The organism is Variovorax boronicumulans (genome assembly GCF_040544675.1).
GTDB classification, from domain to species: Bacteria; Pseudomonadota; Gammaproteobacteria; order Burkholderiales; family Burkholderiaceae_C; genus Variovorax; species Variovorax boronicumulans_D.
This window is the reverse complement of sequence record NZ_JBEPKK010000020.1, coordinates 1-56,775: the sequence shown is the minus strand read 5'-3', so window position 1 is coordinate 56,775 and position 56,775 is coordinate 1. Positions and strand designations below refer to the sequence as shown.

At 67.7% G+C, this 56,775-nt stretch carries 48 protein-coding genes (1 of these 48 only partly in view); 16 read left to right on the top strand and 32 right to left on the bottom strand.

The genetic code is table 11. The annotated features are described in order from the left end of the window. Nucleotides 1–202, bottom strand: partial view of a helix-turn-helix domain-containing protein gene (locus ABIC90_RS25265; protein WP_354359110.1) — the start only. It extends 767 nt beyond the left edge of the window; the window shows 202 of its 969 coding nt (coding positions 1–202); its start codon is at nt 200–202; its stop codon lies beyond the left edge, outside the window. 165 nt (nt 203–367) lie between these two features. Next, nucleotides 368–1,807: an aldehyde dehydrogenase family protein gene (locus tag ABIC90_RS25260; protein WP_354359108.1), complete on the bottom strand. Its 1,440-nt coding sequence runs from the start codon at nt 1,805–1,807 to the stop codon at nt 368–370. Nucleotides 1,808–1,904: 97 nt separating this feature from the next. Here ABIC90_RS25260 and ABIC90_RS25255 point away from each other — a divergent pair, with 97 nt between their 5' ends. Continuing rightward, a complete protein-coding gene (locus ABIC90_RS25255; protein ID WP_354359106.1) occupies nt 1,905–2,762 on the top strand; it encodes a LuxR C-terminal-related transcriptional regulator in 858 nt (285 codons plus the stop codon). A gap of 143 nt (nt 2,763–2,905) precedes the next feature. Then, on the top strand, nt 2,906–4,174 hold the full coding sequence (locus ABIC90_RS25250; protein WP_354359104.1) for an NUDIX domain-containing protein: 1,269 nt from the start codon (nt 2,906–2,908) through the stop codon (nt 4,172–4,174). Here ABIC90_RS25250 and ABIC90_RS25245 read toward each other — a convergent pair. Next, complete coding sequence (locus tag ABIC90_RS25245; protein WP_354359102.1) at nt 4,149–5,552, bottom strand: PLP-dependent aminotransferase family protein; 1,404 nt, start codon at nt 5,550–5,552, stop codon at nt 4,149–4,151. The genes ABIC90_RS25250 and ABIC90_RS25245 overlap by 26 nt on opposite strands. A 345-nt stretch (nt 5,553–5,897) precedes the next feature. On the opposite strand from ABIC90_RS25245, the gene ABIC90_RS25240 reads away from it, so the two are divergent. The 7 genes from ABIC90_RS25240 to ABIC90_RS25210 are packed head-to-tail and all read left to right on the top strand — an operon-like array spanning nt 5,898 to nt 11,687. Continuing rightward, a complete protein-coding gene (locus ABIC90_RS25240; protein ID WP_354359100.1) occupies nt 5,898–6,380 on the top strand; it encodes an MSMEG_0572/Sll0783 family nitrogen starvation response protein in 483 nt (160 codons plus the stop codon). A gap of 15 nt (nt 6,381–6,395) precedes the next feature. Next, complete coding sequence (locus tag ABIC90_RS25235; protein ID WP_354359098.1) at nt 6,396–7,454, top strand: Nit6803 family nitrilase; 1,059 nt, start codon at nt 6,396–6,398, stop codon at nt 7,452–7,454. Next, nucleotides 7,417–8,499 carry an MSMEG_0568 family radical SAM protein gene (locus ABIC90_RS25230; RefSeq protein ID WP_354359148.1) on the top strand — a complete coding sequence of 361 codons (1,083 nt, stop codon included), beginning with the start codon at nt 7,417–7,419 and terminating at the stop codon, nt 8,497–8,499. Before ABIC90_RS25235 ends, ABIC90_RS25230 begins: the two co-directional genes overlap by 38 nt. Before the next feature lie 2 nt (nt 8,500–8,501). Next, nucleotides 8,502–9,059 carry an MSMEG_0567/Sll0786 family nitrogen starvation N-acetyltransferase gene (locus ABIC90_RS25225; RefSeq protein WP_354359096.1) on the top strand — a complete coding sequence of 186 codons (558 nt, stop codon included), beginning with the start codon at nt 8,502–8,504 and terminating at the stop codon, nt 9,057–9,059. Continuing rightward, a complete protein-coding gene (locus tag ABIC90_RS25220; protein WP_354359094.1) occupies nt 9,059–10,060 on the top strand; it encodes a sll0787 family AIR synthase-like protein in 1,002 nt (333 codons plus the stop codon). Before ABIC90_RS25225 ends, ABIC90_RS25220 begins: the two co-directional genes overlap by 1 nt. Next, complete coding sequence (locus ABIC90_RS25215) at nt 10,051–10,335, top strand: MSMEG_0570 family nitrogen starvation response protein (RefSeq protein WP_354359092.1); 285 nt, start codon at nt 10,051–10,053, stop codon at nt 10,333–10,335. The genes ABIC90_RS25220 and ABIC90_RS25215 overlap by 10 nt, the downstream gene beginning before the upstream one ends. A gap of 38 nt (nt 10,336–10,373) precedes the next feature. Then, complete coding sequence (locus tag ABIC90_RS25210; protein ID WP_354359090.1) at nt 10,374–11,687, top strand: MSMEG_0569 family flavin-dependent oxidoreductase; 1,314 nt, start codon at nt 10,374–10,376, stop codon at nt 11,685–11,687. A 319-nt stretch (nt 11,688–12,006) separates the two neighbouring features. Here the strand turns inward: ABIC90_RS25210 and ABIC90_RS25205 are convergent, their stop codons facing one another. Then, nucleotides 12,007–12,699, bottom strand: coding sequence for a response regulator transcription factor (locus ABIC90_RS25205; RefSeq protein ID WP_354359088.1), 693 nt, complete (start codon nt 12,697–12,699; stop codon nt 12,007–12,009). 246 nt (nt 12,700–12,945) lie between these two features. On the opposite strand from ABIC90_RS25205, the gene ABIC90_RS25200 reads away from it, so the two are divergent. Beyond that, complete coding sequence (locus ABIC90_RS25200; protein WP_354359087.1) at nt 12,946–14,271, top strand: DotU family type IV/VI secretion system protein; 1,326 nt, start codon at nt 12,946–12,948, stop codon at nt 14,269–14,271. 31 nt (nt 14,272–14,302) lie between these two features. Then, the gene (locus ABIC90_RS25195; RefSeq protein ID WP_354359086.1) at nt 14,303–15,481 is read left to right on the top strand and encodes a type VI secretion system protein; all 1,179 of its coding nucleotides are present in this window, start codon (nt 14,303–14,305) and stop codon (nt 15,479–15,481) included. Between the two features lie 17 nt (nt 15,482–15,498). Here ABIC90_RS25195 and tssJ read toward each other — a convergent pair whose 3' ends face one another. Next, on the bottom strand, nt 15,499–16,020 hold the full coding sequence (gene tssJ, locus ABIC90_RS25190) for a type VI secretion system lipoprotein TssJ (protein WP_354359084.1): 522 nt from the start codon (nt 16,018–16,020) through the stop codon (nt 15,499–15,501). A gap of 71 nt (nt 16,021–16,091) precedes the next feature. On the opposite strand from tssJ, the gene tssA reads away from it, so the two are divergent. The 5 genes from tssA to ABIC90_RS25165 all read left to right on the top strand — a co-directional run bounded on the left by tssA (nt 16,092) and on the right by ABIC90_RS25165 (nt 20,551). Then, nucleotides 16,092–17,135: a type VI secretion system protein TssA gene (gene tssA / locus ABIC90_RS25185; protein ID WP_354359082.1), complete on the top strand. Its 1,044-nt coding sequence runs from the start codon at nt 16,092–16,094 to the stop codon at nt 17,133–17,135. A gap of 88 nt (nt 17,136–17,223) precedes the next feature. Further along, complete coding sequence (tssB, locus tag ABIC90_RS25180) at nt 17,224–17,739, top strand: type VI secretion system contractile sheath small subunit (protein ID WP_354359080.1); 516 nt, start codon at nt 17,224–17,226, stop codon at nt 17,737–17,739. A 41-nt stretch (nt 17,740–17,780) separates the two neighbouring features. Then, entirely contained in the window at nt 17,781–19,274 is a 1,494-nt protein-coding gene (gene tssC, locus ABIC90_RS25175) for a type VI secretion system contractile sheath large subunit (RefSeq protein ID WP_354359078.1), read from the top strand. Between the two features lie 141 nt (nt 19,275–19,415). Further along, nucleotides 19,416–19,898: an Hcp family type VI secretion system effector gene (locus tag ABIC90_RS25170; RefSeq protein ID WP_354359076.1), complete on the top strand. Its 483-nt coding sequence runs from the start codon at nt 19,416–19,418 to the stop codon at nt 19,896–19,898. A gap of 80 nt (nt 19,899–19,978) precedes the next feature. Further along, nucleotides 19,979–20,551, top strand: a complete 573-nt coding sequence (locus ABIC90_RS25165; RefSeq protein ID WP_354359074.1) for a hypothetical protein — start codon at nt 19,979–19,981, stop codon at nt 20,549–20,551. A gap of 49 nt (nt 20,552–20,600) precedes the next feature. On the opposite strand, the gene ABIC90_RS25160 is transcribed toward ABIC90_RS25165, so the two are convergent. The 27 genes from ABIC90_RS25160 to ABIC90_RS25030 all read right to left on the bottom strand — a co-directional run bounded on the left by ABIC90_RS25160 (nt 20,601) and on the right by ABIC90_RS25030 (nt 56,638). Next, on the bottom strand, nt 20,601–21,461 hold the full coding sequence (locus ABIC90_RS25160) for a PP2C family protein-serine/threonine phosphatase (protein ID WP_354359072.1): 861 nt from the start codon (nt 21,459–21,461) through the stop codon (nt 20,601–20,603). A 52-nt stretch (nt 21,462–21,513) separates the two neighbouring features. Beyond that, nucleotides 21,514–23,250 carry a type VI secretion system-associated FHA domain protein TagH gene (gene tagH / locus ABIC90_RS25155; protein WP_354359070.1) on the bottom strand — a complete coding sequence of 579 codons (1,737 nt, stop codon included), beginning with the start codon at nt 23,248–23,250 and terminating at the stop codon, nt 21,514–21,516. A 122-nt stretch (nt 23,251–23,372) separates the two neighbouring features. Then, entirely contained in the window at nt 23,373–23,540 is a 168-nt protein-coding gene (locus tag ABIC90_RS25150) for a hypothetical protein (RefSeq protein WP_354359068.1), read from the bottom strand. A gap of 14 nt (nt 23,541–23,554) precedes the next feature. Further along, complete coding sequence (locus tag ABIC90_RS25145; RefSeq protein WP_354359066.1) at nt 23,555–24,838, bottom strand: TIGR02270 family protein; 1,284 nt, start codon at nt 24,836–24,838, stop codon at nt 23,555–23,557. A 16-nt stretch (nt 24,839–24,854) separates the two neighbouring features. Continuing rightward, nucleotides 24,855–25,739, bottom strand: a complete 885-nt coding sequence (locus ABIC90_RS25140) for a hypothetical protein (protein WP_354359064.1) — start codon at nt 25,737–25,739, stop codon at nt 24,855–24,857. A 17-nt stretch (nt 25,740–25,756) separates the two neighbouring features. Then, the gene (locus ABIC90_RS25135) at nt 25,757–26,893 is read right to left on the bottom strand and encodes a PAAR-like domain-containing protein (RefSeq protein WP_354359062.1); all 1,137 of its coding nucleotides are present in this window, start codon (nt 26,891–26,893) and stop codon (nt 25,757–25,759) included. A 2-nt stretch (nt 26,894–26,895) separates the two neighbouring features. After that, the gene (locus ABIC90_RS25130) at nt 26,896–27,933 is read right to left on the bottom strand and encodes a hypothetical protein (protein WP_354359060.1); all 1,038 of its coding nucleotides are present in this window, start codon (nt 27,931–27,933) and stop codon (nt 26,896–26,898) included. Beyond that, nucleotides 27,930–29,042, bottom strand: coding sequence for a DUF2169 family type VI secretion system accessory protein (locus tag ABIC90_RS25125; protein WP_354359058.1), 1,113 nt, complete (start codon nt 29,040–29,042; stop codon nt 27,930–27,932). The genes ABIC90_RS25130 and ABIC90_RS25125 overlap by 4 nt, the downstream gene beginning before the upstream one ends. A gap of 16 nt (nt 29,043–29,058) precedes the next feature. Beyond that, nucleotides 29,059–29,541 (bottom strand): DUF6484 domain-containing protein, encoded by a 483-nt coding sequence (locus tag ABIC90_RS25120; RefSeq protein ID WP_354359056.1) that lies wholly within the window; start codon nt 29,539–29,541, stop codon nt 29,059–29,061. 23 nt (nt 29,542–29,564) lie between these two features. Continuing rightward, nucleotides 29,565–31,943 carry a type VI secretion system Vgr family protein gene (locus ABIC90_RS25115; RefSeq protein WP_354359054.1) on the bottom strand — a complete coding sequence of 793 codons (2,379 nt, stop codon included), beginning with the start codon at nt 31,941–31,943 and terminating at the stop codon, nt 29,565–29,567. Nucleotides 31,944–32,025: 82 nt separating this feature from the next. Then, on the bottom strand, nt 32,026–32,421 hold the full coding sequence (locus tag ABIC90_RS25110) for a DUF4150 domain-containing protein (RefSeq protein WP_354359052.1): 396 nt from the start codon (nt 32,419–32,421) through the stop codon (nt 32,026–32,028). Nucleotides 32,422–32,437: 16 nt separating this feature from the next. After that, a complete protein-coding gene (locus ABIC90_RS25105; protein ID WP_354359050.1) occupies nt 32,438–33,112 on the bottom strand; it encodes a DUF3540 domain-containing protein in 675 nt (224 codons plus the stop codon). 32 nt (nt 33,113–33,144) lie between these two features. Further along, complete coding sequence (locus tag ABIC90_RS25100; protein WP_354359048.1) at nt 33,145–34,197, bottom strand: pentapeptide repeat-containing protein; 1,053 nt, start codon at nt 34,195–34,197, stop codon at nt 33,145–33,147. Then, complete coding sequence (locus ABIC90_RS25095) at nt 34,194–36,788, bottom strand: DUF2169 domain-containing protein (RefSeq protein ID WP_354359046.1); 2,595 nt, start codon at nt 36,786–36,788, stop codon at nt 34,194–34,196. Before ABIC90_RS25095 ends, ABIC90_RS25100 begins: the two co-directional genes overlap by 4 nt. Before the next feature lie 9 nt (nt 36,789–36,797). After that, entirely contained in the window at nt 36,798–39,584 is a 2,787-nt protein-coding gene (locus tag ABIC90_RS25090; RefSeq protein WP_354359044.1) for a type VI secretion system Vgr family protein, read from the bottom strand. A gap of 24 nt (nt 39,585–39,608) precedes the next feature. Beyond that, entirely contained in the window at nt 39,609–42,389 is a 2,781-nt protein-coding gene (gene tssH, locus ABIC90_RS25085) for a type VI secretion system ATPase TssH (protein WP_354359042.1), read from the bottom strand. A gap of 69 nt (nt 42,390–42,458) precedes the next feature. After that, nucleotides 42,459–43,793, bottom strand: coding sequence for a methyltransferase domain-containing protein (locus tag ABIC90_RS25080; protein WP_354359040.1), 1,335 nt, complete (start codon nt 43,791–43,793; stop codon nt 42,459–42,461). Continuing rightward, nucleotides 43,790–44,839, bottom strand: coding sequence for a type VI secretion system baseplate subunit TssG (gene tssG / locus ABIC90_RS25075; RefSeq protein ID WP_354359038.1), 1,050 nt, complete (start codon nt 44,837–44,839; stop codon nt 43,790–43,792). The genes ABIC90_RS25080 and tssG overlap by 4 nt, the downstream gene beginning before the upstream one ends. 53 nt (nt 44,840–44,892) lie before the next feature. Continuing rightward, nucleotides 44,893–46,785 carry a type VI secretion system baseplate subunit TssF gene (gene tssF, locus ABIC90_RS25070; protein ID WP_354359036.1) on the bottom strand — a complete coding sequence of 631 codons (1,893 nt, stop codon included), beginning with the start codon at nt 46,783–46,785 and terminating at the stop codon, nt 44,893–44,895. Between the two features lie 7 nt (nt 46,786–46,792). Further along, complete coding sequence (gene tssE / locus ABIC90_RS25065) at nt 46,793–47,308, bottom strand: type VI secretion system baseplate subunit TssE (protein WP_354359034.1); 516 nt, start codon at nt 47,306–47,308, stop codon at nt 46,793–46,795. Next, nucleotides 47,301–48,149, bottom strand: coding sequence for a type VI secretion system accessory protein TagJ (locus tag ABIC90_RS25060; protein WP_354359032.1), 849 nt, complete (start codon nt 48,147–48,149; stop codon nt 47,301–47,303). The genes tssE and ABIC90_RS25060 overlap by 8 nt, the downstream gene beginning before the upstream one ends. Nucleotide 48,150: 1 nt before the next feature. Next, nucleotides 48,151–48,708 carry a hypothetical protein gene (locus tag ABIC90_RS25055; RefSeq protein ID WP_354359030.1) on the bottom strand — a complete coding sequence of 186 codons (558 nt, stop codon included), beginning with the start codon at nt 48,706–48,708 and terminating at the stop codon, nt 48,151–48,153. 69 nt (nt 48,709–48,777) lie between these two features. Beyond that, nucleotides 48,778–50,754 carry a caspase family protein gene (locus ABIC90_RS25050; protein WP_354359028.1) on the bottom strand — a complete coding sequence of 659 codons (1,977 nt, stop codon included), beginning with the start codon at nt 50,752–50,754 and terminating at the stop codon, nt 48,778–48,780. A gap of 170 nt (nt 50,755–50,924) precedes the next feature. After that, nucleotides 50,925–52,106, bottom strand: a complete 1,182-nt coding sequence (locus ABIC90_RS25045; protein WP_354359026.1) for a hypothetical protein — start codon at nt 52,104–52,106, stop codon at nt 50,925–50,927. Nucleotides 52,107–52,134: 28 nt separating this feature from the next. Next, nucleotides 52,135–52,884 carry a hypothetical protein gene (locus tag ABIC90_RS25040; RefSeq protein ID WP_354359024.1) on the bottom strand — a complete coding sequence of 250 codons (750 nt, stop codon included), beginning with the start codon at nt 52,882–52,884 and terminating at the stop codon, nt 52,135–52,137. 145 nt (nt 52,885–53,029) lie between these two features. Then, complete coding sequence (gene mltA, locus ABIC90_RS25035) at nt 53,030–54,619, bottom strand: murein transglycosylase A (RefSeq protein ID WP_354359022.1); 1,590 nt, start codon at nt 54,617–54,619, stop codon at nt 53,030–53,032. Nucleotides 54,620–54,682: 63 nt separating this feature from the next. Next, on the bottom strand, nt 54,683–56,638 hold the full coding sequence (locus ABIC90_RS25030; protein ID WP_354359020.1) for a serine/threonine-protein kinase: 1,956 nt from the start codon (nt 56,636–56,638) through the stop codon (nt 54,683–54,685). Nucleotides 56,639–56,775 lie beyond the last annotated feature (137 nt).

Below are 56,775 nucleotides of genomic sequence, written 5' to 3'. Positions count from 1 at the left end.
GGGCCAGCGTCTCCTGGTAGAGGTGGACGCCGTCGATCCACGCTTCGTTGAGACTGCCGTGGAAGCGCCCGCGCGAGAGCTGCTCGTAGGTCAGCCCCCAGCCGTCGAGCAGCCTCGTGTGGTCGGACGCCTCCTGGATGCCGGACGACTGCCGGATGCTGTACCGGGCCTCGGCGATGGCGCAGGGTGGAGCGGGGGTCATCGGGTGGTCGTCCAGGGAGTGGTCAGCGGCGGCGGCGAGGTGCTGCCTGGGCGCAGGTTTAGCAATGGGCGTGCCAGAAAGCCATCCGTGAAAGCACGGAGGATGGCTGCTCGAGGCGTGACCCGGTCGCTGAAATGCGAAGGCCGGGGCTCACCCTGGACACCTTCACTTCCTGATGCTGATCACCCGCTGGGTCGAGACCGACTTGAGGCCATCCACGCCGAACTCCACGCCCCAGCCGGAACGCTTGGTGCCACCAAAGGGCACCATGGGGTGAACTGCACCGTGCTGGTTCACCCAGACGGTGCCAGCTTGAAGCTGGCTGGCGACCTGCCGGGTCTGGACCGGGTCCTGTCCCCAGACGGAGGCTCCCAGTCCCAGATCGAGACGGTTCGCACTGGCGATTGCCTCTTCCACCTTGTCGTAGCGGATGATGGGCAGCACGGGCCCGAACTGTTCCTCGTCCACGATGGCATCGCCGTCGCGCACACCTGTGATGAGGGTAAGGGGAAAAAAGTAGCCCGGACCTGGGAGCGGCTCGCCACCGCAGACGACGCGGCCACGGCCTTGCTGGACGGTGTCGCGCACCAGCCGCGTGACCTTGTCGAACTGCATGCGGTTCTGGATCGGTCCCATGACCGTACCTTCGGCCAGCGGGTCGCCAACCGGCATGGCTCGCACCAGGTCGCTCAACTCGGAGACCACTGCATCGTGGATGCTGTCATGCACATACAGGCGTTTGATGCAGGCGCAGGTCTGCCCCATGTTGATGAAGGCGCCCCAGAAGAGCCCCATGGCGATGGCCTGAGGGTCGGCGTCCGGCAGCACTACCGCAGCGTCGTTGCCACCGAGTTCCAGCGTCGTGGGCACAATCCGCTGCGCTGCGATGGCGGCGATACGGGACCCCGTGGCCGTGGATCCGGTGAACAGGATCTTGCCGATGCGCGGATCCTGAACCAGCGCGGCCCCCACGTCGCCGGCACCGGTGACCACATTCAGCACGCCCGGGGGCAGGACCTGCGCCAGGATGCGAACCATTTCCAGCGTGGCGATGGAGGTGTACTCCGACGGCTTGAGCACCACGGCATTGCCCATGCGCAGCGCGGGAACGATCTGCCAGATGGCGATCATCAAGGGCCAGTTCCACGGGGCGATGGCCGCGATCACGCCGTAAGGCTCGCGCATCACTTCGTCGCGGCGCGTCTGATCCTCGAATACCACCTCGTGTGGCACGGACAGCGAGGCGTTGACTTCGCACCAGGCCTGGCAGGCCGAAAGCTCGAAGCGAGCGCCGGGCACGGTCTCTGGGCCGAGTCCGCCCAGAGGCTTGCCTTGCTCACGCGCGACCCAAGCGGCCAGTTGCTCGGCGTTGTCGCGCAATGTGGCCGCGAGCAGGCGGATGGTCTCAGCGCGCTCCTGGTCGCTCCGAGCGGCCCAGCCGGGTTGGGCTTGCTGCGCCACGCGCACGGCCTCTGCCACGTCGGCCGGGCTCGCCTTGGCCACCTCGCCCAGGAGCTCTCCGGTGGAAGGGTTGATGACGGCAAAGCATTCGCGGGCATCACCGACGGCACGCCCGCCGATCAGAAAATTGAATTGCGGGGTCATGTGGATTTCCTAGCATGCATGGGTTCAATGCTAGGCAGATGCCTCGCGCCGCGAATCGCGAAACCTCGCGAAAGGGAAAACCCTGTGCAGATGAACCATGACCGATAGCAGCACATCGATTCTGGATGCCCAACGCCAATTGCGCCGGCGCTTGCTCGATCGCCCGCCGGCTTTGCACGCAAACGTCGATGAGCGAGACCTCGCCGCACACTTGCTGCTGTATCTGGACGACCGCCAAGCATGCTGGCATATCGCATTGGAATGGCTGCGCCGGAAGATGGGCGCGGACCGTGTGGACGGCGGGGAGTGCCAGCCTTCGGCGCTGCTGTACCAAGCCAGTGCGGAATCACTGCGCCAGGATCGGGATGTGCCGTCGATGCTGGGCACGCCGCTTGCGGTCGCGTGGCCCGGTATCCGGACAGCGCTGTCCAGCAAAGGACCCGTGTGGATCCCATCGGTGGAGCAGTCGGTCGCGCTGGGCGAGCGACTGCGCAGCATCGTTCGCAGCAAGGGAACGTGCAGCAAGCTCGCCATGCCCCTGGTGAGTGAGCGCGGCACTTTCGGGCTGGTATGCGCGGATTGGCTGGGCTTGCCGCACGCCATCGGCAGCGAGCACATTGCGTTGTTCCAGGCGACGGTGGAGCGGGTCATCGTCCCGGTGCTGTCGGCTGCCTTGGACCTGCAGGAGCATCGCGAGCTGCAGATATCGCAGACGCAACTGCAGCCTGCCGGCGAAGTGCTGACCCCGGCCGAGTGGCGCGTGGCCCAGCTGGTGACCTTGGGACTGAGCTACAAGGAGATGGCGCGTCGGCTGGGGCGATCCCAGTCCACTGTCGACCACCAATTGCGCAGTATCCGTGCGAAGCTGAACGTGTCTTCGACCGCGAAGCTGGCAAGCATGCTGGCCGTGCCGGGAGGAAGATCAACACTGCGAGGCCTTGAGGAAAGCAACTGAATTCTTGTTGCAAACCCTATCGGTTCTTCTCAGGGAGTGGTCTGTGCGAAGGGCGTTCAAGGCAGGGGGCCTGGGTTGAGGTAGAGCGGGATCGATACCGCAGGCCGCGCATCCCGCCTCGCGCGCAAGGACAATAGCGCCGCATGAACGCCACGACGCCCGCCCCTGCCCCCAGGCCCCGCCCCGTCCGCACCGCCGCCACGCTGGTCGTGCTGCGCGACGGCAGCGAGGGCCTTGAAGCGCTGATGCTGCGCCGCGCCGAGAAAGCCGACGACCAGAACAGCGGTGCCAGCGTCTTCCCTGGCGGCGTGGTGGATGCGCACGACCGTCGCCTGCATGCGCTGTGCGTGGGCCTGGACGATGCCGCGGCGAGCGCGCGCATCGCGGTGTCCGAAGGCGGCCTGGACTTCTACGCGGCCGCCATCCGCGAGTGCTTCGAGGAGGCGGGCCTGCTCTTTGCGAACGACGCCCAGGACCACCCCGTGCGGCTCGTCGATCTTCCCCCCGCCGACCTCGCCGCCATGCGCGATGCCGCCGAACAGGGCACCGACGCGCTGCTCACCCTGTGCGAGGCGCGCGGCTGGCGCCTGGCCGGCGACCGCGTCGTCTACTTCGGCCACTGGCTCACCCCGCCGGGCATGCCGCGCCGCTTCGACACGCGCTTCTTCGTCGCGCTGATGCCAGCGGGACAAGAGGTGCACCCCGACGGGCGCGAGACCGTCGCGCACATGTGGCTCCGGCCGGCGGATGCGCTGGACCCGGCCCGCGGCCTCAAGCTGATGAACGTCACGCGGCGCGTGCTGCAGCAGTTGGACGTGTTCGCGCGTGCCGACGAATTCATGGCGCATGCGCGGCAGCTGCGCGAGATTCCGCTGAACATGCCCCGACTGGCCGACGGCCCCGACGGCCGCCGCGCGGTGAACATCGAAGAGCCGGCGTACGACGAGATCGGCCACCTGGACCCCGAAGGTCGAGGCGATGCCCGCTACGCGCTCGAAGCGGGCGGGGTCACGCGGCTGTCCGGCAGGGTGCTGCGCCTGGTGAGCGCGGCCCCGGAAGAAGCGGGCTCGAACAGCTACCTTGTCGGCGGCACCGAAGGCTGGGTGTTGATCGGCCCCCGGCCGCTGGACGACGCCCTTCGCGCCGCCGCGCCAGGCCCGGTGCGCTGGACCGTCTCCACGCAACCGGGCACGCAACCAACCATGCCTCCGGAATGGCCCGCCGGTACGCTGGACCTCGGCGGCGCCACCCTCAAGGCAGTGACCGGCGACGACGGCACGCCGTGCTTCCTGCTGGTCGAAGAGCGCATGCTCTTCACGGAAAGCGGCACAGCAACGATCGCCGGCGCCGATCACCCCATCGAATGGATCGCTCCGTCACAAGGCTTCATCCAGCGCCCGCCCGCAAGGTAGCGTGCGGATGCAGCGGATGCGCCAGCGTATCGGCGATGAGCCGCAGCGCCTGATCGCACTGCTCCCGCGACATCGGCCCGCCCAGGCAGATGCGCACCGCATCGGGCGGATCGCCATCGGTCGAAAACGCAGCGCTCGCCACCACGCCCACGTTCTGCGTGCGCAGGTACGACGCAAACTCGACCGGGCTCCATCCCGGCGGCAGCGGCAGCCAGGCGTGAAAGCCCTCGGGATGCGCCTGCAGCCCGCTGTCACCGAGGTAGCGCGTGGCCAGCAGTTGCCGCGCCGCCGACTCCGCGCGCACCGCCTGCAGCATCGCCTCGGTGGTTCCGTCTTCCACCCACAGCGTCGTGAGCGCATTGGTGATCGGCGAGGCCATCACGGTGGTGGCGCGCATCGCGCCGGCCAGGCGCTGCGACTGCACCACTGTCGGTGAGCACACATACGCGCTGCGCAGCCCCGCGCCGAAGCATTTGGAGAACCCGCTCACGTAGTAGGTCAGCGCGGGCGCGAGCGTCGCGATGGTGGCCGGCGTCTGGCGCGGCAGCATGCCGTAGGCGTCGTCCTCGATGATCGGAATGGCATAGCGCAGCGCCACGTCGGCGAGCGCCTCGCGCCGTGCGCGCGACACGGTGCCGGCGGTCGGGTTCAGCAGCGTGGGGTTGCAGTACAGCGCCTTGGGCTTGAGCGTCTTGCAGGCGTGCTCGAAGGCATCGGCGATGGGGCCGTCGTCGTCCAGCTGCAGCGCATGCAGCTGCACCCCCAGCTGCGCCGCGATGGCCTTCACACCCGGGTAGGTGAGCGACTCCACGCAGATCAGCTCGCCCGGCCGCGCGAGCTGCGAGAACAGCGCCGTGAGCACGCCGTGGATGCCGGGGCACACCAGGATGCGGTCCACGCTGGCGTGCAGCACGAAGGGGCGCAGCCACTGCATCGCCACCTCGCGGTCGTGCGCGGTGCCGCCGAAATCCTGATAGCGCAGCAGGTCGTGAAAGTCGATCTCGGCAAAGGCCCGGCTCGCGCTCTCGTGCAGCCGCGCCATCAGGTGTTCGTCGTCGGGTTCGGGCGGCATGTTCATGGTCATCTCGGCGCCGCTGCCGCCGCGCAGGCGAAGACTGGGGCTGCCCGAGCGGATGAAGGTGCCGGTGCCCGCGCGCGAGTCGATCAGCCCGCGTTTGCGCGCCTCGGCATAGCCGCGCGCCACCGTCGTGTAGTTGAGCTCCAGGTCGGCCGCGAGCTCGCGCAGCGTGGGCAGCCGGTCGCGCACGCCCAGGCGGCCGGTCTTGATGTCGTCGGCGATCAGTTCGGCCAGCAGCAGGTAGGCGGGCCGGTCGCTGTTTCGAAGTTGCCTGCGCCAGTGGGCGGTGATGGTGGTCATCGTGTGGAGTTGATTGCATCCATTGATTGCATCGGGCCACCGATCAACATGCATGAATCACGCCCGCTCCAGAGGGGCCTGGTGCTTCGATCAGGTGCGATCAACCCCATTGATCGGGTGCATTGATCGCATGGCGCGTGCGTCGTCGCGGTGCAAAAACCATTCGCCGGACCACCCGTGCGCCCGCCTTTTCGGCCATCCGAAAAATTTTTATCCGCACGCGGCCCGCGCTGCTGCGCATTGATCGCGCGTTGATCGCACGCACCCGGCCGAACGCTGGCACATCGCCTGCGAAGGAGAAGGCACGCAAGACCTGCGTGTCCAACCACCCAACCGGAACCCCCCATGCCCAAAGTCACCCGCCCCCGCAACGAGAAAGGCGAGTTCCTCGTCGACTACGAAGAGAAGGTGTTCGAAGACGTCAAGGCCGATCCCGGCGAGAAGGCGCTCGTCACCTTCCACACCGTGGCCTTCGAAGGCTCCATCGGCTTCGTGAACCTGCTGCAGGCCACTCGCCTGCGCCGCAAAGGCTACGAAACCTCGGTGCTGCTCTACGGCCCCGGCGTGACGCTGGGCGTGCAGCGGGGCTTTCCCACGCTGGGCGACGAGGCCTTTCCGGGCCACCAGAACTTCAACAAGCAGATCACCAAGTTCATGGAAGAAGGCGGCAAGGTCTACGCCTGCCGCTTCGCCTTGCAGGCGCTGTACGGCCACGGCGAAGGCGCGCTGATCGAAGGCATCACGCCGATCAACCCGCTGGACGTGCTGGACCTGGTGCTGCTGCACAAGAAGGCAGGCGCAGTGATCCTGGACACCTGGACCCTGTAAGGCAGGACCCGAGCGATGGCTTCCACACCCCGCATCGTGCGTGCCGCGGCGATCCAGATCGCGCCCGACTTCGAGCGCCCCGACGGCACGCTCGACCGGGTGTGCAGCGCCATCGACGAGGCCGCTTCCAAGGGCGCGCAGATCGCGGTATTCCCCGAGACCTTCGTGCCCTACTACCCCTACTTCAGCTTCGTGCTGCCGCCGGTGCTGCAGGGCGCGCCGCACCTGCAGCTGGTGGAGCGCGCAGTCGTCGTGCCCGGCCCCGTCACGCAGGCGGTGGCCGAGCGGGCCCGCGCGCGCGGCATGGTGGTGGTGCTCGGCGTGAACGAGCGCGACCACGGCAGCCTCTACAACACGCAGCTGGTGTTCGATGCCGACGGCACGCTCGCGCTCAAGCGCCGCAAGATCACGCCCACTTATCACGAGCGCATGGTCTGGGGCATGGGCGACGGCGCGGGCCTGAAGGTGGTGGACACCGCCGTCGGCCGCGTCGGCGCCCTCGCCTGCTGGGAGCACTACAACCCGCTCGCGCGCTATGCACTGATGGCGCAGCACGAAGAGATCCACTGCGCGCAGTTCCCCGGCTCGCTGGTCGGGCCGATCTTCGCGGAGCAGATGGAAGTGACCATCCGCCACCACGCGCTCGAATCGGGCTGCTTCGTGGTCAACGCCACGGGCTGGCTCACCGACGAGCAGATCCGCTCGGTCACGCCCGACGCGCAACTGCAGAAGGCGCTGCGCGGCGGCTGCCACACCGCCATCGTCTCACCCGAAGGCAAGCACCTCGCGCCGCCGCTCACCGAGGGCGAAGGCATGGTGATTGCCGACCTGGACATGGCGCTGATCGCCAAGCGCAAGCGAATGATGGATTCGGTCGGCCACTACGCGCGGCCCGAGCTGCTGTCGCTCGCCATCAACGACCGGCCGGCGCAGACGACCGTGCCGATGCACCTCACGCAACCCCAATCCCTTGCCCCACGGAGCCCCGACCATGACCACCACGACGACGCAGCAGCAGCAAGACAGCCGGCAGCTGATGACCGAGCTCCAGTCCTTCGGGTTGCGGCTGGTTGATCCTTCGGCGGGCGTCGCCAGCCGCCGCGGCGGCGCGGGGCCGTCGGACCACAAGGCGGTGACGGTGGACGGCCACACGATCATGGTGCCGGTCCACACCTCCACCGCCTGGCATTCGCCCTTCACCGCCGAGGCGCCCGATGCGCATGGCATGAGCCGCGTGATGCGCGGCAGCATCCCCATCGCGCGCATCAGCTTTCCGAAGCAGCCGCGCTTCTACGCGATGCAGACCTTCGACGGCGTGCCCTACTCGCACATTGCCACGCTGCACGGCAGCGACGTGCTCGCCACCACAGTGCTGCAGACCTGCATCCGCTACGAGAGCCGCAGGAAGAGCTGCAAGTTCTGCGCGATCGGCCAGTCGCTCGCGGCCGGCCGCACCATCGCGCGCAAGACGCCCGAGCAACTCGCCGAAGTGGCGCGCGCCGCTGTGCTGCTCGATGGCGTGAAGCACATGGTCATGACCACCGGTACGCCCAATGCCACCGACCGCGGCGCTGCCGTCCTCTGCGAGAGCGCGTTCGCGATCAAGGCGGCGGTCGACATCCCGATCCAGGGCCAGTGCGAGCCGCCCGACGACGACCAATGGTTCCACCGCATGAAGGCCGCGGGCATCGACACGCTGGGCATGCACCTCGAAGTGGTTACGCCCGAGGTGCGCGAACGCATCATGCCGGGCAAGGCGAGCGTGCCGGTCTCGCGCTACATGAGCGCCTTCGAAGCCGCGGTGGGCGTGTTCGGGCGCGGACAGGTCAGCACCTACATCCTGGCCGGCCTCGGCGACACGCGCGAGGCGATTCTCGACATCTGCGACCAGTTGCTCGCGCGCGGCGTGTACCCCTTCGTCGTGCCCTTCGTGCCGATCAGCGGCACGCCGCTCGAAGACCATCCCGCGCCCTCGCCCGAGTTCATGAAGTCGCTGCTCGCGCCGCTGGGCGAGCGCGTGGTGGCTGCGGGCCTGCGCTCGGCCGACATCAAGGCCGGCTGCGGCAAGTGCGGCGCCTGCTCGTCGCTCTCCATCTACGAAAAAGAAAGCGAGAGCTGACCATGCTGTGCATCGACGACCTGAGCGAGCTGGGCACCCACTACGCGCCCGTCGAATACCTGGTGCGCGAGGCCGCACAGCAGTGGGAGCGCGACGAGGCAATGGCGCTGCGCCGCGCGGTGTTCTGCATCGAGCAGGGCATCTTCGCGCGCGACGACCGCGATGCGACCGACGACCGCTCGCAACTGCTGGTGGCCATGTCGTGCAACGGCGGCATGCCCGAGCAGGTGGTGGGCACGGTGCGCATCCATCGCGGTGAGGCCGCAGGCGAATGGTGGGGATCGCGCCTTGCGGTGCATCCCGCGTTCCGCAGCCAGGGCCACCTGGGTGTGACGCTGATCCGGCTGGCCGTGTCGCGCGCCAATGCGCTCGGCTGCACCGCCTTCTTCGCGCAGGTGCAGATGCAGAACCTGCCGCTGTTCCGCAAGCTGGGCTGGCAACTGCTCGAAGAAACCACCGTGCACGGCCGGTCGCATGCGCGCATGCAGGCCGACCTGGCCTGGTACCCGCCCTGCAACGACCCGGTGAGCGGATTCGTCACGCGCGCCAAGGTGCTGTGATGACGACCGACGTCCACGAAATCGCCGAAGCCCTGCGCGCCACGCGCGGGTTCGCCCACAAGCGCGACATCAGCGATGTGGTCTCGGCCCTCGGCCGTTCGCTGCCCGGCGGCCATGCCGCGCTCGCGCAGGCCGTCCCCATCGGCGACGACTGCGCCGCGATTCCCGACGGCCACGGCGGGTACCTGCTGTTCGCCATCGAGGGGCTGGTCGAAGACTTCATCGTGCGCATGCCCTGGTTCGCGGGCTACTGCGGTGTGATGGTGAATGTGAGCGACATCTACGCCATGGGCGGGCGGCCGACGGCCGTGGTCGATGCGCTCTGGAGTACCGGCATGAACCCGGCGGACGACGTGCTGCGCGGGCTCGCAGAGGCGGCCGTGCGCTATGGCGTACCCATCGTCGGCGGGCACAGCAACAACCGCAGCGAACGTCCGCAGCTCGCGGTCGCCATCCTCGGCCATGCGCGCAAGCTGCTCACCAGCTTCGATGCGAAGCCCGGCGACCTGCTGGTGATGGCGGCCGACCTTCGCGGCGCCTACCAGGAGCCCTTTCCGTACTGGAACGCCTCGACCACCGCACCCGCCGCGCGCCTGCGCGCAGACCTCGAAGTGCTGCCCTCGCTGGCCGAAGATGGCGTGTGCCGCGCGGGCAAGGACATCAGCATGGCCGGCGCCGTGGGCACGGCCATGATGCTGCTGGAGTGCTCGGGCGTGGGCGCGCGCATCGACCTGGACGCACTGCCCAGGCCCGAAGGCGTGCCGCTGCTGCGCTGGCTCTCGTCCTTTCCGAGCTACGGCTTCGTGCTGAGCGTGCCGCCTTCGCAGGTCGCGTCGGTCCTGGGTCGCTTCGCCGCGCGCGACATCGCCTGCGCGGTCGTCGGCGAGGTCGATGCGACGCGACAGGTGCGGCTGCAGGCGGGCGGCGACGAAGCCCTTCTGTGGGACTTCGGCAGCGACGCATTCATCCAGCCACCGCAGGAGGCGCTCGCATGCCCGTGATGCACTTCCACGTGCGCTGGCCCGACGCCAGCGAAACGCGCTGCTATTCGCCCTCGTCCGTAGTGCGGGACTTCCTCGCGCCCGGCGAACGCTATGCGCTCCAAGACTTCCTTCAGCGCGCCCGTGGCGCATTGGGCGCCGCCTCCGAGCGCGTGCGCGCCAAGTACGGCTTCGCGTGTTCGCAGGCGATGGACCAGCTCGCGGAGATCGAGCACATCGCCGCCGGTTTCGCAGACAAGGCCGACGCGGAAGTCACCGTGCTCGCCCTCGACTGAACACCTCGCTTCACACCTTCATCCTGAGAAAGCACCCCATGTCCTATCCCTACGGCGGACGCAGCCACTACAGCGTCGTCATCGTCGGCGGCGGCCAGGCCGGCCTCTCGCTGAGCCACTGCCTGCAGCAGCGCGGCATCGACCACCTCGTGATCGAGAAGCGCAGCCTCGTGCACACCTGGCGCACGCAGCGCTGGGATTCGTTCTGCCTGGTCACGCCCAACTGGCAGTGCCAGCTGCCGGGCTGGGGCTACATCGGCAGCGATCCGCACGGCTTCATGGTCAAGGACCAGATCAACGACTGGCTCGCGGGCTTCGTCGCGCATGTGAAGGCCCCGGCCATCGAAGGCGTCACCGTCGAGCGGGTGTCGCGCGTGCAGGGCACGGGCGAACGCGACCGCTTCATGGTGCAGACCGACACCGGCCTCTACACCGCCGATCAGGTGGTGGTCGCCTCGGGCGGCTACCACCGCCCCATCGTGCCGCGCCTGGCCGAGAAGCTTCCGGCCACGGTCGCGCAGTACCACTCCGCGCAGTACCGCAACCCTGCGCAACTGCCCGAGGGCGCGGTGCTGGTCGTGGGCTGCGGCCAGTCGGGCGCGCAGATCGCCGAAGACCTGCACCTGGCGGGCCGCAAGGTGCACCTGGCCACCGGCAACGCGCCGCGCTGCGCGCGCTTCTACCGCGGCCGCGAAGTGGTGGACTGGCTCGCCGACATGAAGTACTACGACATGCCCGTCACTGAGCATCCGCTGCGCGAAGGCGTGCGCGACAACACCAACCACTACGTGACCGGCCGCGACGGCGGGCGCGACATCGACCTGCGCCGCTTCGCCAAAGAAGGCATGGCGCTCTACGGCCTGCTCAGCGGTTTCGACGACGGCAGCTTCGAGCTGCAGCCCAACCTGCGCGAGCACCTGGACAGCGCCGACGACACCTACAACCGCATCAACGCATCCATCGACAAGTTCATCGCCGCGCAGGGCATCGAGGCGCCGCCGCCCTCGGTCTACACGCCGGTGTGGGAGCCGGCCGAAGAACGCACGCGCCTGGACCTTGCAGCCGCCGGCATCACCAGCGTGATCTGGTGCATCGGCTTCTCGCCCGACTTCGCATGGGTCGACGCGCCGGTCTTCAACGGCCGCGGCGCGCCGGTGCACAGGCGCGGCGTGACCAACGAGCCGGGCCTGTATTTCCTCGGCCTGCCGTGGCTGCACACCTGGGGCTCGGGACGCTTCTCGGGCGTGGCACGCGACGCGGAGTTTCTTGCCGAAGCGATCGGGCAGAAGAAGTCTGGGCTGCGCGAAGGCGCCATGGAGGCACCGCCGCCTCTCGCGCTGCGTGCTGCTTGAGTGGCCTCGCTGTTCAGTTCGGGGCGACGCTCACGCCGACGGGGTACCTTGCTCCGCGAATGTCCTCCGGCCTGCGGCCTCCCCCTTGATTTCGCTGCGCAAGGCACCCCATCAGCGTGAGCGTTGTAAGCCGCAGTGGTTGATCGCACGATCACCAGCAGCGTGCCCAAGTGCACAGGGCATCGGGTGCTCCCCGCAGCGAAATAAAGGAGGAGCCGAAGGCGGGGGACATTCGCGGAGGGGAGTACCCGATGTCCTGTGCACCCGCCCTGAATCGAATCGAAGCTACACGACACGGCCCACAGACCGCGGGCAACCCTCAGGCTTGCTGCGCCTCGGTCAACGCCTGCGCCGCGACAACCGCCTCGGTGCGGTTGCGCACATTCAAGGCACGAAAGATCGCAGCCAGGTGGATCTTCACGGTGCCCTCGCTGATGCCCAGGCTGCGGCCGATCAGCTTGTTGGGCTTGCCCTGCGACAGCAGCTGCAGCACCTCGACCTGCCGCTCGGTGAGCACGCTGCGCAGGTGCTCCAGCGTCTGGTTGCCACCGCCGCCGCCCCGCGTGGGCGCATCGGCCGCACCCGCCTGCACCGGCACCCCGGCCACGATGCCCGGCGGCAGCGCCGTGATCATCATCGGCGGCACATACACCCCGCCGGCCAGCACCAGGCGCACCGCCGAGAGCATGACTTCCGGTGAGTAAGCTTTTGGAATGAAACCCAGCACGCCGCGCTCCAGCGCGCTGCGCATGATGGCCGGGTCTTCGTAGCCCGACAGCACGATCACCGGCAGGGCCGGATGGCGGCGCCGGATCTCGTCGATGTGGGCCTGGCCGTCCGCGCCGGGCATGTTCAGGTCGATCAGTGCCAGGTCGAGGTCGTCGTTCGCACCTGCAAGCAATTCGTCGACGCTCATCGCCAGCACGAATTCGATGCCGGGCTCCAGCTCCGACAACTTGGCTTTGACCGCTTCGATGACGAGCCGGTGGTCGTCGGCGATCAGAATTTTCATGGCGTGTCTGTGGTCCAGCATGCGTTGAGTCAACGGTGTCCGAAGATACCGGCGATTGCCCCGCACAGCAAGGCTGACAGCCCCTACCAACGGCATAGACCCCAAGCGATATGGCGCGCTTCGCAAGCCCTTTGGAAGAATGGCCGCCTACTCGAAGGAACCGGGGACATGGGCATGTGCCATCGCTGCAGACGCCGGTGCAACGCATCCTTCGCCATGCACGACTGAGCGGGCACAGCACTTTTCATGGCCCGCCTGTTCGACTGTTTTTCCGCATTCATCTCGTTCGGCCTCTCCCTGGATGCCTCGCTTGCGGCCGGCCGTCCCGCGCTGCCCCACGACGCCGCGCAGCAGCAGGCGCGGCAGTTGCTCGATGCGGCCCGCGCCAGGGCCGATGCCTCAGGAACACCCGCGGTACAGGTCGAATCCGCCGCCTTCGCGATGGTCGCCTGGATCGACGAAATCCTGGCCCGCCACCCCGGCGCGGCCGACGGCGCCGCGCCGCTGCAGGCGCAGCTCTTCAACTCCAACAACGCGCACAGCGAGTTCTTTCATCACCTCTCGGCGCTGACCCCTCAGGACGACGAGGTGCGCGAGGTCTACTGGCATGCGCTGGCGCACGGCTTCAAGGGCCAGTACTACTTCGAGGACGGCGACCACGGCGAGCTGGGCAAGCTCAAGGACCTGCACGGGCGGCAACTGCGGCTGCAACCGCTGGTGCTCGGCAGCCTCGCGCAGGAGCACATCACGCCCCAGCCCTACGGCGTGGCCGATCCGCGCGGCCCCAACGACACCCGCCGCCGCGACCGCGCGCTGCTGCGCGCAAGCGCCTCGCTCGCGCTGCTGCTGCCCCTGCTCTACCTGCTGTGGCTGTGGACCGCGGGGCCGCCGACGGCCCGGACCGCGGTGACCCAGCGCATCGACCAGCACCTGCAGAGCTTTGCCTGCGCCGACCTCACGGTCCTCGTCGACAAGGAAGGGCGAACGCAGGTCACGGGCTTCGTCTCGCTGCCCGGCGACCTGCCCCGCGTGGAGCGCGAGGTGTCGGCCCTGCCCGGCGTGGTGTCGCCGCGCTTCGACATCGGCCTGCGCGTCTGGCCGCACTGCGAGGTGTTCGCCATCCTCAAGCCCTACCAGGCGCGCAACCAGGAGAAGAAGCACGGGCTGGATGTGAACGCACCCTCGGCGCGCAACCGCCAGCTGCGCGAGGGCGACAACGTGCGCGTGCAGGTGGTGGCACCGCGTCACGACAGCTACATCTGGGTCGACTACTACACCGTCGACGGCTCGGTGATGCACCTCAATGCGGGACAGGCGCCGCTGCGGCTGCAGGCCGGCCAAACGCTGGAACTGGGCCGCGACATTCCCTCCAGCTGGCTGGTGAGCCCGCCGTTCGGCAGCGTGCTGATCACCGTGCTGTCGGCGCCGGTGCCGTTCACCGAAACCTCCGACCGGCCGCCCTTCGAGCTGGCCTCCGCCTATCTGCTGCGGCTGCGAGAGGTGCTGGCGGCCAGCAAGAACAGCGAACGGCTGATCGCCGATTTCGTGTTCCTGGAAACCGTCGCGCGCTGAACGCCGGCCGCGCCCGCTTCGCCAGACCGCCATGACCACCCTGCTGTCGCCCCTTTATTTTTTCTGGACGCTGGTGGCGCTGTGCCTGGTCGGCTTCGTGCTGCTGTATGCCTCGGTGCGCGATGCCGGGCGCGGCGCGCGGCGGCGCGGGCTGCTGCGGCGCATCGAGGCGCTGGCCGCGCCGGTCGACGAAGCGACCGTCGATGCGCTGCGGACCTCGATGGCGCAGGCGCGCCAGGCGCTGCGGCACGCGCCGCCACCGCCGGCCCGCGCATCGCATGCCTCTCACGGATCGCATGCTCCGGCCGCACCCACGCCCTGGTTCCTGTTCCTCGGCGATGCGGCGGCCGGCCTGCCCGGCCTCTTCGCGACAGCGCATGCCGAACGCCCGCCCCCAGCCGGCGACGAAGCCCTGGGCCAGACCTGCTGGCGCTGGTGGCTCACCGACGCGGCGATGGGCATCGAGATCCACCCCGACGCGGTCGCCGAACCGGCCGACACCTCCACCTCCTTGCACGCGCGCGGCCTCTGGCTGCAGGCGCTGCTCGCACTGGCCGACCGGCGCGACCGGCTGCCGCTGAACGGCCTGGTGGTGTGCTTCGCGGCGAACACCCTGCTGCGCGCGGATGCGGCCGACGCCCCGGCCACGGCGGCGCGGATGCGCCGGCTGATCGACGAGGCCGGCGACACCTTGCGGCTGCAGTTGCCCGTCTATCTGGTGGTCACCGGGCTGCAGAAGCTGCCGGGCTACGCGACCGTGCGCGGCGCACTGCCGCCCGAGGTGCTGGCGCAAGTGCTGGGGCACCGATTGACCGACCCGTCGGCCAGCTCGCCGGCGGGCGAGCGGCTGGACGCGGTGTTCGAGCCCCTCGCGCTGCAGCTGCATGCGCTGCGCATGGGGCTGCTGCGCGAACTTCCGGGAGCGGCGGGGCAGCTGGCGATCCATTCTTTTGTGGAATCGGTGCAGGCGCTGCAACCCGCATTGCGCGAGGTGGCCGCGGCCCTGTTCGACAGCCATGGCAAGGGCTCGCGCGCGCCGCGCTGGCGCGGGCTCTACCTCACGGCCTCGTCGTCGGGGGCCACGGGCGGCGCCTTCGTGCACGACCTGTTCGGGCGCTTTTTACCGGCCGACCAGCCGCTGGCGCGGCCAGGGCGTGCGGTGTCATCGAACGCCGCGGCGGTTGCGGCAGGAACGGCGGGTGCGCCGTGAAGCGCACCGCCCTGCGCTTACTTGGACTCGATGCGGATCTGCCGCGCGCCGAAATTGATGGTGAGCGTCTGCGGCTTGCCCGTGGTCACAGGCACCACTTCGCGCCAGCGCGCGCGGTCCAGGTCGCGGAACGCAGCCATCACCGCGATGGACTTGGCATCGGCCGGCAGCGTGAGGTCGAGCTTCTTGGTTTCGCCGGGGCGCAGCAGCATTTCTTCGCGCTGCACCAGCTCGGCGCCGAGGGTGGCCTGGTCTTTCTCGAACAGCGAGAAGAAGTCGGCGCCTTCGAAAGGCCCCGGCGTCTTCAGCGCATAGACGCGCACCGTGAGCGGCGATGCACGGCCTCGCGCATCGGGGTTGGCATCGGCGCCGGCCACGAGCGTGATGCTCACCGGCGTGACCACGGGTTTGCTCGCGCAACCCGCAAGGCCCAGGCTCGCGAGCCCCGCCAGGGCAAGGCCCAGGGCCCCCACGCGGCGCCGCGATGCCGCGGCAAGGATGCCTTCATAGGACGAATGGTGTGTACCCAGCGTGCGCATGCTATTCCCTTCGTTGCATTGACCGGTCCTGACGCATCTTTGATTATCACCAGCGAACTCGAACAGGCAACATGCTGACTCACGAACTTGTAGAAGCACTGCTCACGCCGATAGGCGAGGCATCGCCGTGCGGGGACGACCTGGAGTACGACGCGGACTTCACCGCGCTCACCACCGCCGCACAGGGCAAACCCGAACAACAGTTCGGCGACACCGTCATTGCGGCGGTGGAACCCGACTGGCGCCAGGTCGCCGAGCAGTCCGATGCGCTCCTGCGCCGCAGCAAGGACGTGCGTTCCGCGGTGCTGCTGCTGCGCGCGTCCACGCGCCTGCAGGGCCTCAACGGCTTCGTCGCCGGCATGCGCTTGCTCACCGGCCTGCTCGACACCTTCTGGGACGGCATACATCCAAAGCTGGATGCCGACGACGACAACGACCCCACCATGCGCCTGAACGCGCTCGCGCCGCTGGGCGACGAGACCATGGTGCTGCGCGACCTGTACGACGCGCAGGTGGGCGTGGCACCCGGCGTGGGCGCGATCCGCGTGCGCGACATCGCGGTGGCCAACAACCTGCTGAACGCGGTGGGCGGCGACCCCACCTATTCGCCCGCGCAGATCCAGGGCGGGCTGGAGGCGCTGCACGCCGAACGGCCCGAACTGATCCAAGCCGCCATCGGCGTGCCGGCGCTGGTCGAGAAGCTGCAGGCCCTGCTGGTCGAGCGCACCGGCCGCTCCGATGTGATCGACCTGGCGCCGCTGCGCGCCATTGCACGCATGCTGCAGAAGGCCTGCAGCGCCGCCGTCGGCACGCCTGAAGAAGCCGATGCGCCCGAAGGCGCGGAGGGCGCCGAGGGCCAGGCCGCACAGGTGGCCGGCGGCACCGCGCGCTCCGCTGCCGCGCGCGGCGAGATCCAGACCCGGCAGGACGCCGTGCAGATGCTGGACCGCGTGATCCGCTTTCTCGAACAGACCGAGCCCGGCAACCCCGCGCCGCTTTTGATCGACCGCGCCAAGAAGCTCATCGGCGTGAGCTTTCTCGAAATCATGGCCAACCTCGCGCCCGGCGCGCTGGACACCATCGAGAACGTGACCGGCAAGCGCTCGTCCGAGTAATCGCAAGCGCACAAGCAAACGCACAAGCCCGCCCCATTTTTTCCTGTCGACCTTTACCGCCCCATTCATCCCCGCAAGGAGCATCGCCATGGCCAAGAGCAGTCAGAAATTCATCGCCCGCAACCGGGCGCCCCGCGTGCAGATCGAATACGACGTCGAACTCTACGGCGCCGAAAAGAAGATCCAGCTGCCCTTCGTGATGGGCGTGCTCGCCGACCTGTCGGGCAAGCCGGCCGATCCACTCGCGCCCGTGGCCGACCGCAAGTTCCTGGAGATCGACGTCGACAACTTCGACTCGCGCATGAAGGCGATGAAGCCGCGCGCCGCGTTCGCGGTGGAGAACTCGCTCACCGGCGAGGGCGAGCTCAAGGTCGAACTCACCTTCGAGAACATGGAAGATTTCTCGCCCGCCGCCGTCGCCAAGAAGGTGGGCGCGCTCAACAAGCTGCTCGAGGCGCGCACCCAGCTGTCCAACCTGGTGACCTACATGGACGGCAAGAACGGCGCCGAGGAACTGCTGGCCAAGGTGCTGGAAGACCCGGCGCTGCTGCAGTCGCTGGCCGCCACCGCCAAGCCCGACGACACGGCCAAGCCTGCCGCCTGACCCCACCCGCCAGACACACAGGACCACGAGGAGAAACCACCATGGCAGAAGCACTCGAGCAGGGCGCACTCAAAGATGTCGCCTATGCGGGCAGCGATTTTTCGTCGCTGCTGCAAAAGGAATTCAAGCCGCGCAGCGACGAAGCCAAGAGCGCCGTCGAAGCCGCGGTGCTCACGCTGGCGCAGCAGGCGCTGAGCAACAGCACCGTCATCGGCAAGGACGTGACCAAGTCGATCCAGGCCATGATCGCCGCCATCGATGCGAAGCTGACCGACCAGGTCAACAAGATCATCCACCACGCCGACTTCCAGAAGCTGGAGAGCGCGTGGCGCGGCCTGCACTACATGGTGAACAACACCGAGACCGACGAGCACCTGAAGATCCGGGTGATGGACATCTCCAAGGTGGACCTGGCCAAGAGCCTGAAGAAGTTCAAGGGCGCGGCCTGGGACCAGAGCCCGATGTTCAAGAAGATCTACGAGCAGGAGTACGGCCAGTTCGGCGGCGAGCCCTTCGGCGCGCTGGTGGGCGACTACCACTTCGACCAGAGCCCGCCCGACGTTGAACTGCTCGGCGAAATGGCCAAGATCGCGGCCTCGGCGCACGCCCCCTTCATCACCGGTGCGAGCCCCAACCTGATGCAGATGGAGTCGTGGCAGGAACTCGCCAACCCGCGCGACCTGACCAAGATCTTCCTCACGCCCGAGTACGCCGGCTGGCGGTCGCTCCGCGATTCGGACGACGCCAAGTACCTGGGCCTGTGCATGCCGCGCTTCCTGGCGCGCACGCCCTACGGCGCCAACACCAATCCGGTGGAAGAGTTCGACTTCGAGGAAGACACCGCCGGCGCCGACCACAGCAAGTACGCCTGGGCCAACGCCGCGTATGCGATGGCCACCAACATCAACCGCTCGTACAAGCTCTACGGCTGGGGTTCGCGCATCCGCGGCATCGAGTCGGGCGGCGCGGTCGAAAACCTGCCGCTGCATACCTTTCCGAGCGACGACGGCGGCGTGGACCAGAAGTGCCCCACCGAGATCGCCATCAGCGACCGGCGCGAAGCCGAGCTCTCCAAGGCCGGCCTGCTCTCGCTCATCCACCGCAAGAACTCCGACTTTGCCGCCTTCATCGGCGCCCAGTCGCTGCACAAGCCGGCCGAGTACGACGACCCCGACGCCACGGCCAACGCCAACCTGGCGGCGCGCCTGCCCTACCTCTTTGCCTGCAACCGCTTTGCGCACTACCTGAAGTGCATCGTGCGCGACAAGGTCGGCAGCTTCAAGGAGCGCGACGACATGCAGCGCTGGCTCAACAAATGGATCATGAATTACGTGGACGGAGACCCCGTCAACTCGTCGGAAGAAACCAAGGCCCGCAAGCCCCTGGCCGCGGCCGAGGTGGTGGTGGAAGAAGTCGAGGGCAACCCCGGCTACTACAGCTCCAAGTTCTTCCTGCGCCCGCACTACCAGCTCGAAGGCCTCACGGTGTCCTTGCGCCTGGTGTCCAAGCTGCCCTCGGCCAAGGGCGGAAAGTAAGAAAGGCATATGCCTTCGGAGGGGCTTTGAAAACACCGCCCCTTGCTCGTTCTCTTCATAGCTCCCGGGCACCAACGCCGAAAGCACCGCACGGAAGCCCTTTTTTCTCTCTCTGACTCACACAACTGAAAGGTAAGCATCATGGCTGCAGACATGTTTTTGAAGCTCGAAGGCGTCGACGGTGAATCCAAGGACGATTCGCACAAGAAGGAAATCGACGTTCTCGCCTGGAGCTGGGGCGCCAGCCAGTCCGGCACCGGCCACGTGGGCGGCGGTTCGGGCGCGGGCAAGGTGAGCGTGCAGGACATCTCGATCACCAAGTACGTGGACGCCTCCTCGCACCTGCTGTTGCTCGATTGCTGCAACGGCCAGCACATCAAGAAGGGCACGCTGGTGATCCGCAAGGCCGGCGCCACGCCGCTCGAATACGTCAAGCTCACGATGGAAGACATTCTGGTGAGCAGCATCAGCGCCGGCGGCAGCGGCGGCGAAGACCGCCTGACCGAAACCATCTCGCTGAACTTCTCCAAGTTCAAGTACGAGTACACGCCGCAGAAGGCCGACGGTTCCGGCGACGGCACCAAGGAAACCGGCTGGGACATCGCGGCCAACAAGAAGGTCTGAAGGCCTGAAGACCCGACGCGACCCTCCGGCCGCCGCAAGCGGCCGGGGGCGGCGTCACGCTCTGAAGCCGGAGACACGCGATGGGAACATTCAATGCCAAGGTCCTTCAGTGGGCCAGCGGACAGGCCGGCAAGCAGGTCGGCGCGGGCGAGTGCTGGGACCTGGCCAACAAGGCCCTGCGCCAGGCCGGAGCCGGCACTTCGTCGGACTTCGGCGGCACCGGCGCCGACGACGACTACATCTGGGGCGATGAAGTCGCACTCAAGGACGCCCTGCCAGGCGACATCCTCCAGTACCGCGACTACGAAATGACGACCACGTCGATCACCGACGTCACCTTTGCCGACGGCTCGGGCTGGACCGACAAGGAAGAGCCCCACGTCACCACGGTGGGGCATCCGCACCACACCGCGATCCTCTCCAGGAACCCGGGCGACGGCGCCATCACGGTGCTGGAGCAGAACTACATGGGCAACAAGGACAAGGTGCGCTCCAGCGCGATCCGCTGGAAGGGCTCGCCCGCCAAGAAGACGACCACGCGCAAGATGATGAAGCGCGCGGACGACGGCAAGATGGCCATGGCCACGGTGGAAGTGACCGTGGGGGTGACGGTCACGGGGACGCTGAAGGCCTATACGCCGAAGGCGCCCTGAGGCCCGGGGCCTCATCGCCCCGCCCGCTCCCTCCATTCCTGTTCCCTCTCTACTGCGCAGCTTTCCCAGGCACCGCGGGCGCCTCACCCATGGGCGCCGGCATCGTCTCCTGCGCATCGGCATCGGCATCGGCACTCGCAGGCATCAGCCGCGTCGCATCGTCGTCGTTCTCGTCGGGCATCACCCACAGCGTGAGCGCTGTGTAGTTGTCGTGCCCCGGCTTCGCATGCGCCTTGATCTGCGTATCGAGCTGCTCGGTCCACTGCGTGGGCGTGCGCGAGGCGTGCAGCGTGTCGATGAGGCACTCGTCGCCCAAGGGCTCCCACACGCCGTCGCTGCACAGGAGCAGCACGTCGCCGGCCAAGAGGCGCATGCGGTCCGACACCGTGATGTCGGGCGCCTCCTCCACCGAGCCCAGCGCCGACAGCAGCATGTTGCGCTGCGGATGCAGCCGCGCCCCTTCTTCGTCGAGCATGCCGCCGGCCACCATCTGCTGCACCAGGCTGTGGTCGGTGGTGCGCGCCACGATGGCGCCGCCCCTGAACAGATAGGCCCGGCTGTCGCCGCTGTGCACCCAGGCCAGCGACTGGCTTTCCAGGTCGATGGCCGCGAACACCACCGTGGAGCGCATGCCGGCCAGCTTGCCGCCTTCGGCCTGGCGGGCCACCACATCGAGGTTGGCCTGTTCGATCAGCTTGTGCAGCGTGGCCTGGTCCAGCCCCGGCGCGGCCGAAAAGCCGCCCAGCACGCTGCTGCGCGCCGTGGCCGCCGCCACATCGCCGCCGCCATGGCCGCCCGCGCCGTCCGCCACCAGGCAGGCGACATAGCGCTCGTCGTGCCAGTGGCCGTGAACGTCCTCGTTGTAGTTGCGGCCGCCCTGTCGGGACAGCGTGACGATTTCAATTTCCAAGCGGGGTGCCTCGCGTGTGATTGCTGGATGTGTTTGCCGTGCCGCCGCTGCGTCAGCGGTCGTCGGATTTCAGGCGCGCCATCTGCTCTTCGTAGGCTTCCAGGAACGCCTTGCCGAAGAGGTTGTGGAAATCGTCCTCCGCCTCGGTCGCGATGCCGCCGTACAGCGCCACGAACTGGTCCCAGAGCTTGGCCTTGCGGTTGGCGCTGAACAGGGAGTCCAGCGCCGACCTGGCACTGATCTTCTTCTCGAGCTCCTCGGGCTCGAAGCGCGCGATCACATGGGCCAGCGCCGCGCGCAGGCCCACCATCACGCCGAACTGGTGGGCGCGCAGGTCGTTGAAGGCGTCGCGCATCGCCGCCTCGGCCGGCATGAAGCCGCGCACGCCTGGCCCCAGGAGGTGCGCAAGCGCCACCTCCACCGTGGGAGAAAACTTCAGCGGGTTGTTGGCCTGCGCCGCGATCATCGTGACCTCGGCGCGCACCTCGCGCTTGAACTCCTGCCGCGTGAGCAGCAACTGCAGCGTGCCCTCGGTGGCGCTGCGCAGCATCGCGCCGATGCGCTCCATGAGGCCCGGCGTGAGCATCTCGGGCGTCTGGTGCGTGCTGCCCAGGCCGCGCAGGAAAGCGGCGAGCAGCTCGTCGTCGGAGGCGGTGCGCTCGGCGCGCGCGACGGCCGGCGCAGCCGCCCGCTGCACGGGCGGCGGCGGTGCTGGCGGTGGCGGAGGCGGAGGCGGCTCGAAAGGCTTGCCCACCACCTCGGGCCCGCTGATGCGGATCGGCTGGCCCGTGATGTCGTCGAACTGCGGCAACTCGGCGACCGGTGCGGCGATGGGCACAACGGCCGGTGAAGGCGCTGGTGCAGGCGGCGGCGCCGTGACGACCTTCGGCGGCGTGAAGCCGAACTGGTCGATCGGCAGGTGGTCCGAACGCGGCGTGGGCGTGGACGGCGCCGCGCTCTGCAAGGCGGCCAGCGGGTCCATCGAAGACGCGGTGTTGGGCTGCAGCAGCGGATCGGCCAGCGGCGACAGCGCGAGCGGATCGCCGCCGATGCCGCCGCCCAGGCTGCCCATGCCGCCGAAGAGGTCGTCGATGCCGGCGGCCCTGCCGTGCGCGGGCGGCGCGCCCAGGTCGGAGAAATCGTCGAGCGCGCCCATGCCGGCCGAAGGCGCCGACGACGGCGTGGGCCCCAGCAGATTGGCGAAGGGATCGACCTGCGCGGCTTCTGCGTTGCGCGAGCCGCTTTCCATGGGGTCGGGGAACAGCAGCGAGTCGGCGCTGGCGGGCGCTGGCGCGGGTGCGGGCGCTTTCGCACGTGCGGCACCAGGCGCTGGCGCCGAGGAAGCCGCTGGCGCCGGCGAACCGAGCCCCGCGAGCAGATCGGCAAAGGGGTCGTCGCTCGACGTGCCCGCGTGCGCGGCCGCGCCCGGCGCCGACATCACCGTGTTGGGAATGGCCAGCGAGGGCGGCGCCGCGGCGGCCGTCATGCGCACAGTGAGCTCGAAGCTGCCCACAACCAGCCGCGCGCCGTCGGTGAGCGGCGCTTCCTTGCCGGAGCCCAGGGACACGCCGTTGCACTGCATCGGATTGCTGCCCCGGTCGATCACGAAGTACTGGCCGTCGCGGCACAGCACCTGCGCATGCACGCGAGAGACCGTGCGGTCGGGGTCGTCGAGCACCAGCGTGTTGGTGTCGGCCCGGCCGATGGTGCCCCCGTTGGGCCCGAAATCGGCCGCAATGGCCTGCCCCGCCGGAGCGCCTTGCCGGGTGACGACAGCGATATGGATCATGAAACGGCCCCCGAGGCTCTAGGCCCTTCTATGCCCGAACACAGCCCGCGCACGCACGGCGTGCACAAGCGAAAAAACTCAGAAGGAGTATTCATTCCGTGGGGCACGTTGGCAATCTCGCCTTAAGAGATATGCCATTGCAGCCAGGCTGCGACGGCGGTGAAGATGAGGGCGATGAGGAGCCAGGTGCGCACGGCGGGGTCGCGCAGCGTGCGGCCTCTTGCGCAGCGCAGTGCGGCGGCGACCAGGAATGCGGCGGCGAGCGCGGCGAGGATGTACTTCGCGGCCATCGGCGGTCCCTCGCTCATTCGTCCGGCCACTGCGCGAGCCATCGCTGCTGGCGCCACGCCGGCGCGCTCGTGGGAAACAGCTTGCTCCCCGGACGCAGCAGGCAAAGGTATTCCGCGGCGGCCATGCGCTGGCGCTGGTAGCCGTTCCTCAACACGCCGGTGCAATGCGCCCACGATGGCACCGCGCCCATGAAGTAGCGCTCGCCGGGCTGAAAGCCGTGCGCGTTGGCGGCCCACCAGTCGCCGATCTTCGCGGGGTCGGGCCAGGGCAGTCCGTCGTCTTCGTCCATGGCGACGTTGTCGTCTTCCGGCGAGTCGCCGGGGCCGGATTCGATGTCCTCGGGCGGCCTGCGCTCCAGGTCCAGCCAGGCCAGGTCCAGGCCGGTGATGGTGCTGAAGGCCTCGCCCGCCAGACGCGACATCGCCGGCTCTTCCATCTGCGCGATGAGCCAAGGCACCAGCCGCGTGTCGCCTACCGTGCCAGCGCTGCGCACGGCGTCGCGCACGTGGCCGGGCTTGTCGAGCATCTCCGCCAGCAGCGGCGCGGCCTGCGCCGGCGTCGCCAGCTTGAACAGCAGCGACAGGGCCTGTGTGCCGTGCGGCGCTTCGGGCAACAGTGTGGCGTCGTGCAGCGCACGCACGGGCTTGTGACGCTCGCCGAGCAGCACGGCCGACCGCGCGGCCCAGAAGCGGCAGCCGGGATCTCCGTCTTGCAGCGCCCCGACGCACGCGGCCGCAAGATCGGCCCTTCCGCACTCGCCCACGGCGCGCAGTGCCTGCGCCCGCAGCACCGTGTCGGTATCGGCGACAGCGGCGTGCAGCGCATCGCCGGGGTCGACCATGTGGAAATCGCAGGCGGCGATGGCGACGGCGCGTCGAAACGCATGGGGTGAAACGAGCATGTCCTTCGCGATGCCCCGCAGCGATTCGCCCGACGCCCAGCCGCCGGCCAGTGCAACCGCATCGCGCACCTCGGGCAACAGCTCGGCAATGGCCAGCAGGCGCTCCAGCCGCGCCAGGTCGCGGTTCTCCAGCGCCAGCACGATGGCCGCGAACACCTCGCCGCGCCCGGCACGGGCCAGCGCCTCGTCGCAGGCCCTGCTGCCCGCATCGCGCGCCACCGCCAGGCCGTCGAGGTGTGCGGCCAGCCTGTCGTCGAGGCGGCGCAGGTGATGCAGCTTTGCGTGCGCCGAACCCGCCAGGAAAAATCGCTGGTTGCAGAGCAGCGCGGATTCCTCGGCGTGGCGCGCCACGACGAGCGGAATCGCCGCAGCGGCGCGCAGCGATGCAGCGGTCATGTCGGGGCCGTCCGGTTCACTTGTACTTCTGCCACGCGGTGCCGTCGAATGAGACCACGTCGTCCCGCCCTACCGACCAAAGCACGCCCTCCGCCGTGGTGAGGCTGTAGCAAGTCGCCGGGCGGGCATTGCCGAAGTCCACCGGCACGAGCACATCGCGGTCGAGCGTGAAGAGCGCCGTCATGGTCGCCACGTAGAGCCGGCCCTCGAACCAGCACAGGTCCCAGAGATCGGCGGTGACCTCGTCGTCCCACGGCACGACCGCCCAGGCGTCGTTCCTTCCGCGCACGAGGATGCCGCCCTGCCCGCCCGCGTAGACCACGCCGTCGCCGGCGCAGCACACGGTTGTGAGGATCACGTTCGTCGGGCTGGCCCTCTCGTGCCAGGCCGCGCCGTCGTGCTGCCAGATCTCGCCGCCCCAGCCCACGGCGTAGATCTCATTCTGCGAATAGCCGTCGATTGCCTCGAAGCCGAGTTCGTCGGTATCGCCTGCGCGCGGCGCGCTCATGTCGCTCCATTGCCGCTCGCCGCCGCGTCTGAAGACCTGGCGCTTCATGCCGCAGGCATACACATGGCCGCCGATCTCACGGGCGTTGCGGATCATGACCGGCGGCGGCATGATCGCCTCCTGCGTCGAGTTGCCGCCGACGTAGGTGACGACGTCGCCGTCCTCGCCGATGAGGACCACCTTTTCCTCGGGCGCGCGAGCCATCGCGACAGCCGCCGAATCCCACTCCGTGTCCACGGCGTCGCTCCACTGCCCCTGGTCGACTGCCACCAGACTGGTGTGGGCGATGTCGCCGGCCGCCAGCGATCTTCCCCGGCTGATCACGTAGACCAGGTCGTTGAAGCGCGCGGCGCCCCTGACGAATTCACGCGAATCAAGAACGGGGTTGCTCATTGGGACTCTCCTTCTCGTCAGCGTGCGCGCCGACCGAATTTGCCGAGCGCCGAGGCGATCGTCGCCTTCAGCGCCTCGAATTTCGACATGTCGTTCTTGCCGGTCGGCGAGAACTTCACAGCCTTGCGCTGGTCGCCCATGCCCTTGTGCCCCTGCTTGAGCTGCGCCTCGATGCAGGCCTTGTCGCACTGCGGCGCGACCGCCGTGGCGCCCTTGGCGCAATGCGCGACCTCGGCGTTGAAGGAGCGGTGGTCGCCCGGCGAGACGCCGGCGCCGGCCGTCGTCTTGTGATGCGCATGGCGCAAGCCGTGCGTTCCCGAGCAGCTCCCGCCCTCCGTGCACATGCAGGGCGCCTTGTCGATGCTGTACTTTTCCCAGCCCGGCATCGGCGTTCCGTCGGAGACGGAGTTCACGAAGAACGAACTCTTGGGAACGATGTGATCGCCGGTCTGCGCCGGACAGCAGCCGGTGATACCGTCCCTGGGTTCGGCGTTGTAGGGCGCCAGCCGGCATCGGCGGGCCGCCGCGCAAGGGTTTTCGCTCGCGTTCTTCGCGCGCGTGGTTGTCGCGCCCTTGCTGCGTGTGAATGCGCTGCCGATGCCGGCCTCCTCGCACACATCCTTGCCCGGACCGTCGGCTTTTTTCTTGTAGCCCTTGCAGGCCGTCTTTTCCTGCTCGATGTCCTTGTCGCAGAGCGCCTTGATGTCGCCGTCGGCCATCGAGTCCACGAAGGGCCAGGGGATGGATTCGTTGGCCATCGGGCTGCCGTGGTTGTTGGTGGTCTTGTCCAGGTGCCGCACAGCGTTCTCGCCTTCGAACTTCACGTCCATCGACCAGTCGATGAAGTACACCTTGCCCTTGTTCTTGCTGGAGATCACGCCCTTCTTGGCCGCACTGCCCGCCTCGTCGCCGGACGAAGTCTTGAAGTAAGACTTGTTCTTCAACATGATTTCCTGGCCGGAGATCTGCACCGTGCGGCTGCCGTCGGTTGTGTCCGATGCCAAGCCGGTGTTCGGATAGGGCACCGGCACGCCCGGCGGCGTTGCGGGGTTCTCGGGCGGCGTCATGCAAACGTCGGGCGTGGCGCAGATCGTCTTGCCCGCGCCGGCCTTGCAAGCCACCTCCCGTCCGTTGGCAAACACCTGGTTGGCCATCGTCAGCCTCCCGCCGGGAGCCAGGAAAAAACCATCGACGCGCGCTTGCCGTCGTCATTGCCCAGGTGCAGCAGCACGTTGTTTCCCCGGGCATAGGCTTTCTCGCAGGCGGCCTTGAGCACGGCGATCATCGCGAGCCCCACCGTAGCACCCACTTCGCCGATGCAATCGGCCGGATGCCACACGTCGAATTCGGCGCGCTTGGTGCGGTCGATGCGGCCGAACGCAAGCGTGGCCTCCTTGAACACGTACTGCCCGCCGGAGGCGTCGATGATCTTGAAGTCCAGGATGCTTTCGTCGCAAGCAGCCTCCTGCAGCGACTGCTTGATGGCCGAGGTCAACCCGTCGGCGCGCAGCGGCTCCTCGGAATCGATGTGGGCCTTCTCGACCGCGAAGCCGATGCCCCGACACACCAGTTGCCCCCACGGCTGTGCGCGCAGGGGCTCCAGCAGCAGCGCGGCCGCGCCTTCGCCGGGAATGAATCCATCGGAGTTCTCGCTGGTCAGCAGCCGGTCGCGCGCCTCGCAGTCGGCCAATGCCGCACCGGCCAGAAGGCTGTCGCTGGCCGCCACGATGACCTGCGTTGCCGCCGCCGCGTCGATGATCTGGCGCCCCCGGTGCAATGCCACGGCTGCCGAGACGTGGCCTTGAACGATCACTGCGGACTGTGGATGAAAGCTCAGGCCGAGCTCGTCCTGCAAGGCGGCCAGGAAGCGCGCGTCGTCCGGCACCGACCGCCCGGGCCGGTCGGCCTCTGCCAGGCACAACAGGAGCGGCGTTGACTCGCACGCGGCCTGGTCGAAGCCATCCAGGCACTCCCCGATCGCACGCGCCGCCATCATCAGGAGCTTCTTCTCGCCGCGCCATGGATATTCGAGCGGAACCTCGCAGCCCATGATCCACTGGCCGCGCCGGTCCCTGAACGAGGTCTGCTGGAAGTTGTCGATGGCACCCCGGATCGCAGCGCAGCTCGCCGGCGCATCGAGCCCCACGCCCGTCACCATTCCCACCCTGCTGACCACCAACGGCGTCGCGCTCATGGCGTGCGCTCCGTGTCCTGCCGGTGGGTGCGCACCAGCGCGCCCAGCGACGGATGCCAGGCTTTCCCGAGCGCGCGGGCACGCCACCACCCGCTGGACATCGTGCCGGCGAGGATGTTCGATATCTCGAACATGTTCTTCCTGAGCGGCACGGTGCTGCGCCATGCGAGCGTCATGAACCCCTGGTCCGCGTGGATGGCGATCGTGTCGAGCACCGCGCGGGTTTCCTGGTGCCCGCCCTTGCGGTGGAAGAAGGTGACGGGCACATCGCGCGCCGGCAGGCGGAACCGCGTCTGGCCCTCGGGCGTCAGGTTGGCCAGGGCCATCTCCTCGCCGCCGAGCGGATGGGCGATCTGCTGGTCGGCGGGCGCCGCCTGGTAGTAGTCGTCGCGAAAGTCGTCCGGCAAGAAGGGGAAGGTGTTGTCGATCCAGTCCTGGTCGTAGGTGCCCGCATGCGGCAGCCGACCCGACCATCCCCTGCCGAGCGGGCCCAGCGCCATCGGTGCGAAGACACCGTCGGGCGCATCGACCGGGTGGTCGAGCGCCTCGGTGTTCGGCAACGGCGCGCCATCCACGAAGCGGGCCTGCAGGTTGCGGTGCCAGCCGCGCCCCACCGGGTTCGCCATATAGGCGGCGTGCCGGGCGGGATCTTCATGACGCTCGTCCACGCCGCCGAACGCGAGGTCGTAGGAGATCGGCTGCGTCACGAAAGGAACAGGCGGCGAGGCCCGGCAACCCGAGAGCCCCGCCTCCCAGTGCCGGTCGCCGACGACGGCGAACACCTTCTTCCAGCCCCCGAGACGCACGCCCACCGCCACGCGCTGCGCGGGCTCGCCGTGCGGGGCGTGCGCACTGCCCGACACCAGAACGTCGCAGCGCAGCTTGCGCGGGGCGAAGTCCACCTCTTCCGCGGGCGCCGAATACCCCGGTGTGCCGGTGAAGGTGTCGGCCGTGATCAGCGGGCGTTGCACCGCAAGAAGCTCTGCCGTTCCGCCATCCGGCGGAATCGTGAACGTGCCCTTCACCACCACGACCAGCAGTTCGCGCCCCGAGGGCTCCACCCCCATGGTGTATCCCACGGTCATTCCGGTGGCATTGACGATCTCCATGGCCGGTTACGTCCGTTCAGTTGATCTGCACCGCCCCGCCCTTGACCCGGTTCACGCCCGTGGACCGGCTCAGCACGTAGCTGCCCTGGATCAGCACCTTGCCCGCGCGCGTGAGCGTGATGCTGGCCTTGCCGCATCGCAGCACCATCTGCTCGCGGGCGCTCACCACCATGCGCGCACCGTCGGCCTCGACCTCCACCTGCGCCGGCTTGTCGGCGAGCGGCCAGCCCTCGTCCCCGCGAAGCAGGCCCATCACGATCGGGCAGCCCGCGTCGGCCTGCTCGAACATCAGCACCACCGCCGCTCCGATGTGCGCGCCGTGCAGGTCGACCACGCTGCGCGCGCGCACGGCCGCGGTGCCGGCCTGGCCCGGGAACATCACGAGCGGTGTGCGCCCCTCGTCGGCGATGGCGATCAGCTCACCGATCACCACGCCGCCCCAACGCGCGACCGCCAGGGCTTGCTGCATTCCGCTCTCGATCAGGTCTCTGCCGCTCATGGTGTTTGCTCCGTCGATGGTGTTCAGTTCTGCAAGATCTTCGAGCCCTTCATCACGATGTCGCTGCTCGCCTTGGCATTGATCTTTCCCGAAGCGTCGATCGTGATGTCCTTGCCCTTGATGACGATGGTTCCGTCCTTCTTCATCGTGATGCTGGCGCTGCCGGTGGTGATGGAGATCGAGTCGCCCGCGCTGATGACGAGGTTCTTGCCGACCGTGAGCGAGTCGTCCTTGCCCACGCTGGCGGTGCGCCCCTGGCCCACGCTGCGCGACTCGTTCTTGCCCACGGTGGTGGAGAGATTGCCGCCTACATCCACCGACCGGTTCGCCCCGATGCTGCTCGACTGGTTCGCCCCCACGTTGATCGTCTGGCTCGCCCCCACCGTCATCGCCTGCATCGCGCCCACCGTGATCTCCTGCGCCGCGCCCACGGTGATGGTTTCGTTGATGCCCACCGTGTGCGTGCGCTGCAGCGCCACCGTCGCGGTCTCGCTCGCGCCCACGGTGATGCTGCGGTTTGCGCCGATGGAGATCGTCTCGTTGCTCCCCACCGTCTCGGTGCGGTTGACGCCGATCGCGATGGTCTCGTTGTTGCCGACGCTCTCCGAGCGGTTCACGCCGATGGTGATGGTCTCGTTGTTGTCCACCGTCTCGGTGCGGTCGTGCTTGACGTGCACGGTCTCGTCGTGGTCGACGGTCTTGGTGCGGTCGTGGCCGACCCAGTGGGTCTCGTCGTTCTCGACCTCGATGTCCTGGTTCTTCTCGGCATGCAGGTACACCTGCTCGGAGCCCTTCTTGTCCTCGAAGCGGAACTCGTTGCAGTTCGACGCGCTGCCCTTGGGCGTGGAGCGCGTGCGAAAGCCGCTCTGCGTGTGCGAGCCGAAGGGAATCGGTTGGTCGTCGTTGTAGACGCGGCCCACGATGATCGGGCGGTCGGGATCGCCGTTCAGAAAGTCGACGATCACCTCCTGTCCGATGCGCGGAATGAAATATCCGCCCCATCCCTTGCCCGCCCACGGCTGCGACACGCGCACCCAGCAGGTCGATTTTTCGTCGCTCTTGTCGTAGCGGTCCCAGTGAAAGTGCACCTTCACCCGGCCGAAGTCGTCGGCATGGATCTCCTCGCCCGCCGGCCCCACCACGATGGCCGACTGCGGGCCCGGCATCACGACACGGGGCGTGAGCCGCGGCGGGCGGAACGGCACGTCGATCGGCAGCGCGGTGATCAGAAAGGCGCTCGTGCCCTGCGGGTCGGTGCGCAGTGCGGGCGCGCCAGCGATCAGCGCTTCGAGCGCAGGGCGCGCCTCGGCGTTCACCGCATCATCGGCGAGCGCTTCGCGCAGCGCCCGTTCGATGGGCATGCGCGGCGTGTTGTGGGGAATGCTCTCGTAGCCCGGATGGCTCGCCGCGAAAGTGCAGGCCGCGATGATGTAGTCGCCGTCGCGCGCGCCGTCGGGGTCGCCCTCGAAGGTAAAGCTGCGCCCGGCCGTCACGTCGGGCCAGGTGGTGAGCGCCCAGTGGCGCTGGCGCCGCGCGACGATCTCTTCGCCGCGCAGCTTGCCCTTGTCGTCCGCGTCGCCGCCCGAGAAGTAGCCGCCGGCGAACTCGAAGGCCTCGAACTCGGCCAGCTCGTGCTTGTCGGGCGCGCCACCGGCAGCCTCGAGCTTCTTCTTGATCGACTTGAAGTTGCTGTCACTGGAGGCGTAGGTGCCGGTGTCGAACTGCCGCGCGCTCACCCAGCGCGAGATCTCGTTGTGGCGCGCCTCGGTCGCGTCGCTCGCCGTGTGGCGCAGCGTGCCTTCGACAGGCAGCTTGTCGTGCGCCATGTCGCTCGCGTCCGACAGGTGCATGGTGCCTGGTGCATCGTGCGCGTCGAACCAGTAGTAGATGCCTTCGTCTTCCAATAACCGCGACAGGAACTGGTAGTCGCTCTCCTGGTGCTGCACGCAATAGCGGCGCGGGTTGTGGGTGCCGACCACGTTGCTGGTCTTCGTTTTCTTGAAGCGCTTGATCGGGCTGTCTTCGAAGACAGCATCGAGCACTTCGAGCACCTTCTTGTCCTGCAGGATGCGCGAGTTGATCCGCTTGGTGAGCAGCCAGAACCACGAGCGCAGGCCGATGCGGTATTCGAAGTGCCGCCCCACGTGGCCCGTGCGCTCGAAGCGCACCGCATGGCCCTGGCAGTGGCGCTCGTGCACGCCCCCGTCCTTGTCCTGGAATTCGATGACCACGTCGAACGCGCGGCCCAGGATGTCCTTGGCGTCGAGCGCGCGGTTCTTCGACAGCACCGTGAGTTCGTAGGTCGACGCGCGCGCGAGCGCCTCGTGGCCGACGATGCGCCAGAACATCAACTCGCCGTTGGCGGGTGAGTCGCTTTCGATTCGGAACTCGTGATCGGCCATGTGTTTCGGCTCGAGGCCCTCTTCATGTTTTCCTATTCCCGACTCTGCCCAGCAGGCGAGGGCCAGCTGTCGATGTGACCCCTCAGGGCGCCAGCAGGAGCACCAGCGCCTGACTCGGCACGGTGCGTACACCTGGACAATTGGTGCTGTTCTGCAACGTCGTGCTGGTAAGGCGCGTGGCAGGCATGCTGTTGAGCAGCACGGTGAAAGCACCTGTCAGATGGCGGCTCGGCCCCATCACGGTGCCCGAGGCAACACCGAGGAGCACACCGGCGTTGTCGCCATTGGTCATCGGAATCGTGGTGCCCAGGTTGTGTGCCGGTGTTCCCATGATCAGGATCGTCGGACAGTTGGGGATGGCCATCGGCCCCATCGCGACATTCGGATACGGAACGGGCAATGGCGAAGGGGCAGCCGGTGTCATGCAGACATCGGGAAACCCCATGTCGGTGCCCATCATCTGGCAATTGGCGAACATGGCAAGCTCCGATTTCTCAGCCGAAGTGGATCTGTGCGCCGCGCGTCTTGACGAGCTTGGCACCGTTGATCAGTGCATGCTCCCCTTGCAGTCGCAGTAACTGCTCGGCCTCGCATTCGATGTGCGTCGCACTGACCCGATCAAGTCCCTTGGTGGTTCGCAGATAGTGGTGGCTGAAATGGTTGACTCGCTCCATCACCGTGCTCAATGCATGGCCGATGAGCTTGACGGTGCCTGCGACCACTCGCAATTGGCGTCCCGAAAACTCGGCGCTGTCGGTCGAGAGACTTGCCGCTTGCACATTGAAATCGAGGCGGTTCGCTTCGAAGCGCAGTTCCGGCGCGCCCACCCGGAGACTTCCGCCGCGCACGACGAGGTGCGTTTCGCCTTCGCACTGGAGCACCCGGGGCTGCGATGTTTCGGCTCGCCGCAGGACCGCCAGAACCCACGCGTCACCATCGGCCGTTCCGATGCAGGCAACAGTGTCGCCGGGGACAGGGAGCAGCAGGCAGCTCGCGGCTGCATGGGCCAGGGTGCGCGCAACACCAGGCCGCGCGAGCCATAGCGCATCGCCTTCGCGGGCTTGCACGGTGGCGCTCCAGCACAGGGCCGCGGCATCCGCCAGCGGCGGGTTCGGACGTCGGGTAACGGGCGACCGCCGCTTGACGGATGGAGAGGTGACTGCGGGCATGGGGTTCCTTTCTGGATTGAAGACCGGTGGGCTCAAACGGCCATCGGACGCCAGGCTTCCGCCTCAGCGAGATCTGGGTCCGTTTCTATCGCGCGAGCGCGGTCTGTCATCTGTGCGTTGTCGGTCATTGCACGGTGCAGGCAAGCGCGTTGCAATGTGGCTTCTCGCAGATCCGCCCCCATCAATCGGGCGTGCCGCAGATCTGCATAGGTCAGATCGGCGCCAGCGAACAGGGCGTCCTGCAGATCCGCCCCCGCAAAGTGCGTCTGATAGAGGTCGGCCGACGCGAAATTGGCTCCCGGCAACTTCGCTGCGGTGAAAAGCGCCTGCCGCAAACGTGCGCCCGCGAAGTCGACGCCCATTCCGGTGGCACCGCAAAAGAGCGTGAGAGGCGCGTCGACTCTGGCGAAGCTGGCGCCGTCGAGTTTCGCGCCCTGGAAATTGCATTGCCGCAAAGGCGCCTCGGTGAACTCCGAGCCGCTCAGGTCAGCACCGGCAAACATACAACCTTCAAGCGTGAGTCCCGCGAACGAGGTGCCCGAAAGCCCTGTTTCGACGAATGCCGTCCTCAACATGCGTGCGCCCGTCCAGACTGCATGCAGGAGATTGCATTGCTGCACGGTCGCGTACCGCCAGTCCGTTCCTTCGAGGTTCGCGTCGAGCAAGCTGCTCTCGGTGAGCACCGCCGCATCGAGCATCGCGCCGCGGAGAATTGCATGGCCCATGTTGGTCTTGGAAAGCACCAGCATGCCGAGGTTGGCCTTGCTCAGGTTCGCATGAGGCGACTGGCATTCCGCAATCACCGCCGAATGCATGTCGGCCTCTTTCAGATCCACGTGATCCATCTTGCACCGGTTGAAAACGGCGCGGCGCAACTGCGCGCGGTGCAACAAGGAACCGCTCAGGTCGCATTGGTCGAACACGGTTTCTCGCAGGTCGGCGTCGCGCAAGTCGGCGCGCGTGAAGTTCACCTGCGTGAAAGTGCCGCCCCCCAGTCGTGCACGGGCGAAATGGCCGCCAGTGAGGTCCACGTTGGCCACCACTTCGCCCATCAGCGTTGCGAGGGTCAGTATTTCGAGGTTCATGCCGACGCCTCTTGCTCCTGGACGCTCAGACGCGGCCACGTCCGCGATCGCTTGAGCAGGGCGCCGTCGAATCGAGTACCACCGTCCATGCGGACACGGGCGAGATCCGCACCGAAGAGATTGCTGCGTCGCATGTCGGCACTCCGAAGGTCGGCATGCTGCAGGATGGCATTGGAAAAGTTCACGCCGGCCAGCTGAGCTCGCGCGAAAACGCTTCGCCGCAGCAAAGCGCCCTGCGCGCTTGCCAGCCGCCAATCGCTATCAGGAGATGCAACCTCGCAGAGATTCGCTCCGTCGAGCACACAAGACACGGCCCGCGCCCGCGTCATGTCGGAAGCACCGAAATTGGCGTTGCACAAGATCGCCTTGCCAATTTCTATGTCGACAAGGCTGCAGCCCTGCACGAACATCGCCCCCTCCGCCCTTGCGCCCGCCAGATTCGCGCCGTCGAGCTTGCAGGTCACGAAGGTGGCAAGCGCGAGTTGCGCGCCCCGAAAATCGGCGCCCGAGAGATCGCACTCGATGAACTGGGCGCCTGCCATATCGGCTTCGGCGAACTTCATGCCGGTCAGGGCACGCCGATAGAAGACCTGGTCTCGCGCGCTCAGCGCCTGCGCATCGGTGCCTTGCCAGGTCGTGTCGAGCAGTTGCGCACCGGCCATGTCGGCGCGCCTCAGCGTCGCGCGGTCCAAGGCCGCATGGAACAGCAGGGCTTTGCCGAAGTTCGCGCCTTCGAAGACAGCGCCCGCCCAACTCGAGCGTCCAAGATTTGCCCCCTCGAGCCGCGTGCCGATGCCGATCGCATCGGTGAACCGGGCATGCGCCAGCACCGCATTCGACATGTTGGCCCCGGAGAGGTTGGCCTTGGTGAAGTCCACGCTCTCAAGCCATGCGCCGGTGAAGTTGACGCCATGGAGATCCATCCCTGAAAAATCGGCACCGGTGAAATCCATCATCGCGAAGGTTCGCAATCCGCCGGCAATGGCTTTCTTCATGCCTTCGCGCAGTACGGCCGCATCTGCGGCCTTCATGGGATGCGCCGGCGGCTGCTCATGGGCTGTCTGCAGGTAACCCTGGTGCTCGCTGATTTCCTTGGCCCACAGTTTCGCGTGGAGCTCGTCCGCGTCGATGTTCGCTTGAGGCACGCTTGCGCGCAGGCGGGCCAGTTCGTCGTCGGCGTTGAAGCGTGGCGGCCCCCTGTGCACCATAGTGAGGGGATCGAAGCTGTACTTTTGTTGCGCAGCGACGGCGTTCTCCATCGCGGTAAGCGCGTCGTCGATAGCTTCGAGTTGCTGCGCTTCGGCGAGGAGAACCTGGGCCTTCAGATGCGCAACGAGCTCATTGGGCGCAGGCTTCGCCTCTGGCACAGGCATCACGATGCCCAGCGCGTCCGGGTCCTGGCCCCTCGCGCGCGCTTCCTCCCGGGCGAGTTCCACGTCTATCGCGGCGCGCCTTTTCTGTGCTTCGGCTTGCAGGTCATCCCCTTCGAATGCCGCAGCCGCACGCACGGTTTCCGGATCGACGGCATCGATGCCTTCGGGCAGCAGATCGCTGTCGTCCAGGCTCTGGATTGCTCCCCATCGGGGATCGTTGCGCTGAGCAATTGCGTTCAGGTAATGCGCGTCGCTGCGCGGCTCGCCCATGCGCTCGATCGCCCCCAGCAGACCATGCACATCGCTGCCGTCGTCGGTGGAGATTTCAGCCAGGCCCTGAAACAACAGCAATGCGCGCTCCGCGTGTGGAAAGAACCAGACGGTCGTAAGCCGCAGGGGCACCTCCCGCAGACGCGGCTCGCTCACGCCGGCCTGGCGGTAGTCGGCGAACACCCGAGCCTTTAGGCCCGGCAAGCGCCCCTCGATAGTGGGCCTTTCGGGATGCAGATGATCAAGTTGAAATGGCTCGTCGCCGCGCAGTGGCTCATCGAGCCATTGGTCTTCTGGCGCAAGGTTGAAGTAGCGCCAGTCGAGATCGGGCGCGAAGCCGGGGGCATGCTCTTTCGTGTAGTTTTCATCGTACGTTCCCCGGTAACGCGTGCGCTGAGGATGCGTAGGCGGGAGCAGGCCGAATCCGGCCGGCTCCACTCGCTGTTCGGGCGCATGAAGCACTTGGTCCGGATGCTCGATGTTGGGGAGCAAACGCACCCCCTTTTCGGAGGCAAAACCCTTTCCGCCAGGATTGGAGGGATGCCCGGCGCCGCCGTACGCGTGCGCCCAGTCGAGCGGCATCGAAGCAAATGCCTTCGGTGCACTCAACTGCCTGCCCTCCCACTGCCGGTCGCCGAAAACCAGAAGGGTCTTGCTGCGACCACCAAGCCGTACACGCACCGCGCACGAATTCCGGCCATCGGCGGGCACAAAGGCCTGGCCATGCACCAGAAACTCGGATGTGAGTTTCGCAACACCCTCGTCGATCAGCGGTGCAGCCATCTCCTGGCCGAGAAAATTCCAGGCCGACTGCTCGCCCCACAACGTGCCTCCCTGCGCCTGGGAGAAAGGCACATGGAGCATCGCCGTCACGCACAGTCCGAAACGCTTGCGATATTCGATCGGCCGGGTCGACAGACCCAATGCCTGGGGCTTGATTACCTGCATGGAATGCTTCTAGTCTTTGGTGAGATCGGACGCCACCGCCTCGGCGCCCACTGCCCCGGGAAACATTCCCATGAACGCGATCAACGCACCGCCCAAGCCGCCCGTCACGATGCTCACGTTGCCGATGTTGCGGTTGAGGTTCACGAGATTTTTCATTCGCTCCAGCCGATTTCGCATACCCGGAATGGCGTCGATATCTTTGCCTTCCAGAATCTTGCCAAGCAGTTTCTCGGCATCCCGGTACTGGTCCCCCGTCGAAATTGCTCCGGCAACCATGCTTTGCACGCCATAGCCGATCGAGACAACCGATGCGGCGTTGGCCGCTCCCACCATGTTGGCTGCATTCGGCGTGGTGGTCGCTTGCCCGGTCCCCGGGTTGAAGACATGCATGGGTGCCTGCGCCACGTGCCCATTGGCGCGCTCGATCTTCAGCGCTACCACCGACTCCATCAGCAGCCCCGCCGTTTGGTCTATCTGGATACCGCCGAAGTTCGACATGGACAGACCGAGCGTGTTCTCCATGCTCAGTCCCATGAAAGTCGAACGGGCAACGCCAAGGTTGAAATCCGTGCTGATGCCCATGTAGCCGCTGGAGTTGGGTCCCAGCACGGTCGTATTCGAACCTACTGACAAATTGTTGATGTTGCTGATCGCCACCAGATCCATGTCGGTGTTGCTGATCAACGTGTACTTCTGGAATGCAGCCGAGTAGGGCGCGGCGCTGGCATCGATCTTCATCGAATTGGCGCCTGTCACCTTGAACTCCATGTGGCCGGCTTCGAACACCATCGTCGGCGCCTTGTACTTGACGCCGCCTTTCACCGTGACGGTCTGGGTGCCCACCACAGTACGCTCTTCGTTGCCGCCGGTGTAGTCGGTCCGGTTGCTGTCGGTATGAATCTTGTGATTGCCCTTGACCAGCAGCGCGTGGTCGATGTCCACGTTCGTCGTCTGGTAGCCGACGATGTGGTTGTCCTGGTTCTTGCCGACCGTGAGTTTCTGGAATTTCTGGATCTCGGTGGTGTCGTTGTTCTCCACCGTCAGCTTGCGGTCCCGCACAACCGTGGTGGTCTGGTCGCGCTTGACTGTCACCGACTGGTCGCGGTCCACCTTGGTCGAGTCGTCACGCTCCACGCTGCGGCTCATGTCCAGCTCGGCGTGGATGTTGATGTTCTCCTCGCCCTTCTTGTCCTCGAACATGATCTCGTTGTAGTTCGCGGGACCGCCGCCGGGCGTGGAGCGGGTCTTGAAGCCGCTCTGCGTGGGCGACTTGTAGGGAATGGGCTGGTCGTCGTTGTAGACGCGGCCGACGATCACGGGGCGGTCGGGGTCGCCGTTCAGGAAGTCGACGATCACCTCCTGGCCGATGCGCGGAATGAAGTACCCGCCCCAGCCCTTGCCGCCCCAGGGCTGCGACACGCGCACCCAGCAGGTCGACTTCTCGTTGCTCTCGTCGTAGCGGTCCCAGTGAAAGTGCACCTTCACGCGGCCGTGGTCGTCCACATGCAGCTCGTCGCCGGCAGGGCCGACCACGATGGCAGTCTGCGGGCCGGGCATGGTCACGCGCGGCGTCAGGCGCGGCGGCCGGTAGGCGCGCTCCATCGGGATCGCGGTGATCAAGAACGCGCTGGTGCCCGGCTGCGAGGTGCTGAGCATCGGCGTGCCGGCGATCAGGTCGTCCAGCACCTGCAGCGTGTCGGCGTTCACCGCATCGTCCTGCAACACGCCGGCCAGCGCGGTGCGCACGTCCTGTGTCACGGCCATGCCGGCGCCCACGCTTTCATAACCCGGATGGCTCGCCATGAAGGTGCAGGCCGCGATCACGTAGTCGCCGTTGCGCGTGCCGTCGGGGTCGCCCTCGAACTTGAAGCTGCGCCCCGCCGTCACGTCGGGCCAGGTGGTCAGCGCCCAGTGGCGGTCGCGGCGCGCGTTGAGTTCGTCGCCGCGCAGCTTGGTGCGGTTTTCTCCGTCATCGCCGGTGAAGTAGCCGCCGGGGAACTCGAACTCCTCGAAGTCGGCCAGCTCATGGTCGTCCTTGACGTCGATGGTGGCGCCCAGCTTCTTCTTGATCGCCTTGAAGTCGCTGTCGCGCGAGGCCTGCTTGCCAGTGTCGAACTGGCGCGAGCTCACCCAGCGCGAGATCTCGTTGTAGCGCGCCTCGCTCGCATCGCTGGCCATGTAGCGCAAGGTGCTTTCCACCGGCAGCTTGTCGTGCGCCAGGTCGCTGGCGTCCGACAGGTGCATGGTGCCGGGCGCGTCGTGCGCGTCGAACCAGTAGTAGATGCCCTCGTCCTCCAGCAGGCGCGAGAGGAACTGGTAGTCGTTCTCCTGGTGCTGCACGCAGTAGCGCCGGGGCGTGTGGGTGCCGATGACGTTGCCGGCCTTGGTCTTCTTGAAGCGCTTGATCGGGCTGTCTTCGAACACCGCGTCGAGCACCTCCAGGATCTTCTTGTCCTGCAGGATGCGCGAGTTGGTGCGCTTGGTGAGCAGCCAGAACCAGGAGCGCAGCGTGATGCGGTACTCGAAATGCCGGCCCACATGGCCCGCGCGCACGAAGCGCACCGCGTGGCCCTGGCAGTGCCGCTCGTGCTTGCCGCCGTCCTTGTCCTGGAACTCGATGACCACGTCGAAGGCCCGGCCCAGGATGTCCTTGGCATCGAGCGCCTTGTTCTTCGAGAGCACCGTGAGCTCGTAGGCCGACGGGCGCGCAAGGGCCTCATGACCCACGATGCGCCAGAACATCAGGTCGTCCTTGGCGGGTGAATCGGTCTCGATGCGGAACTCGTGGTCGGCCATTTTTTTCTCTTGAAGGGTGGACTCTTAGTCGAAGGCGTAGGTGAAGTCGGCGTCCTTCACGTCCAGCGCGACACGGCGGATCTCGCCGCCGGATGCCAGGCGTTGCAGGTACTCGACCGAAATCGTGGGCAGCACCGTGTTGGTCAGGATCGCGTCGATCACGCGGCCGCCCGACTCCGGGTCCTGGCAGCGCGCGACCACCTGCTCGATCACCGCCTCGGTGTATTCGAAGGGCACGCCGTGGTTGGTCTCCACGCGCTTCTTGATGCGGCCCAGCTGCAGCCGCACGATCTTCTTCATCATGTCGGGCGACAGCGGGTAGTAGGGAATGGTGACGATGCGGCCCAGCAGCGCGGGCGGAAACACCTTCATGAGCGGCGCCTTCAGCGCATCGGCCAGCGCGTTCGAATCGGGCAGCAGCTCGGGGTCGCGGCACATGCTCATCACGAGCTCGCTGCCGGCGTTGGTGGTGAGCAGGATGATCGTGTTCTTGAAATCGATCATGCGGCCCTCGCCGTCTTCCATCCAGCCCTTGTCGAAGACCTGGAAGAAGATCTCGTGCACGTCGGGGTGGGCCTTTTCCACTTCGTCGAGCAGCACCACGCTGTAGGGGCGACGGCGCACCGCTTCGGTCAGGATGCCGCCCTCGCCATAACCGACGTAGCCCGGGGGCGCGCCCTTGAGCGTGGAGACGGTGTGCGCTTCCTGGAACTCGCTCATGTTGATGGTGATGATGTTCTGCTCGCCGCCGTACAGCGCTTCGGCCAGGGCCAACGCGGTCTCGGTCTTGCCGACGCCGGAGGTGCCGCACAGCATGAACACGCCGATGGGCTTCTGCGGGTTGTCTAGGCGCGCACGCGAGGTCTGGATGCGGCGCGCGATCATCTCCAGGCCGTGCTTCTGGCCGATGACGCGCTGGTTGAGCGTGTCGGCGAGCTTGAGCACCGCCTCCACTTCGTTCTTGACCATGCGGCCGACGGGAATGCCGGTCCAGTCCGCGACGACGGAGGCCACGGCCTGCTCGTCGACCGAAGGCAGGATGAGCGGCGACTCGCCCTGCACCGCGTGGATCTTGGCTTGCAGTTCGTGCAATTCGGCGAGCAGCGCGGCGCGGTCGTGTGCGGGCGCGGCGTCCGATCCGGTGGATGTACCCCCATCCGTTCGGGCTGAGCCTGTCGAAGCCGTGCCCTGCACTTCGACAGGCTCAGTGCGAACGGGGGTGGCTGTGACGTCAGCATCCTTGTCCACCGGCTTGTTCCCCGCACGCAATTTGCTGCGCAGCTCCAGCAACCGATCGACCAGCCCCTTCTCCTCCTGCCAGCGCACATTCAGCGCATCCAGCTGCAGCTTCGATTCGACCAGCAGCGCCTCCACCTGCGCAGACCGCTTGGTCACGTCGATGCCGATGGTGGCCTCGCGGCCGATGATTTCCTGCTCGACCGTGAGCCCCTCAATGCGGCGCATGCAGTCTTCCACTTCGGGCGGCGTCGCATGCTGCGACACGGCCACGCGGGCGCAGGCGGTGTCCAGCAGGCTCACCGCCTTGTCGGGCAACTGCCGCGCGGGAATGTAGCGGTGCGAGAGCTTGACCGCGGCCTCGATGGCCTCGTCGAGCAGCTGCACGCGGTGGTGCTTCTCGAGCACGCTGGCCACGCCGCGCAGCATCAAGATCGCCTTCACCTCGTCGGGCTCGGGCACCTGCACGACCTGGAAGCGGCGGGTGAGCGCCGGGTCTTTCTCGATGTACTTCTTGTACTCGGCCCAGGTGGTGGCGCCGATGGTGCGCAGGTTGCCGCGTGCGAGCGCCGGCTTCAGCAGGTTGGCCGCATCGCCGGTGCCGGCCGCGCCCCCCGCGCCCACGAGCGTGTGGATCTCGTCGATGAACAGGATGATCGGCGTCGGCGAACTCTGCACCTCGTCGATCACCTGGCGCAGCCGCTGCTCGAACTCGCCCTTCATGCTTGCGCCGGCCTGCAAGAGGCCGATGTCCAGCGTGAGCAGCTTCACGTCCTTCAGTTGCGGCGGCACGTCGCCACGCGCGAGGCGCTGCGCGAAGCCTTCGACCACCGCCGTCTTGCCGACGCCGGCCTCGCCGGTGAGCAGTGGGTTGTTCTGGCGGCGGCGCATCAGGATGTCGACGATCTGGCGGATCTCCTCGTCGCGCCCGGTCACCGGGTCCATCTCGCCCTTCTTGGCCTTCTCGGTGAGGTCGACCGCGAACTTCTTCAGCGCATCGCCCTTGCCCATGGCGGCCGGTGCCATCGCACCCGAGTCTTCGCCCGGTGCGCCGCTGCCCATGCCGGTGCCGTCCTGTGCGCGCATCTGCGATTCGGGCGAGGCGTCGCACACTTTTGGAAAATTGTCGGCCAGGTCCTCGACCTTGATCTTCTCGAACTGCTTGGACAGGTTGAACAGCGGGTTGCGCAGGCTCTGCGTCTTCAGCATGCCCACCAGGATGTAGCCGGTGCGCACCTGCGCCTCGCCGAACTGCAGCGTGGCGTAGGTCCAGGCGCGTTCGATGGCGTTCTCGATGTGGGGCGAAAAATCGCTGATGGCGGTGGCGCCGCGCGGCAGGCGGTCGAGCGCGGCGGTCATGTCTTTGGCGATCACCGACACATCCAGGCCGTAGTGCTGGATCACGCGGTGCAGGTCGGAGTCTTGTGCCTGCAGCAACTGGGCGAACCAGTGCTCCAGTTCCACATACGGGTTGCCGCGCATCTTGCAGAACACCGTGGCGCCTTCGATGGCTTTGTAGGCCAGCGAGTTGAGCTTGCCGAAAAGGGCGGTGCGACTGATTTCACTCATGGTGCTCTCCGTATCTGTTGAAGACGATTCATCTCGGGAAATTTGAAGTTCGACGGTGCGTACATCGCGTCACTGCGCCCGCAGCCTTGCACTGGCCAGCCAACCCTGAACGTTCTGCCCCGCCTCGCGGCGCGGAACGATCGGCTCGATGCGAATGGCGCCGAAGCCGGCGGCTGCCAAAGCTGCTTCGACGTGCAGTGCCGCATGGCGATAGCGGCCGCTGCCTTCGAGCCTGAAATCCGCTGTGCCGCCGTCCATGGCCTCGACCGTGAACACCACGACGCCTTCGGGGCGCAGCGCACGCGCGGCTGCCGCCAGCACCTCGTGCAGATCGCCGAAGTAGCACAGCGTGTCGGCCGATACCACCAGGTCGAACTGGGCGGGCTGGGTGTGCAGGTAGTGGGTGAGCTCGGCCTTGTGCAGCACGTCGTAGCCGCCGCGTTGCTCCGCGCGCTGCAGCATGCCGACCGACAGGTCGCAGCCGGCCAGGTGCGAGGCCCAGGGCCGCAGCAGCGGCGCGCACAGGCCCGTGCCGCAACCGGCATCGACCACGGCCAGGTTGGCGGCGGGCGGGCCATGGATGTCCTGCACCGCGCGCGCCACCAGTTCGGGGGCGCGGTAGTGCAGCTTCTCCAGGCTCGCGTCGAAGCTTCCGGCGTAGCTGTCGAACAAGGTCTCCACATAACCGTCGCTGGCGCGCGCGGGAGACTGCCCCTCGCAGGCGGCCAGCAGATGCGCGACCACGGGGTTGCCTGGATCTTCGTTCAGCCACTCCCGGTACATGCCGATGGCTTGCTCGTTCTGGCGGAGCAGCTCCAGGGCGCGAATCACCTTCGAGCGCGCGCTCATGTTGCGCGGCTGCAGCAGCACCGCACGGCTGTTGGCGATAACGCTCTCCTGGATGAGCCCCTGCTCCATCAGCGCGATCGACAGGTTGTACCAGGCCTCGCTGGACGTCGGCCGCAGTTCGATCGCACGGCGGCTGACGCGCTCGGCGGCCTGCCAGTGGCCTTTGCCGCATTCGAGCGCCGCGATGTTGCTCAGCGCGTCCGCGCCTTCGTCGCCCTCGGCAAAGGACACACTGTTTTCATAGGCACGCATCGCATCGTCGGCGCGACCGGCCTCGACCAGCAGATTGCCCAGGTTGTTCCAGGCGCCGCCTTGCGCGGGCTGCAGCGTGAGCGACCGCCCGATCAACGCGATGCTCTCGGCGTCGCGCCCCTGCGCATGGCGCAGCAAGCCCTGGTAGTGCAGGGCATCGGGGTCGCCGGGCGCGGCTTCCAGAATGCGGGCAAGCAGTTCGTCGGCCGCGTCCAGATTCCCCGCCTTCGTCAGGTCCGCCGCTTGCACCAGCGCGGCCGCGTGCGCCGCGGTGTCTTCTGCACACCCGGGCGTCGTCGTCATGCGGCGGCTCCTGCAGCGGCGCGGACGGCCATCGAACTGTTGCCGATGCGCACGTCCGCCGCATCCCTGGAACGCGTGCGCTGGCCGAGCCACGAGGCCCAGCCCAGGCGCGGCGCGTTGCCCTTGTCTTTCCCCAGACGCGTCACGGGCACCTGTGCCTTCTCGAGCACCAGTTCGGCGTCCCATTCGAGTTCGTCGCCCAGCAGTTGCTGCATCCAGCGCTGCAGCACCGGGCGCGCATCGCCGATCGGCAGGAACATGCGGTATTGGTCCAGCGTGAGCGGGCCCAGGTGCAAGCGCACGCGATGCTGCCGGTCCCACGCGCGGGTGCCGAGCATCGCGCCCATGCCCATGGAACGCGAGCTCTCGCCCTGCCCCAGCCGCGTGAGCTCGCCGGCGGGCAGGCTCATCCAGTGGCCGACCCAGCGCTCCAGCGTGACCGGCACGCCGAAGTAGCTGCACAGCACAGCCTCCACGCTTTCGGCGTTGTGCACGCGGCGCGCGAGCCAGCCCGAGAAATGAAGGCGCGCATCGTCGTGCACGTCGTCGCGGCCGATGCGGCCCGGCGTGCCCATGCCGATGAATGCGCCCACCTGCAGCCTGAAGCGGTCTTCCCCCGGACGGTCCAGCGCCACCGCGGGCCGCGACTGCGCCCACGCGCGGTAGAAGTGCAGCGAGAAGCGATGAAGAAAGCTGTCCAGGAACGCGAGCCAGGTCGGGTCGCCGAAGTTCAGGCTGCGCTCGCGGATGAAGTCGCTCAGGTGAACCGGCAACGGGCCGTTGGGGCCGACGTAGCTGAAGAAATGCTGGCGCAGCCGCGGCGGCGAATGCGCGGTCGCGGGCTCGAAGCGGCTGAAGCTCGCGGGCGCGAACGACAGCGAAGGCTCCTGCCCCACGCGCACTGGCTCGGCGCTGGGCAGCAGCGCGCGGCCCCAGCGCGGCGTGGTCGCGGCGACCGATTCCAGCCGGCGCATCACTGCGAAGTAGTCGAAGGACCACGGCTCCGCAGACCACCCGCGCAGCGCCGCATCCACACGCGCAGCCACCGACTCCCCCGGCCTCGCCACTGCGTGGACTTCGGGCGGCCGGGCGGCGCGCTCTACAGGATCTGCCGGGTCCCGCACAGCGGCCTCCATCGCATGGTCTCGCCCTTGCCCGCCACGCGCAGCACGGTCTCGACGAAGTGGTTGACCTCCACATGCCGCGCAAGAAAGCGCGACATCACGGCGCCGAACAGGAACACGCTGTGGCCGTGGAACGCATCCTTGTCGACCTCCAGCGTCACTTCAAGACCGCGCCCGAAAGCGATCGGTCCCTTGAGCGGCAGGCGCCGCGCCACCGACTTGCTCTTGACCGACAGCAGGCCGCGCACCTGGCCCTGGCGCATCTCGTCGGCATGCACCGCATAGAGCATCAGCGTTTCGCGCAGGGCCGCCGCCCCCTGCTCCGGCGTGCTGTCGGAGATCGACAGGTAGTTGAGCGCCAGGTGGTCCACCACCCGCCAGCCCAGCCCCTGGCTCACCACCGGCGACACCGGCCGCGAAGGCCCGCGCACCATGCGCACCCGCTGCACCGGAAAGGAATCGACGCAATCGAAATCGTTGTCGCGGCCCAGCGGCATCAGAAGCGGCAGGTCGCGGTTGGTGCACAGCGCGCTCACCGCCAGCTGCCGCAGCGTGGCCGCATACGGCGCCTGCTGCGGATCGACGATCTGCATGTAGACCTCGGAGCCGATATGGCTGCTGCGGTGGCCTTCGGTGCGCTGCCTCACCGACAGCATGCGCGGCTCGCGCGTGGTCGTGAAGTACGCCGGGTGGCTGTGCCGCGTGCCATGGAAGGCCGAGTAGAACGGGCGAAACGGCTGCTCGGCCGCCGCCGCATCGACACCCGGCGCACCGTGGCCGACGACCTCGGTGACGGTGTGCACCTCGAAGTCCTGCGGCCGGGTGCGGTCGGGCACCAAGTGGAACTGGCTCACGCCTTCGGTCAGCGGCACGCGGTCCAGCCGCTTGTTGAAGAGGTTGACGATGGGCACGCAGTGCAGCTGCACGTTCTCGGTGCCCACCAGCTTTTCCAGCGCCGCATCGCCGCGCGAGAACAGCAGCACCAGTTCGAGGTCGGCCACCGGCATCGTGGCGAGCAGCGCCTGCAGCCCCGCAATGCGCAGGAACTGAAAACGCTGTGGAAAGGCGAAGTACTCCTGCAGCAGCCGGAAGCCCGAGAACCCCGTGGCCGTGACCGGCAGCAGTGCCTCGTCGTCCTCGAAGCCCACGGGCTGTATCGCGCTGGCCGGCAGGCTCTGCGCCGCGCCCTGCAACGCGCCGGTGGGCGACAGCGGCCGCACCATCACACCGATGGGCTGGCCCAGCGCGCATTCATGCAGTTGCCACGCCACGTCTTCGGCGCCGCCCAGGTGCAGCACCAGGTCGTCCAGCGCGATCTGGTTGAACTTGAGTCCGGCCGTCGCGCGCAACGCGATGCGCAGGCCGCCGCGGATCGCGCGCGATTGCGGATGCGTGGTGAGCGGCAGGTCGGGCGCGTAGGTGAAGTACTGGGCGCGCTGCACCTCCATCGGCCAGATGCGCAGCGCGGCCGAGGTGCGGAATTCGCAGTGCGTGTTCTGGCCCACGGCCTGGCGCGCGCGCAGGCCCGCGCCGCGCGGCAGCTTCGGGCCGGTGGCCAGGTTCGCATCGTCCAGATCGGGCGCGAAGGACACCACCGCCATCGCGGGCGTGGGGGCCAGGAAATTCGGATAGACGATGTCCAGCAGGTGCCCGGTGAAGCGCGGGTACTCGGCATCGAGCTTGAGGTTGACGCGCGCCGACAGGAAGGCCGTGGCCTCGATCAACCGTTCGACATACGGATCGGCGACCTCCTGGCCTTCGATGCCGAGCCGATGCGCGATCTTCGGAAAGGCGCGCGCGAACTCCGAAGAGCTCTCGCGGAAGTAGCGCAGTTCCTGTTCATACAGGTTCAGCAGCCGAGGGTCCATGTCGGACTTACCTAGGGTTTTGCGCCATGTCCACGATCTCGATGCGTCCTTCTTCCAAATCGACACGGCTTCGCATCAGAAACTCGAGCGGCACGGGCTGTGCCCACAGCATCCCGCGTATCTGCAGGCCGATGCTGTTGTGCGAGTCGATGGCGGAGCCTTCCATGACGAGTTCCACTTCGAGGGTGCGGGACAAAATGCGCGGCTCGAACTGCAGGATTGCGTTCTTCAAAGCCTGTTCCATGCTGACACGCTGCACCGACGAGGTGAACTGGCCAGACAGCATAGGCAATCCGTAGTTGATGACCGAGCGCGCCGCGTTGGGGTACTGCTTGTCGTCCATCGCCAGTCCGAAGCCGGTGGCGTTGAAGAGCCAGCTCAGGTCGCGCAGCACGGCCGCGCGCAGCGCCTGCTTGGTGAGCGTGCGCTTCTCGTCGCCCTCGCGTTTTTCGGTGGGCGAGTGGTCGACCAGGCGATCGAGCAGCGAGGGCTGCAGGCGCTCCTGGGCGGTGAGCTCAGCCACCTTCGCCGCTTTCGGCGTCGGGCCCTTGCGGAGCGTCTGCGGAGGCGACCGGCGTGAACAGGATCTCGCGCACGTCCATCAGCGCGTATTCGCCGGCGTCGCTGCCCAGCACGCGCTGGCCGGTGCCGGCCCAGACCTCGGGGCGCAGTTCGCGCCACTCGGTCTTGCGCGCAAGCAGCAGCTCGCCGTCCTGGCTTTTCTCGGTGCCTTCGTAGCGGGTGGGAATGAGCGCCAGGGTTTCGCCGCCGTTCTCGAACTGCAGGTGCGCGGGCATCCACACGCAGTCGCGCAGGTCTTCGGGCGGCTCGATCTTGATGTGCGAGAGGCGCGCGTACGGGATCCAGTAGTACTTGCCGTTGACGAAGGCTTCGAGCACGGGACCCAGGCGCATGTCGGCATCGGCCAGCCATTCGAAGGGCGCGCCGTCGATGGTGCCCGCGATGGCGGGCGCGCCGTCGAAGGCGCGCTGGCGAAGGTCTTCGGCCAGCTCGGACTCACCGCGCCCCTGCCGCAGCAGCGACTCGATGAGCAGCGCCAGCCATTCGTCGGGCTGGCCGAAGATCATGGGCGTGCGAGTACCCGCGAACACTTCGGCGCGCAGGCCTTCGCAGCGCACCGCTTCGCCGTAGACCTGTTTCATCGGCACGGCGAGCGCGTCGAGCTCTGCCGCCACGGTGAGCTGGTTGAGCGCGCGCTCCCACTGGCCCAGCACGCACAGCAGTTGCGCCATGAAGACTCGGTGCTTGCTGTCGGAGGGCTTGGCGCGCACCTCGTCGCTGAGCGCCTTGAGGGCGGCCACCGGATCGGCGGACTTGAGGAGTTCTGCGGAGGACGTGGTCATCTCAATTGCCCGTGAACGTGCAGGTCCGCACAGCCCCGCGCGCGCCGGTCTTCTGTTGCGGCGCCGAGCGGATCTCCAGCTTCGTGTAGTCGAAGAAGAGGATGTCGCAAGGCCGCTTGGGCGTGCCGCCGGTGACGATGGCGTGGCAGTTCAGCCGCGCGCCCTCGAGCACGAACTCCAGGTGCGACTGCAGGTCCTTGGAGCTGTCGCCGCCGGCCTTGAAGACCGACACCGTCACCTTCAGGTCGCTCTCCTGGCTCTTGAGCAGGCTCGCGATGGAGGCCGTGGCGGCGTCGCAGTCGCGGATCACGATGAAGGAGTAGTTGCGCAGCTTGCCCTTGGTGGAACCGGGCGGGATGACCACGTCGGACTTGTACGAGTAGCCGCCGATGTCCATGCGCTGCTTGCCGTCGTCATAGGTGCGCACCGACTCGCCCTCGATCGGCGTGCCCTTGCTCTCGATCATCATCGAGAAGTCGTTGCCCGATTCGCCCGACAGGTAGTCGAGCAGGCGCAGGGCCTCGTCGGGGTCCAGTTTTCCATCGTAGGTCCAGCTCATGTCGATCTCCTGAGAAAAATTCGGTGTGTGGGTGGATGGGTGCGTTGTGCGTGGGATGAGGGGTCGTCGCTACTTCGCCGACGCACTGCTGCTGCCTGCGCCATCGGCCGCCCAATGAACCATCGCGGCGAAGGTCTGGCGCTCGCTGTCGGGTTGCACGGCGCCGCGCACCCGCACCTCGGCCACGGCATCGCCCGGCCCGGTGCCGAAGAGGCGCGGCGCGCTGTAGGGCGCGGCGGGCGTGGCCAGCACCAGCAGGCGGCCGCCTTCTGCGTTGAACCACGGCAGCTCGAAGCGCTTGATGGCGGGCGCGTCGCGCGTGCCGCGCTTGAAGCGGTTGGTCTCACCCGGGTCTTCGGGAAAGACCTGGCGCGCGCCGCCCTGCGGGTCGATGCCGACGATGACCAGGTCCACCGAGCGCGCGCTGGTGTTGCGCACGTTGAGCACGGCGCGTTCGCCGCTGCGCAGCGGCAGGAGCTTGGCGTCGACCTGCTGGGCGGAGCCGCTGCGCACCAGGCGCTCGCCGCTCCAGACTTCGAACACCGCGTCGAAGCCGTCGAACTGCGCTTCCTTGGCGATGGCGTAGAGCTGGTTGAGCCACTTCAGGCGCGCCAGCGTTTCGAGGCGCTTTCTTGCGGTGGCCGCATCGGCGGGCGTGGGCCTGGCGCCCGCGGCCGCGCCGAGCAGGGGCGAGAGCACTTCGATGCGGCCGCCGGACCAGCGCACGTCGGGGCTGTCGGCTTCGCCCACGGCGATGACGGATGCCGGGTATTCGAGGCTAAGGCCGGGCGGCAGGCCTTGGTCGGCGCGTACGCGCAGCGCGACCGACGGCGGCTCGATGACGGGCGTGATGTTCCAGAGCGCGGCGCCCGACAGCTCGCGCAGCGCGGGCGGCACGGCCATGCGCGCCTTGTCGGTGAAGGCCTGCGACAGCGTGCCATCGGCGCTGCGCACCGTGCCGTCTTCCATCGTGGCCATCACGCGCAGCGGCTGCTGCGCCACCAGGCCGTCGAGCTGGCCGGCCTGCAGCGTCAGTGCGTCGCCGGAGCGCTGCGCGCGCCACACGGGGCGCGTGGACGCGGCCACCGCGCGGTTGGCGAACAGCGGCGCATCGAGGTTGCCTTCGGCCACCGGCGAGGGCAGTTCGCGCGTGGGAAAGCGCACCGCGAGTTCGTCGATGACCGGCGGGTAGAGCGCGAGCACGCCGTCGAACAGGTCGCGCCAGGTGGCGGGCTTGCGGGCGAGCGATTCCACGACGGCCCACGTCAGCAGGCCCTGCGGACGGGCGTTGCGGTTCTTGCGCGGCAGGCGCAGCTCGGGGGTGATCTGGTGGCTCTCGGAGGCGAAGAGCGCGACGTAGCGGGCGCGCGGCACGGGGTCGGTTGGCGCGGGGCGCATTGCGCTTGCGGGCGTGCCGCGCGCTGCCGATCCCTGTGCGCCGGTCAGTTGCGCGGTGCGCAGCCCCCGCCAGCGCACTTCGTCGTCGCCCGCGCCTTCGGCAGTGGCGGGCGCTTCGGCGGCGGTGCTGCGGGTCATCGAGTTCGCCGAGCAGGTGTCGAAGACGGAAGCGACGAACACGTTGCGTGCCAGAAAGGCCTGGATCCAGGCGTCGAAGTCGGCGTCGCGCAGGTCGCCGGTCAGGGCGTTGTCGGTGCCGAGCGCGCCGCGCACATCGCGCGCGAGAAAGTTTTCGGACAGGCCGTCGGGCTCCTGGTAGCGCTTGGCCACGTCGCGCAGGCGCGTGCCGTGGCCCGAGAAGTACAGCAGCACGAAGTCGCCGCTCTTCGATTGCGCGAGCAGCCGGCCGAGCGCTTCGTGGATGGCCTGCGATTCGGGCAGCGCGGCGCCGTTCACGCCGTCGGCGAGCACGGTGATGTCGCTGGCCGCAAAGCCTTGCTTGATCAGCGCATCGCGCATCAGGATCACGTCGTTGCGCGGCGCCTGCAGCCACAGCGCCTGCGGCTGGTTGACGAGTTCGGAGACGCCGACGAGCAGGGCGCGTTGGGTGGCGAAAGAAAGGTTGCCGCAGGCCAGCAGCCACGCCATCAGCAACGCTTGAAGAAAGCGCCGCTGTGTTGCTCCCTCTCCCCTTGGGGAGAGGGCTGGGGTGAGGGCCGACGGCGATAGCAAGGGTGGTGCTTTTGCGAAGGCCCCCGCCCTCACCCTGGCCCTCTCCCGCAAGCGGGAGAGGGAAGAAAACAGAGGCGCCGCGCAGGTCATGGCCGCTCCGCCGCCGGCCCGGCCGACTCGACCAGCGGCGACGCCGACAGCAGCGCCAATGCGCCGACCGGATCGGCCACGCGCAGCCGCCAGACGCCGTTCGCACCCGGGCCGCCGACCACTTCGGCCGACACCGTCTGCAGCAGCCGATCGGCCTCGTCCACGCGCACGCCGTCTTTCCAGCGCACGATGATGTTCGCCGGCGTGGCGGCCGGTGCCGTGGGCACGGCGCGAAAGCGCACCTCGTCGTCTTGCGCACCGCGGCCGCCGAGCAACCCGACGTTCTGCACCACCACGCACAAGGCGAGCACAGCGAAGGCAGGACGCGTCCAGCCGTCGGCGCCGAACCAGCGACGGATGCTGCCCCACCAGCCGCCTTCGGGCCGCGCCTGCGGTCTGGCACGCGAAGGCGACGAAGCAGAAGCGCCCGAGGAAGCCGGCGCAGCACCGGGCGCCGTGCTCGCCGAAGGCAGCAGCGCCGCCCCCAGCTGCAAGCCGGCCGAGCGATAAAGCGCCTGGTAATCCGCGCGCGGGTCCTGCGCGCCGAGCGGCGTGCCCGACAGCACCGAGAACACATCGGCCACCGTGCGCAGCGCGATGCGGCCCGGCTCGGGCGCGATGTCCAGCACCTTCTGCCCGGCCCATTCGTCGTGCACCGCGCGGATCGCGGCGAGCCGCGTGGCGGAGATCTCGCCCAGCACCCGCGCACACAGCTGCGGGCTGGGCTCCAGCGTGAGGACGTTCCAGGCCTGGACGAGCCCGAACATCGGCTCGAAGGGTTCGTCGTCGGGTTCGAGCAGCACGTCGAAGGGACCGGCCCAATCGGCCTCGCCCGCGGCCATCCAGCCCTGCCAGAGATCGCCCTGCACACAGCGGTCGAGCAGCACGCCCAGCAGGCGCCCCTCGTGCACCACGCTGACCAGGCGGCCCGGCGCCCAGCGTGCGGTGAAGGCGCGCTGGGCGACAGCCTCGCGGCGCCGGGCCAATTCGGTAAGAGGAAGCAGAAGATCCTGCAGTGAGGGCATTGCGGCAGCAGCAGCAGCAGCAGCAGCAGCGCCGGATGCAGCCCCCGGCATGGCCACGGTGGCCACGCCGGCAGACGCGTCGGGCACGGCGGCGGGGCCGGTTTCGAACGCGTTGCGGATCACGCTGAGCGGGGGCCAGAGTTCGGTGTTCATGGCGGTCTGTTCCTGAATGGCTATGTCTTCAGGCATAAGACGCTTCAGCACCGAGGATTTTGAAGACCTGCAGGATCGCCGCCATGTTTTCGGTCTCGATGGCGATGCCCAGGGTCTGCTGGATCCAGCCGCCCAGCCGGGTCTTGGCGTAGTCGGCGGTGAGCCCTTCGCGCTTGTGCACCAGGCCCAGGCGGCCCGCGCGGTAGTGGTAGGAGGCAATGGCGTGGCGCGACGCGATCCCCGAAAGCCCGCCCTCGGCCTCCTTGCCGAAGCCCTCGCACAGCAAGATGCGTTCGGGCTCGGGCAGCTCGGCGATGAAGGCGCGGGCGGCGAGCTGCACGGCCTGGGCGCTCAGGCCGTGCTCGGCCAGGCAGCCGTCCAGGTCTTCGCCGGCGCCGATCTCGTCTTCCAGCTGGGCCTCGGTGATCTGGTCGCCGATGGAGAGCTTGCGGCGAAACGAACTCGCGCGGGTGCAGTCGATCAGGTAGCGGCGGAAGTACGCGCACAGCGCAAAGGCCGTCGAGGGTGCGCTGTGGCTGGCGCGCTCATCGGCCTCGTCGGGGTCGGCATCGAGCCGCAGCACCTTCACGTAGATGAACTGCGCCACCAGTTCCTGCCGCCCTTCGCCCAACACCTGCAGCTCGGGCGGATTGCAGGCCACGAGCGCATCGCCCACGATGCGGTACATGGTGCCCATGTCGCCGGAGGACAGCGTCTGGCGCCGCCGCCAGAGGCGGACGAGTTCAGTGCTTTCCGCTGACGAAAGGGTTTCAATCATTGGCTCACCCCCAGGCTTCGCGCACTTCGTGTCGCTTCTCCCACCCCCTTGCAGGGGGCAACACCTGCGGCCCGGCAAAGCCGGTTCCGCGGTGTTCCCTGAAAAAGCGCCACTGCGTCCACCGTTGAAGAGACGAGTCAGTCCATCAATCGTCGACGCACACGCCTTCCGTCGGCACCAGGCACTGCGGCAGGTCGGCACCGACGGCCGCGCCGCGCGTGCGGATGGTCGACGCCGCGGCCTGCGCCACGGCCAGGCCGCGCGGCAGAAGAATCCACAGCTGGCCGCGCTCCTTCATGCGGCGCGCGCTGGTTGCGGCCGCCTGGCCGTTGCCGAAGAAATAGTCGGCCCGCACCGCGCCGCGAATGGCACCGCCGGTGTCCTGCGCAATGGTCAGGCGCTGCATCGGTGCGCCGCTGCCCGGGGTGCGGGTCGAGACGAACACCGGGTAGCCCAGCGGCGTGCTGCGCGGATCGACCGCAATGGAGCGCCCCGCCGACAGCGGCACGCCAAAGGCACCCACCGGGCCGGCGGCCGGCGACGTCGATTCCTTGAAGAACACGTAGCTCGGGTCCTTGATGCCCGAACCCGTCACAGCGCCCGCCGTGCGACGGCCGGGCACCATGACCGCGCCGCTGGCGGTGGGCCGTGCGAGCGTGAAGCCGCGCGTGCGGATCGCGCCGCTGTCCACGCCCACGTCGTCCTCCTCGTCGTCGTCCAGCTGCAGCTCGATCGAAGAGCCGCGCACCTTCACCGCGCTGCGCGGCTTGCCGTTGGCGGCCTGGGCGATGGTCGGGCGGAAGGGCTGGCCGTTCTGCTCGGCGTAGGCCACGCGGATGGTGTCGCCGTTGGCCAGCTTGATGCGGCCCGAACCCTGGATCTGCATTTCGTACAGCGCAGTGGCGCTGCTCACGAAGGCCAGCACCTTGGCGTTGGGCGCGCCCTTGGTCTCGATTTCTTCGCGGGTGTAGTACGGCAGCAGCTGCTTGCCCTCGATGCGCAGGCGCACCTTGCGGTCCAGCGTGTCGCGGGTGATGCCCGAGAGGTCCAGCGCATAGAGCCCGGGGGCGCCCATGTCGCGGGTGCTCAGGCCCGTTTGCACCACCACGTTGCGGCCTTCGACTTTCGCGGCCACCGTACCGCTGCCGGCCGGGAGCTTGCGCGCATCGGCGAACAGCATGTCTTCGGGCTGGCCGTACACCGGGTAGATGAATGGTGCGCCGTAGGTGCGGCTGCCCGCGATCTCGGGCTCGAAGTAGCCGGTGACCACGCCGTCCGGCTTGCGGTCGTCGTCGCGGATCTGGTAGGCCGAGAACTCGCTCTCGAAGAAGCCGCGGATGGCGTTGCGGTTCTTGCTGTCGACCCGGCCGGCGCGGTTGCACACCTCTTTCCACTCGGCGCCGCGGCCGGTGAGCACCTTGCAGCTGCCAAGAAACGCGGGCCAGGTTTCCGAGAAATCGTCGCGCGACCAGCCCGGCATGGCATCGAAGCTCACCGAGGTGTAGGTGGCCAGTTGCGTGGAGAAGGTGCGCGCCTGCCCCGCCACGCTGGCGTTGCCCGCCGGGGGACGGGGCGGCGTGGCGCCCGCGGCCGTGGTGCTGGCCGCCGTGGCGTCGGTGGCGGTTGTGGTCGACGCCGGCGGCGGCATGGCGCAGCCCGCGAGCGTGAAGGCGGCGGCCAGGCCGGCCCAGCGCAGGGTGGAAGACAGGCGCGGCGGCTGTGAGGTATGCGACATGAAACTCTCCTTGTCCGGAAAAAACAGGCCCATCCGGTCGATGCGCCAACGCTCTACAGACGATTACTTCTCGACGATTTTGAAATTCGCGACGCCATAGACGTCGTTGCACGGGGTGGCGGGCACGCACACAGGCTTGCCCAGGAGCGGCGTCGGCCCGGTGCCGCGCGTCGCTTCGAGCGCCGAAAGCACCGGTATCGGGAACTGCGGAAACACGCCGTCGTTCTGCACGCCGGAAGCACCGAAGTCGCGCTCGTGTTCGCTGACGAGCACGGCGAACTGGTTGGTGCCGGCGGGCCCGCCGGCGTCCATCGGCCACGAGGCGCGCGGCAGCGCGAGCGTGCTGTTGGCGTTGATCTTGTTGTACTTGTCCAGCAGGTTCGGGAACAGCAGGAACATCTCGCCGCCGCTGGACAACAGGAACACGTAGACGAAGCCCTCCCGCTTGCTGCGGATTTCAAAGGCCAGCTTGTCCTTGCCGATGGCGACCTCGGCCTTCTTTGCCACCGCGCTCACCTCGAAGCCCGGTGCCGCGCCTGCGGCGAGCGACTGCAGCGATTCGAGCGGAGTGCGCGGCGCCGCCGGCGGTGGCGGAGGCGGTGGTGGCGGCGGATCGGTTTTTGCGACCTGCTCCGGCGGCGGGGGTGGCGTGGTGGTTGTGACGTCCGTGCCGCTTGTGCTTGCAGCGCCATCGGCCGCGCGGCCTTGGTACCACCACCAGCCGCCGCCCGCGACAACGGCAGTTGCGACGGCGAGCGAGGCAATGGCGACGACGGCCTTGCCCTTGCCGCCTGCGGCGTTGCCCTGTTGCGTGCCTTGCGCACCGGGTGCGGGTGCGGGCGGCAGCGCCTTCTTGCCTCCGCCGCCGATGATGGTGGCCGCGTTGGCATTCGCATGGCTGCGCGCGCCCGAAGGCGGCACGGTGCGCGGCGTGGGCGCCATGCTGTGGCCCACTTCCAGGCCCAGCGCCGCGCGCAGCTCGCCCATCGACTGCGGCCGTTGCTCCGGCCGCACGCCCAGGCCGGCGTCGATGGCCTGCAGCAGCCCCAGGCTGTAGCGTTGGCGCAGGATGTCGTTGCCCGCGAGCGGCACATAGCTGTCCGACAGAAGCCGCGCCACCGAAGGCGGCGGCGCGCGGCCGCACACGGCCACGTGCATCACCGCCGCGAGCGCATACACGTCGGTCCACGCGCCCTGCGACATGTCGGGCATTTCGGCGTACTGCTCGATGGGCGCGTAGCCGGGCTTGAGGATGACGGTGATCGCCTGTGTCTTGTCGGTGATCACGCGGCGCGCGGCGCCGAAGTCGAGCACCACCGGACGGCCGGAGCCCTCGAGCAGGATGATGTTGTCCGGCGCGATGTCGCGGTGGTAGCAGTTGGCGTTGTGCATCACCGCCAGCGCCTGCGTCACGCCGTCCATGATGCGGATCAGCCAGGCCTCGTCCACCCCTGCCGGAATGGACACCAGCGCTTCGCGCAGCGTGTCGCCGCGGTAGAAGGGCATCACCATGTACGTGGTGCCGTGGTCCTGCCAGAAGCGGTAGACCTTCAGCAGCGACGGGTGGTCGAACTGCGCGAGCAGGCGGGCTTCGTTGATGAAGCTGCGCATGCCGAGGTCGAAGGTCTCGCGGTGCCTTTCGGACAGCGGGACCACGTTGCCGTCCTGCTGCCTTGTCGACAGGGACGTGGGCAGGTATTCCTTGACGGCGACCACGCGTTCGAGGTCGTGGTCCCAGGCCTCGTAGACGACGCCGAAGCCGCCTTGGCCTATGACTCTGGTGATTTCGAACTCTGCGAGGCGGCTGCCTACGGGGAGGAGGCCGGCGTCTTGTGAGCTGCTGTTGTTGCCGGCAGGGCTGGTGACGGGCGTGTTCGGGAGGCTTGTGGTGCCGGAGGTGATGACTGTGGAGGCGGTGTCGGCGGTCGTGGTTTGATGGTTTTGCGGCTGCGGCTGTTTGGGGACGACTCGGGTGCGGTCGTCTTCTGGTGGTGTTGGGGTTGTGGGGGAGTCGGTCATTGACTGGCTCCTGCTGGTTGATTGCTGTTTTCGGTTTGCTTCCCGAGGCCGGGTCTCGGCCCGGCGGCCGACCTACTTTTCTTTGCTTCGCCAAAGAAACGTAGGCAAAAGAAAGGCGACCCCACTGTCTGCGACCC

What these genes read in the sequence shown, in the direction of transcription:
- ABIC90_RS25130 (WP_354359060.1), bottom strand. Translation starts at nt 27,933, where the DNA reads ATGAGCGCGACGCCGTTGGTGGTCAGCAGGGTGGGAATGGTGACGGGC.
- ABIC90_RS25040 (WP_354359024.1), bottom strand. Translation starts at nt 52,884, where the DNA reads ATGATTGAAACCCTTTCGTCAGCGGAAAGCACTGAACTCGTCCGCCTC.
- tssH (WP_354359042.1), bottom strand. Translation starts at nt 42,389, where the DNA reads ATGAGTGAAATCAGTCGCACCGCCCTTTTCGGCAAGCTCAACTCGCTG.
- ABIC90_RS25220 (WP_354359094.1), top strand. Translation starts at nt 9,059, where the DNA reads ATGACGACCGACGTCCACGAAATCGCCGAAGCCCTGCGCGCCACGCGC.
- tagH (WP_354359070.1), bottom strand. Translation starts at nt 23,250, where the DNA reads ATGATCCATATCGCTGTCGTCACCCGGCAAGGCGCTCCGGCGGGGCAG.
- ABIC90_RS25200 (WP_354359087.1), top strand. Translation starts at nt 12,946, where the DNA reads ATGGCCCGCCTGTTCGACTGTTTTTCCGCATTCATCTCGTTCGGCCTC.
- ABIC90_RS25170 (WP_354359076.1), top strand. Translation starts at nt 19,416, where the DNA reads ATGGCTGCAGACATGTTTTTGAAGCTCGAAGGCGTCGACGGTGAATCC.
- ABIC90_RS25205 (WP_354359088.1), bottom strand. Translation starts at nt 12,699, where the DNA reads ATGAAAATTCTGATCGCCGACGACCACCGGCTCGTCATCGAAGCGGTC.
- tssA (WP_354359082.1), top strand. Translation starts at nt 16,092, where the DNA reads ATGCTGACTCACGAACTTGTAGAAGCACTGCTCACGCCGATAGGCGAG.
- ABIC90_RS25140 (WP_354359064.1), bottom strand. Translation starts at nt 25,739, where the DNA reads ATGAGCAACCCCGTTCTTGATTCGCGTGAATTCGTCAGGGGCGCCGCG.
- ABIC90_RS25250 (WP_354359104.1), top strand. Translation starts at nt 2,906, where the DNA reads ATGAACGCCACGACGCCCGCCCCTGCCCCCAGGCCCCGCCCCGTCCGC.
- ABIC90_RS25225 (WP_354359096.1), top strand. Translation starts at nt 8,502, where the DNA reads ATGCTGTGCATCGACGACCTGAGCGAGCTGGGCACCCACTACGCGCCC.
- tssJ (WP_354359084.1), bottom strand. Translation starts at nt 16,020, where the DNA reads ATGCGCACGCTGGGTACACACCATTCGTCCTATGAAGGCATCCTTGCC.
- ABIC90_RS25210 (WP_354359090.1), top strand. Translation starts at nt 10,374, where the DNA reads ATGTCCTATCCCTACGGCGGACGCAGCCACTACAGCGTCGTCATCGTC.
- ABIC90_RS25095 (WP_354359046.1), bottom strand. Translation starts at nt 36,788, where the DNA reads ATGCAGGTAATCAAGCCCCAGGCATTGGGTCTGTCGACCCGGCCGATC.
- ABIC90_RS25050 (WP_354359028.1), bottom strand. Translation starts at nt 50,754, where the DNA reads ATGGCGTGGCTGCTGGCCTGCGGCAACCTTTCTTTCGCCACCCAACGC.
- ABIC90_RS25100 (WP_354359048.1), bottom strand. Translation starts at nt 34,197, where the DNA reads ATGAACCTCGAAATACTGACCCTCGCAACGCTGATGGGCGAAGTGGTG.
- ABIC90_RS25080 (WP_354359040.1), bottom strand. Translation starts at nt 43,793, where the DNA reads ATGACGACGACGCCCGGGTGTGCAGAAGACACCGCGGCGCACGCGGCC.
- ABIC90_RS25055 (WP_354359030.1), bottom strand. Translation starts at nt 48,708, where the DNA reads ATGAGCTGGACCTACGATGGAAAACTGGACCCCGACGAGGCCCTGCGC.
- ABIC90_RS25145 (WP_354359066.1), bottom strand. Translation starts at nt 24,838, where the DNA reads ATGACCGCTGCATCGCTGCGCGCCGCTGCGGCGATTCCGCTCGTCGTG.
- ABIC90_RS25105 (WP_354359050.1), bottom strand. Translation starts at nt 33,112, where the DNA reads ATGCCCGCAGTCACCTCTCCATCCGTCAAGCGGCGGTCGCCCGTTACC.
- tssB (WP_354359080.1), top strand. Translation starts at nt 17,224, where the DNA reads ATGGCCAAGAGCAGTCAGAAATTCATCGCCCGCAACCGGGCGCCCCGC.
- mltA (WP_354359022.1), bottom strand. Translation starts at nt 54,619, where the DNA reads ATGTCGCATACCTCACAGCCGCCGCGCCTGTCTTCCACCCTGCGCTGG.
- ABIC90_RS25230 (WP_354359148.1), top strand. Translation starts at nt 7,417, where the DNA reads ATGACCGAGCTCCAGTCCTTCGGGTTGCGGCTGGTTGATCCTTCGGCG.
- ABIC90_RS25245 (WP_354359102.1), bottom strand. Translation starts at nt 5,552, where the DNA reads ATGACCACCATCACCGCCCACTGGCGCAGGCAACTTCGAAACAGCGAC.
- ABIC90_RS25115 (WP_354359054.1), bottom strand. Translation starts at nt 31,943, where the DNA reads ATGGCCGATCACGAGTTCCGAATCGAAAGCGACTCACCCGCCAACGGC.
- ABIC90_RS25165 (WP_354359074.1), top strand. Translation starts at nt 19,979, where the DNA reads ATGGGAACATTCAATGCCAAGGTCCTTCAGTGGGCCAGCGGACAGGCC.
- ABIC90_RS25215 (WP_354359092.1), top strand. Translation starts at nt 10,051, where the DNA reads ATGCCCGTGATGCACTTCCACGTGCGCTGGCCCGACGCCAGCGAAACG.
- ABIC90_RS25150 (WP_354359068.1), bottom strand. Translation starts at nt 23,540, where the DNA reads ATGGCCGCGAAGTACATCCTCGCCGCGCTCGCCGCCGCATTCCTGGTC.
- ABIC90_RS25260 (WP_354359108.1), bottom strand. Translation starts at nt 1,807, where the DNA reads ATGACCCCGCAATTCAATTTTCTGATCGGCGGGCGTGCCGTCGGTGAT.
- tssC (WP_354359078.1), top strand. Translation starts at nt 17,781, where the DNA reads ATGGCAGAAGCACTCGAGCAGGGCGCACTCAAAGATGTCGCCTATGCG.
- ABIC90_RS25110 (WP_354359052.1), bottom strand. Translation starts at nt 32,421, where the DNA reads ATGTTCGCCAATTGCCAGATGATGGGCACCGACATGGGGTTTCCCGAT.
- ABIC90_RS25235 (WP_354359098.1), top strand. Translation starts at nt 6,396, where the DNA reads ATGGCTTCCACACCCCGCATCGTGCGTGCCGCGGCGATCCAGATCGCG.
- ABIC90_RS25120 (WP_354359056.1), bottom strand. Translation starts at nt 29,541, where the DNA reads ATGAGCGGCAGAGACCTGATCGAGAGCGGAATGCAGCAAGCCCTGGCG.
- ABIC90_RS25195 (WP_354359086.1), top strand. Translation starts at nt 14,303, where the DNA reads ATGACCACCCTGCTGTCGCCCCTTTATTTTTTCTGGACGCTGGTGGCG.
- ABIC90_RS25090 (WP_354359044.1), bottom strand. Translation starts at nt 39,584, where the DNA reads ATGGCCGACCACGAGTTCCGCATCGAGACCGATTCACCCGCCAAGGAC.
- ABIC90_RS25060 (WP_354359032.1), bottom strand. Translation starts at nt 48,149, where the DNA reads ATGACCACGTCCTCCGCAGAACTCCTCAAGTCCGCCGATCCGGTGGCC.
- ABIC90_RS25045 (WP_354359026.1), bottom strand. Translation starts at nt 52,106, where the DNA reads ATGAACACCGAACTCTGGCCCCCGCTCAGCGTGATCCGCAACGCGTTC.
- ABIC90_RS25125 (WP_354359058.1), bottom strand. Translation starts at nt 29,042, where the DNA reads ATGGAGATCGTCAATGCCACCGGAATGACCGTGGGATACACCATGGGG.
- ABIC90_RS25255 (WP_354359106.1), top strand. Translation starts at nt 1,905, where the DNA reads ATGACCGATAGCAGCACATCGATTCTGGATGCCCAACGCCAATTGCGC.
- ABIC90_RS25135 (WP_354359062.1), bottom strand. Translation starts at nt 26,893, where the DNA reads ATGGCCAACCAGGTGTTTGCCAACGGACGGGAGGTGGCTTGCAAGGCC.
- tssF (WP_354359036.1), bottom strand. Translation starts at nt 46,785, where the DNA reads ATGGACCCTCGGCTGCTGAACCTGTATGAACAGGAACTGCGCTACTTC.
- ABIC90_RS25030 (WP_354359020.1), bottom strand. Translation starts at nt 56,638, where the DNA reads ATGACCGACTCCCCCACAACCCCAACACCACCAGAAGACGACCGCACC.
- ABIC90_RS25240 (WP_354359100.1), top strand. Translation starts at nt 5,898, where the DNA reads ATGCCCAAAGTCACCCGCCCCCGCAACGAGAAAGGCGAGTTCCTCGTC.